The organism is Microbacterium sp. UBA1097, assembly GCF_002313585.1.
GTDB lineage: Bacteria > Actinomycetota > Actinomycetes > Actinomycetales > Microbacteriaceae > Microbacterium.
The window spans coordinates 1-48,176 of record NZ_DCBW01000021.1 but is presented as its reverse complement, the minus strand read 5'-3'; the positions used below and the strand labels follow the sequence as shown (position 1 = coordinate 48,176).

The window sequence follows — 48,176 nt, the reverse complement described above, 5'->3', positions numbered from 1 at the left end:
TCGCCGGTGGATCGGGCGTCGCCGGTCGGGCGCGGGGGCGCTGAAGTCACGGCATCCGGATTGGCACTCGCGTTGCGTGAGTGCCAGAGCTTCAATACACTTGCGTTAGCACTCTCGGTGTGAGGTTGCTAACGAGTCTTGGTATCTCAAGGAAAGCAGAGGTAGACCCGTGTCGGTTTCCATCAAGCCGCTCGAGGACCGCATCGTCATCAAGCAGGTCGAGGCCGAGCAGACCACCTCGAGTGGTCTGGTCATCCCCGACACCGCGAAGGAGAAGCCCCAGGAGGGCGAGGTCGTCGCAGTCGGACCCGGTCGTATCGATGACAACGGCAACCGCGTTCCGCTCGACGTCGCCGTCGGTGACCGCGTCATCTACAGCAAGTACGGCGGGACCGAAGTGAAGTTCGGCGCCGACGAGTACCTGGTGCTCTCGGCTCGCGACGTGCTGGCGGTCGTCGTCCGCTGAGTCGACAACTCTTCGACGGGGCTCGGATGCTGCGGCATCCGGGCCCCGTCTGTTTTGCCCCGCCCATCCCCGCGAGCCCACAGCACCGCGGCCGACCCCACACGATTCGCGCGCGGAACCCTGTGGGCTCGGCGACGGAGGTGTGGGTTCAGCAAGCTGGGCAGGGCGCAGCACGCGCAGCGGGGCGTGGCAGGAATCTGCCGAGACTCGGCCGGAGGACACTGCGGCTGCGCGACAGACGCGCGCCGCAGGGTCGCCGGCGCGCCCTAGGCTGAGTGAGTGGCGCGCGAATCGGTTCCGGGGGATGGGGGCTCGGCGCCCGCGACCGGTGACATTCCGGCATCTGGGGCGGCAGAGATCGCCGGATCGGATGCCGCGCACCTGGCCCGGGAAGCGCCGGCAGAGGCTGCACGCGAGCGGCTCGTCGGCGGCATCTTCGCGTTCTCGGCGTACTTCCTCTGGGGATTCCTGCCGCTCTACTTCATCCTGCTGGCGCCGATCACCGGCTGGGAGCTGGTCGGCTGGCGCATCCTGCTCTCCCTCGTCTTCTGCATCTTCCTGCTCACCGTCATGCGCGCCTGGCGGCCGTTTCTCGCGATCGTGCGTCAGCCACGGCTGCTCGGCTGGACGGCGCTGGCCGGAGCTGTCATCTACGTCAACTGGCAGGTGTTCATCCTCGCGACCCTGTCGGGTCACGTCATCGAGACGAGCCTCGGCTACTTCATCAACCCGATCGCCACGGTCCTGCTGGGCGTCCTCGTGCTGCGCGAGCGGCTGCGCTTGACGCAGTGGATCGCGATCGCGATCGCGGGCATCGCTGTCATCGTCACGATCGTTGGCTACGGCACGGTCCCGTGGGTGGCGCTGACGCTCGCGGCATCCTTCAGCATCTACGGCCTGATCAAGAAACGGATCGGGCCCTCGGTGGATGCCGTCAGCGGCCTCACCCTCGAGTCGGCGTGGCTCACACCGCTCGCGATCGTGCTGCTGGTGGTCACGTCACTGACGACCGGTCTCTCCGTCGGCGCATACGGTCTCTGGCATGTCGTGCTGGTGAGTCTCGCGGGCGCCGCGACAGCCGTGCCGTTGCTGCTGTTCGCCGCCGGAGCTCGACGTGTGCCGCTCACCGTCGTCGGGCTGCTTCAGTTCATCGCGCCGATCATGCAGTTCATCACGGGGGCCTGGATCCTCGGCGAGCCGATGCCGCCCGAGCGTTGGGTAGGCTTCGCGCTCGTGTGGGTGGCGCTCGCGGTGCTGACCGTCGACTCGGTCGTGTTCGCGCGACGCGCCCGCGGGGTCAGCGACGTCGCCGAATACAGCTGATCCGCCCGCCTCGCGCTCCCGCGCCGCGGCGCCCCCGTGCCCGCGCCGCCGCACCGACCCCGCCGTTCCGCTGTCACAGACTGCAGCATCCGTCGCCCGCGAGCGACAGTCTGTGACAGCCGAACGGGTGAATGGCGGCGGGGGACAGCCGAACGGGTGAGTGGCGCCAGCGTGCGTCAGCGCACGAAGCGGGCGATGGCTGCCGAGGCTTCGCGGATCTTCTCCTCGGCCTGCTCGTCGCCCTGCCTCGCGGCATCCACGACGCAATGGCGCAGGTGGTCTTCGAGAAGGCCGAGCGCGACAGACTCCAGCGCGGCGGTGGTGGCACTGATCTGGGTGAGGATGTCGATGCAGTACTTCTCGTCTTCCACCATCGAACGGATGCCGCGAGCCTGCCCCTCGATGCGCTTCAGCCGGTTCAGGTAGCGCTGTTTGTCGCCGATATACCCGTGATGGCCCGCCGGCCCGTGGGCATCATGCTCGGCATCCGTCGCCCCGTGCGGGGTCGTCTCCAGGGCGTCGCTCATCGCGGGCTCCGTTCGTTGGGTGTGGTGCGGGATCCGACAGCCGGGTCAATGCTCTGGAAGCGGCGGAGCCGCAGGCTGTTGCCGACGACGAAGACGCTGGATGCCGCCATCGCCGCACCGGCGATCATGGGGTTCAGCAGCCCGAGGGCAGCCAGCGGAATCGCCGCCACGTTGTAGGCGAACGCCCAGAAGAGGTTCCCACGGATCGTGCGCAGCGTCGCCCGCGACAGCCGGATGGCGTCGACCGCGCCCAGGAGGTCTCCGCGCACAAGCGTCAGGTCGGAGGCCTCGATGGCGGCGTCAGTTCCCGTGCCCATCGCGATACCGAGGTCGGCCTGCGCGAGCGCCGCCGCGTCGTTGACGCCGTCGCCGACCATTGCCACGACTCGGCTGCGCGCCTGAAGCTTCTCGATCTGCGCGGCCTTCTCGGCGGGCAGCACCCCGGCGATGACCTCGCGGATGCCGACCTCATCTGCCACGCGACGCGCCACGGCGTCGTGGTCACCGGTGAGCAGGATCGGCTCCAGCCCGAGCTCGCGCAGCCGGGCGACGGCGGCAGTGCTCGAGGGCTTCACCGAGTCCGCGACGGTGAGGATGCCGCGAGCCTTCCCATCCCATGCGACGACAACGGCGGTCGTCCCGTTCGCGCCGGCGCGCTCGATGGATGCCGTGATCTCGGCATCCGGGTGCACCGACCACTCGGCGAGCAAGCCCAGCGATCCGACCGCGACGGCGTGGCCGTCGACCACCCCCGTCGCCCCGCGCCCCGCTACGGACGAGAACGATCCCACCTCGGGAAGCGGGCCCCCGGCCGCCGCGGAACCCGCGATCGCCCGGGCGATCGGGTGCTCGGATGCAGACTCCACCGCACCGGCCAGACGCAGCACCTCGGCGGCATCCTCGCCCGGCACGGGCAGCACGTCCACGAGCGTCATCCGGCCCTCGGTCACGGTTCCGGTCTTGTCGAGCACGACAGTGTCGACGCGCCGGGTCGACTCCAGAATCTGCGGCCCCTTGATCAGGATGCCGAGCTGCGCGCCGCGGCCGCTGCCGACCAGGAGGGCTGTCGGTGTCGCCAGTCCCAGTGCGCACGGGCAGGCGATGATCAGCACGGCGATCGCCGCCGTCAGCGCCAACGCCGTGCCTCCGCCGAGCAGCAGCCAGGTCACGAGAGTCCCGACGGCGATCACGATGACGATCGGCACGAACACCCCCGCGACGCGGTCGGCCAGTCGCTGTACCTCGGCCTTGCCAGCCTGAGCCTGTTCCACCAGGCGCGCCATTTGCGCCAGCTGCGTCTGCTCGCCCACGCGCGTGGCGCGCACCACGAGACGGCCCCCGACGTTGACCGTCGCGCCCACGACCGCGTCACCCTCGCTGACCTCGACGGGAACCGACTCGCCCGTGATCGTCGAGGTGTCCACGGCCGAGGTCCCCGACACGACAACCCCGTCGGTCGCGATGCGCTCGCCGGGGCGCACGACGAATTCGTCGCCGACGCGAAGCTGAGCGACAGGGACCCGCACCTCCGCGCCACCGCGAAGCAGCGCGGCATCCTTTGCGCCGACCTCCAGCAGTGCCCGAACTGCCTGGCTCGCGCGCCGCTTCGCGCGCACCTCCAGGTAGCGACCGAGCAGCAGGAAGGTCGTGACTCCCGCGGCAACCTCGAGGTAGATCGTGTTTCCGGCTTCGCCCGGCTGCGCGATCCACGTGAAGCCGTGGGTCATTCCCGGCATCCCGGCGCCGCCGAAGAACAGCGCGTACAGCGACCACAGGTAGGCGGCCGAGACCCCCATCGAGACGAGAGTGTCCATGGTGACAGCGCCGTGGCGCAGATTGATCGCCGTGGCGCGGTGGAACGGCCACGCAGCCCACACGACGACGGGTGAGGCAAGCGCCAGCGATGCCCACTGCCAGTAGGTGAACTGCAGCGCGGGGATCATTGCGAGCAGGATCACCGGCACCGACAGCACCGCCGCCCCGATCAGGCGCTGGCGCAGCGAGGCGAGCTCGGGATCGGTCGCCGGCTCGTCGGTCTCGGGCACCGGCGGCGCGGGCACTGTGGCCGTGTACCCGGTGCGTTCGACCTCGGCGATGAGGGCTGCAGCATCGGCGCGCGACTCGTTCGCGTTCGCCGGGACGTCATCGATTCGGACGACGGCTTTCTCGGTGGCGTAGTTGACGGATGCCGACACCCCCGGCATCCGGTTCAGTCGCTTCTCGATACGCGCGGCGCACGAGGCGCACGTCATCCCACCGATCTGAAGCTCGATCGGTGCTGAGCTGCCCCCGCCGGCAGGTGCGGCTGTCGTCACCGTCGCGCGGCCTGGTAGCCGGCCTCGTCGACGGCGGTCAGCACTGCAGTGTCGTCGAGGGTCTCGGCGGTGACCGTCAGGAGGCCGGTTGCAGCGCTGACCTCGACCGCGGATACGCCCGGGATTCGCGAGACCTCGTCCCGCACGGCGTGCTCGCAGTGGCCGCAGGTCATTCCGGTGACGACGTATTCGTGGTTTGTCATGGCGGGTTCCTCCCGTGAGAGTACGGCTATCTCGATACCCCTGAGGGGTATGCATCTCAACGATACGCCCATCCCCGGCATTCCCGCGCCGTCGATCGCGACGGATACCGGCGCCAGGTAACGATTTGACGGCGTTACACATCGTTAACGCACCGCAACACACGCGAGACCAGTCCGCGGATAAGTTATTGGCACTGTGCGGGCTCTTTGGCGACCCGCATCCATTCACAGCAAGGAGCATCATGGGCGTCTTCACACGATCCCGCGCCGGCTCGATCCTCGGCGGTATCGCCGTGGTCGGTGTCAGCGCGGTCTTCCTGGCGGGTTGCGCCGGCGACTCTGGCGGCGGGAACGGTACCAGCGAGCCCGCGGGCGAATCCCTCGACCTCAAGATCGGCACGGCGCTGCCCGTGACCGGCAACCTGGCCTTCCTCGGCCCGCCGGAAATCGCGGGTACCGAGTACGCCGCATCCGAGGTCAACGCCGCAAACGCGGGCGTGACCATCGAGATGATCCAGGGCGATTCGGGTGACACCGACAACAAGGCCTACGAGACCGAGATCCCGCGTCTTCTCAACGAGGGCGTCTCCGCGATCATCGGTGCTGCCTCATCGGGCACCTCGCTGCAGTTCATCGACCAGGTGGTCGGCGCCGGCGTCATCCAGTTCTCGCCCGCCAATACCTCGGCTGCATTCTCGACCTACGACGACAACGGCCTCTACTTCCGCACGGCGCCGTCTGACACCCTGCAGGGTGAGGTGCTCGGAAACCTGATCGCCGAGTCGGGTGCGCAGACCCTGGGCATGATCGTCCTCAACGACTCGTACGGCACCGGCCTCGCGAGCTTCGTCAAGGACGCGTTCGAGGCCGCGGGCGGGACCGTCGTCGCCGAGCCCACCTACAACACGGGTGACACGAACTTCTCGGCTCAGATCTCGGAGGTCGTCGCTGCCAACCCCGACGCGATCGCCCTGATCACGTTCGAAGAGGTCAAGACCATGCTGCCCGAGCTGTTCGCCGCAGGCGTGCCCGCCGACAAGCTGTACTTCGTCGACGGCAACCTGTCGAACTTCGGTAGCAACGGCATCGACGTGGGTGGATCGCTTGAAGGCGCCAAGGGCACGCTGCCTGGTCTCTCGATCGACACGATCACCGACTTCACCGACTCGCTCCAGACCTTCTGGACCGACGAGGGCAACGAGGAGCTGACGGAGTTCAGCTACGCCGCCGAGTCCTACGACGCCGTCATCCTGCTCGCGCTCGCTGCTCTGGCCGCCGGTTCGACCGACGGCGCAGCGATCGCCGACAAGCTGCAGGAAGTGTCCGGCGGTTCGGGCGACGGTACTGCCTGCACCTCGTTCGCCGAGTGCGCCGAGATCATCAACGGCGGCGGAGTCGCTGACTACAACGGCATCTCCGGTCCGATCACGTTCGACGACGTGGGCGACCCCACCGAGGCGTCGATCGGCATCTACGAGTACACCGCCGACAACGACTACGTCGCCTACCAGTAAGCCTCACGGCTAGCGAGCGGGGCTCCGACCTTCGGGTCGGGGCCCCGCTTCCGTTGTGTGCGGCATCCGTGCGACCGGCCGAGCTGCGCGCCGAACCCACAGCATCCGTGCTGACCCCACACGATTCCTGCGTCGGAAGGTGTGGGTTCGCGCACGAAGGTGTGGGTTCGCGAGTGGGTGGGGAGGTGGATGCCTCGAGGCATGGTGCGGGCATCGTGCGGGGGTGACGGGCCGGTGTGAGGTGCCGAACCCACAGCATCCGTGCTGAGCCCACAGGTTTCGGGGGTGAAGAGGTGTGGGTTCGCGCGCGACGGTGTGGGTTCGCGCCTCGAGGCGGGGGGTCCCGCGGGAGCGAGGGATGCCGCGGCGCGGGGCTAGGCGCCGAGGGTGCCGAGGTAGAGGCCGATGACCTTCGGGTCGTTGAGCAGCTCACGGCCGGTGCCGGTGTAGGCATCCTTGCCCTGATCGAGCACATAGCCGCGGTCGCAGATCTGCAGGCACCGGCGAGCGTTCTGCTCGACCATGATCGTCGTCACCCCGGCCTTGTTGATCTCCGAGACCCGCAGGAACGCGTCATCCTGCCGGGCGGGGGACAGGCCCGCCGAGGGCTCGTCGAGCAGGATGACGGCAGGATCCATCATGAGAGCACGACTCATCGCCACCATCTGGCGCTCACCGCCCGACAGCGACCCGGCGCGCTGGTTCAGCCGCTTGCCGAGCTCCGCGAAGATGCCGGTGACGAACTCCAGGCGTTCGGTGTAGAGCTTGGGGCGCTGGAACAGACCCATCTGCAGGTTCTCGGCGATCGTGAGGCTCGGGAAGACGTTGTTGGTCTGCGGGACGAACCCGACGCCCTTGGCGACGAGCTTGTTCGCCTTGAGGCCCGTGATCTTCTCGCCGTTGAGCGAAATGTCGCCCTGGCGTACCTTCACCTGGCCGAAGATCGCCTTCAGCAGCGTGGACTTGCCGGCGCCGTTCGGGCCGATGATGCCGATGAGCTCGCCGTCCCAGGCGGTCAGGGTCGCGCCGTTGAGGATGTTCACCCCGGGCAGATATCCGGCGTGAACCTCGTCGACCAGGACGACCGGCGTGCCCTCACGGACGGGGGGACGCTCGTCGGTGGCGGCTGCATCGGTCATGACTTCTCCGTCCCGGTGCCCTCGCCCGGCTCTCGCGATGTGCCGGGGGCGGCATCCGACTGGTGGTGATGCGACTTTTCGATGGCCTCGTCGAACTCCTGAACCTCCTGCTGCAACTCGATGGCGGCGGTGTTGAGTTCGCCGGGCACGCGCCCGGTGACAACGCCGAGGTCGACATCCTGATGCGAGCCGAGGTAGGCATCGATCACCGCGGGGTTCTGCATGACCGTGTCGGGCGGACCCTCGGCGACGATCTTGCCCTCGGCCATCACGACGACCCAGTCGGCGATGTGACGGACCATGTGCATGTCGTGCTCGACGAACAGCACCGTCATGCCCTCGTCCTTCAGGTCGAGGATGTGATCCAGCAGTGACTGCGTGAGAGCGGGGTTCACACCCGCCATCGGCTCATCGAGCATGACGAACTGCGGCGAGCTCATGAGTGCGCGGGCCATTTCGAGGAGCTTGCGCTGCCCACCCGAGAGGCTCGCCGCGAAGTCGGTCTCCTTCGCGTCGAGCTTGAACTTCTTCAGCAGCACGCGGGCGCGCTCTTCGATCTCGACATCCTGCTTTCGCCACAGGAACGGGAACAGCGACGCGAAGAAGCTCTCGCCGCGCTGCTCCGTCGCGCCGAGCTTCATGTTCTCGAGCACGGTCAGAAGGCCCAGCGCCTTGGTCAGCTGGAACGTGCGCACCGCACCCATCCGCGACACCTTGAACGCGGGAACTCCCGCAAGGGCTGTGCCATCGAACTTCCAGGACCCCTCGTCGGGCTTGTCGAAGCCGGTCAGCAGGTTGAAGAACGTCGTCTTTCCGGCACCGTTGGGTCCGATGAGAGCGGTGATGGCATTCCGCGGGATCTCGAGATGCTCGACATCCACGGCGGTCAGGCCGCCGAACGTGCGCTTGACACCGTCCGCGACGATGATCGGGTCGACCTTGGCGACACCGGGGCGGATCTCACCCTCATGAAGGCCAGTCGTCTTGGGACGCGCTACCGGCGCGAGCGGCTCATCGGACAAAGCTCAGCTCCTTCTTGTTCCCGAGGATCCCCTGCGGGCGGAAGATGATCAGCAGCATCAGAGCGACCCCGATCAGGACGAAGACCGACTGCTGTGCCTGCTCGCGCGAGAGGAAGGGCAGGAGCCCGGCATCCACCAGCGCGGGAAGGAGGTTGGAGAGGAACGCTCGCACAACCCAGAACAGCACAGCGCCGAGCACCGGGCCGAAGATCGTGGCGGCCCCACCCAGCAGGAGCGCCGTCCAGATGAAGAAGGTCTGGGAGGTCACATAGACGTTGGGGTTGACGTTGGTTCCCATCGCGGTGACGATGCCGCCCGCCGCGATGATGACGCCACCGATGACGAGGGCCTGCATCTTGAACGAGAACACGTTCTTACCCAGGGACCGCACGGCATCCTCATCTTCACGGATGCCCTTGATGACGCGTCCCCAGGGACTCCGCATCAGCGACCAGGTGAACAGCACCGCGACCGCGGTCAGCGCGACGCCGATGATGATCACCCACCACTGGTCGCTCGTGTAGGTCCACGGGCCGAATCCATAGGTGCCCTGCGGGAGCGGGTTTGCCGCCCGGAACTCCGCCTGGAAGCCGAACAGCCCGTCGGCGGAGCCCGTGACGTCCTTATAGGCGGTCGACAGGAACAGCAGGCGCACGACCTCGGCTGCGGCGATCGTCACGATCGCGAGGTAGTCGCCGCGAAGCCGCAGCGTCGGGATGCCGAGAATCAGCGCGAACACGGCGGCGAGCACGAACCCGACGAGCGCGGCCAGCCACCAGGGCAGTCCGAACGTCAGGATCGAGATCGCGAAACCGTAGGCTCCGACGGCCATGAAGCCGGCGACACCCATGTTCAGCAGGCCCGCGAAGCCGAAGTGGATCGACAGGCCGATCGCCGCCAGAGCGAAGCCGAAGGTGGTGGGGCTGAGGATCTGGCTCAGCGTGTTGTTCAGGATCTGACCGAAGTCCATCGTCGTGCCCCCTTCAGCCCACTCGCTCTTTTCGACCCAGGATGCCCTGCGGTCGGAAGAGGAGGATCAGGATCAGGACGACCAGCGCGCCCACGTATTTGAGGTCGTCGGGAACCCCGAACAGGCTCGTCGTTTCGACCAGGATGCCGACGATCAGAGATCCGACGAGGGCGCCCAGTGCCGTACCGAGGCCGCCGAGCACGACAGCCGCGAACAGCAGCAGCAGGATGCTGGTTCCCATGTCCCACTTGATACCGGGGCGGAAGTAGGCCCACAGGACACCGGACAGGCCGGCAAGCGCCGCCGCGAGGATCCAGACGATCCGGACGATCCCGTCCACGTCGATTCCGGATGCCGCTGCCAGGGACGGGTTGTCAGAGACCGCCCGGGTCGCGCGACCGATCCGGCTGCGCGTGAGCCACAGCGCGAAGATGATGATCACGACGACCGAGATCAGCATGCTGACCAGATCCATCCAGGTCAGCACGATCGACCCGGGCAGGGGGATGACGCCCGACAGGGGATTCGGCAGCTGCAGCGTGCCACCGCCGACGAACATCTGGAAGATATAGCGCAGGGCGAGCGAGAGGCCGATCGAGACGATCATGAGCTGCACGACGCCGAGGCCCCTTCGGCGCAGGGGACGCCAGAGACCGGCATCCATCGCGTACCCGAACGCCCCCGAAACGATCACCGCCAGCGGGACGGCCACCAGCAGCGGCAGACTCAACCCCACGGCGAACAGCAGCGCTATCAGCGCCCCGAACGTCACCATCTCGCCGTGGGCGAAGTTCGAGATCCCCGTCGTGCCATAGACCAGCGAGAGACCGATCGCGGCCAGCGCCAGCATCAAACCGAAGTTGACGCCATTGACCAGGCGCTCCACGAGCTGGTCGACGAACCCGGTGGTGTTCCGCTCGCCCTCGCCGATGAAGAAGTTCGTCGTCACGCGGCCGCCGGGCCCGACCGTGACCTCGCGGACGTTGGGAGAGGTGTCTTCGCCCGTCTCGTCGATCACCGCAATGCCCTCGGGGAGGGTGTCTTCGTTGAGTGTCACGGTGTAGTCGGCATTGCGCTCAGGAACCCCCACCGCCCACTGCCCGTCGGCATCCGTCTCGACCGTTTGCTCGCCGCCGGGGCCGTCCACCGTCAGTTCGACGCCCTCGAGCGGCTCACCCTCGAGCTGCACATTCCCGCTGATGCGGTAGGGATCGTCGTCCGCGGCGTGAGCGGCAGTCGGCAGGGCGAGAAGGCCCACGAGGGTCAGTGCCAACGCGAGAAATACGCCGAGGCGATTCCGCGTCGTCCTGGCTGGGGCATTCGGATGTGGCACTCAGACCTCCCGGACAGCAACGGCCGAGGAAGTCGCTTCGACCGTGGTAGACGACCGTACGAGCGTAATGTGTCGGCGGTGTTTCCGGGGCATATTCGGCTGAGAACGATCCCAATCCGTTGCCGAGCCCACCGCGGCCGCCGCCCGGGAATGCCGGCGTGCCCGCGAACGTAGAATTCTCTATAAGGCTCGCGACCGCAGGAGAAGCATGGACACTCACGACCCGTTCGGATTCGTCGGACTCACCTATGACGACGTGCTTCTGCTGCCGGGTCACACTGACGTCATCCCGAGCGAGGCCGACACCTCATCGCGGGTGACGCGCCGCATCACCGTTGCGATCCCGCTCATTTCCAGCGCGATGGACACCGTCACCGAGGCGCGGATGGCGATCGCGGTCGCCCGAGAGGGAGGCCTCGGCATCCTGCACCGGAACCTCTCGATCGAAGATCAGGCATCTCAGGTCGACCGCGTCAAGCGCAGCGAGTCGGGCATGATCTCCGACCCCGTGACCACGACTCCCGACGCCACGATCGAAGAGGTCGACGCGATGTGCGCGACCTACCGCATCTCGGGCCTCCCCGTCGTCGACGACGACGGGACGCTCGTCGGCATCGTCACCAACCGCGACATGCGGTTCGTGTCGGGCTTCGAGCGCAAGACCACCCTCGTCAAGGACGTCATGACCAGCGAGGGTCTCATCACGGCTCCCGTCGGGATCGGCGCGAACGATGTCATCGCCACCTTCGCCAAGCATCGCGTCGAGAAGCTCCCGCTCATCGACGATAACGGCAAGCTCGCTGGCCTGATCACCATCAAGGACTTCGATAAGAGCGAGAAGTACCCGCTTGCCACCAAGGATGAGCACGGCCGCCTGCGCGTGGGTGCTGCGATCGGGTTCTTCGGCGACGCGTGGGAACGCGCCGAGGCGCTGCGGGATGTCGGGGTGGATGTTCTCGTCGTCGACACCGCCAACGGTCAGTCGGCGGGCGTCATCGACATCGTGCGACGGCTCAAGGCTGATCCGTCATTCGCGGGCATCGACATCATCGGCGGCAACGTCGCGACCCGTGAAGGCGCGCAAGCACTCATCGACGCCGGGGTGGATGCCGTGAAGGTCGGCGTGGGCCCCGGGTCGATCTGCACGACCCGCATTGTCGCCGGCGTCGGCGTTCCGCAGATCACTGCGATCTACGAGGCCTTCCAGGCTGCGCGAGAGGCCGGGGTTCCGGTCATCGCCGACGGTGGCCTGCAGTACTCGGGCGACATCGCCAAGGCCCTGGTCGCGGGCGCGGACTCGGTCATGATCGGGTCGCTGTTCGCCGGCACCGACGAAGCCCCGGGCGAGATCGTCTTCCAGGGCGGCAAGCAGTTCAAGCAGTACCGGGGCATGGGATCGCTCGGTGCGCTGCAGACGCGCGGCAAGAAGACCTCCTACTCAAAGGACCGTTACTTCCAGGCCGACGTCCCCACCGACGACAAGCTCATCCCCGAGGGCATCGAGGGGCAGGTCGCCTATCGCGGTCCGCTCGCGGCAGTCGCCTACCAGCTCGTCGGTGGCCTGCGGCAGTCCATGTTCTACGTCGGTGCCCGCACGGTCGAGGAGCTCAAGGCCAAGGGCAAGTTCGTCCGAATCACCGCTGCCGGCCTCAAGGAGTCGCACCCGCACGACGTGCAGATCGTCGTCGAGGCCCCGAACTACAAGCGCTGACGCGTAGCATCCGTCTGGTTCGCGGCCTCCGTCTCGCGCGCGGCATCCGTCTGGCGCGCGCGAAGTTCGTCTGGTGCGCGCGAAGTCCGCAGATTCGCGCGAACCTCGCACTTTCTGCCCCGAATCCTGTGGAGTAGGGGCGAGTCTGCGGAGTTCGTGGGGTGCCAGAACCGCGCCGGCTGGACTCCTCCCCAGCGTCGCCGGGCCGTGAAGAGCGTGCAGAAGGATGCCGCTTGCGGTCGCGCCACCCGCCGGCGACGCACGCTGGCGAGGTGACGCCAGAGCTCGAACAGTGGTTGCGGGAACGTGGCGGAATCGCGCACCGGAGCGACATCCTGCGTGCTGGGTACAGGGTCGCGGCCTTGCGGGGGTTCGTACGGGACGGGAGGGCGCGAGTCATCCGTCGTGCGTGGGTGACCCTTCCGGAAGCGGCGCCGGATCTCGTCACGGCGGCCACCGCGGGCGGCCGGATTTCGTGTCTGTCCCTTGCGCGCAGACGGGGGTGGTGGATGCCGCCCGACATGGATCTGCATCCCCACGTGCATATGGTTCCCGGCTCCGGTTCCGCGCGCCTGCCTGACGGATGGCCAGGACGGCTCCACTGGACTATCCCTCTCTCCCCGCCAGGATGGGGCCTCATGGCGACCGTCGAGGATGCGCTGGCTCACGTCGCTGGATGCGTCCCCCACGACGCTGCTCTCGCCGTGTGGGAGTCCGCGGCTCGTGTGGAGGGTCTTGCGCCGGAGGCGCTCAGGCGCATCCCCTGGACCTCGCGGGCCGCGCGAGACCTGGCCGGGGAGGTTGTCGGGCTCTCTGATTCGGGGCTGGAGGCCCTCGTCGTCCTGCCGCTGCGCCGCTGGGGCGTTCCGGTCGTGCAACAGGCGAGGATCGCCGGACGGTTCGTCGACCTTCTGATCGGCGAGCGGCTCGTGCTGCAGATCGACGGGTTCGCGCATCACTCCTCAAGCGCGCAGCGCACGAAGGACATCGCGCACGACGCCGAGCTTGCGCTTCGCGGATACACCGTCATGCGCCTGAGCTACGCGCAGATCGTTCACGACTGGCCGGCGGTTGAGCGCAGCATCCGTCGCGCCCTCGCGGCCCGCCTGCACCTCGCATCCTGACCACGCCCGCTACTGCCCGCCGCGCCTGTGCTCGCACGTGCGGACTGCCCCGTTCCGCGCATGTCCCCAAACGCCAAGTTCGCAGGATGCGGCGGCAATCGTGCGGAGTTGGCGTGATTCTGCGAACTTCGCGGTGCCAAGCTCGGCCCCGGTACGGGGTGGTCGAGCCGCGGGCGCGCGCGTAGGGTCGGGGCATGTGCCGGAACATCCATACCCTCCACAACTTCGAGCCCGCCGCGACCTCGGATGAGGTTCACGCTGCAGCCCTCCAGTACGTGCGCAAGATCGCCGGGACGACCAAGCCGTCCAAGGCGAACCAGGATGCCTTCGACCGCGCCGTCCACGAGATCGCCCACGCCACCCAGCACCTGCTCGACGACCTCGTCGCCGTGACGCCGCCGAAAAACCGCGAAGAAGAGGCCGCCAAGGCTCGTGCGCGCGCCGTCGCGTCGGGGCGCTACTCGGTCGCTTAGGGCAGCTCGCGGCATCCGTTCGCCCGCTGCCCGCGCGGCCCAAGCTCGCAGAACCGCGCGAAGTTCGCAGGATTCCGGCCTGCGGATGCGGAGGTGGTGCGATTCTGCGCAGTTGGTGTGGCTGCGCGCCCGCCGGACCGCGGGCGCCGGTGCGGGGCTAGCGTAGGGACATGTCACTTCCCCCGCTCGTCGAGCCCGTCGAGGCCCTGACGGATGCCGAACGCGACCGCACGGCGCGTCACCGCAAACTCTTCGCCATCGGCGACCTGGGTCAGCGCCGCCTCGCCGCGGCCCGCGTCGGGGTCGTGGGAGCCGGGGGACTCGGGTCATCCGTCATCCTGGCGCTTGCCGCGGCCGGCATCGGAACGATCGGCATCATCGACGACGACGTCGTGGACCTGACCAATCTGCACCGGCAGATCATTCACTCGGTCGAGACCGTGGGCGAGCCGAAGACGGAAAGTGCCGCGGCTCGTGCACGCGGCCTGGCACCCGACGCGCGTGTGATCGAACACCCGGTGCGCCTGACCGCGGCGAACGCGCGCGAGATCCTGTCTGACTACGACCTCGTGCTGGACGGGTCCGACACCTTCGAGACCCGCGACGTCGTGGATGCCGCAGCCGCAGAGCTCGGGCTGCCGGTCGTGTGGGGGAGCGTACTGGAGTTCTGGTCGCAGGTGACGGTGTTCTGGTCGGAGCCGCCGGCCGGCACCGATCCGGTGCGCCTGAGCGACCTGTTCCCGGCCGGTTCGACCGGACAGGTCGTCACGTGTGAGGACGTCGGGGTGCTCGCATCGGTGTGCATGCAGACCGGCTCGCTGATGGCATCCGAGGCGATCAAGCTCATCGTCGGCGAGGGGCGCCCGCTTCTGGGTCGGATCGCCGTCATCGACGCCCTCGCCGGAACGATGCGAGAACTCCCGGTCCGCTCGGCATCCGCCCTTTCTACGCCCGCCCACGTATGAGTTTCACTCGCACTGTCGCCGAGCATCGCCACGCGATCCTCGCGGCGACCACCGTCCTGACCGCGGTTCGGATGCCGATCACGGATGCCTGGGGTCGCACGACCGCGGAACCTGTTGTCGCAACGCTCGAGATCCCCGCCTTCGACAATTCCGCGATGGATGGCTACGCAGTACGAGCGGGCGACGGGGGTGGGCGGCGCACCGTCGTCGTGGATATCCCGGCAGGCGTCGCCCCCGGCGCGAGCATCGGCCCCGGGGAAGCGGCCCGGATCATGACGGGAGCGCCGCTTCCGGCCGGAGCCGATGCCATCGTCCCGCACGAACAGACCGCGGAGCCCTTCCGTGATGTCGCCCCCGGGTCGCTCATTCGCCTCGACGCGCAGCCGACGCCCGGCGCGCATATCCGCCGTCAAGGCGACGATGTCTCGGTCGGTGATGTCGTGGTTGCCGCGGGGGAGCGACTGGGTGCGTTGCAGCGATCGGCCGCGGCAGCGGCTGGTGCGGCATCCGTTCTGGTGCGCCCGGCTCCGCGCGTGGTTGTGATCGCCAGTGGGGATGAGTTGGTTGCGCCCGGGGAGCCCGTGGGGCCGGGGCAGATCCCCGAGTCGAACGGTCTGCTGCTCGACGGACTCGTGCGAGGCGCCGACGCTGTCGTCACCGAGCTCATCCGCGTCGGCGATGACCCGGCCGTGTTGCGGCGGGTGCTCGCTCGCGTCGAAGCCGACGCCCCGGATGCGATCGTGCTCACCGGTGGGGCAAGCGTCGGCGCCTACGAGGTGGTGCGGGACGTCCTCGAACCGACCGGCGTGCAGTTCCTCACCGTCGCGATGCAGCCCGGCAAGCCGCAGGGGCACGGCGCCATCGGCGGCATCCCGGTGTTCTGCCTGCCCGGGAACCCCGTGAGCGTCGCTGTGTCGTTCGAGGCCTTCGTGCGCCCGGCGCTGCTGCGGATGCAGGGAAGACGTGACGTGCTGCGCCCCGTCATCCGCCTGCGGGTATCGGACGGATGGCGAACCCCGCCAGCCCGCGAGCAGTTCATGCCCGTCGCCATCGATCGGTCCGACCCTGCGGCATGGACCGTTCGTCCCGCGACCGCCGGAGGATCTGGCTCCCACCGTGCCGGCGCACTCGCGCTCGCCGAGGCGTGGGCGGTGGTCCCGGCGTCCGTCGAGGAGGTAGCCGCCGGCGACCTCGTCGATGTCATGCTGGTGACATGAGTTTCACGCACCTCGACGAGTCCGGTCACGCCCGCATGGTGGATGTGACCGGCAAGCAGCCGACGGTGCGTGCCGCATCCGCCCGCGCCTTCGTCACGATGGCTCCAGACACCGTCGCGGCGCTGCGTGACGGCAGTGTGCCGAAGGGGGATGTGCTGGCCGTCTCGCGGATCGCCGGAATCCAGGCCGCCAAGCGCACACCCGAGCTGCTTCCGCTCGCGCACGTGATCGGGGTCCACGGTGTCGTCGTGGACCTGCAGATCGAGGACGCCGGGGTGAGCATCACGGCGACGGTGCGCACTGCTGACCGCACCGGGGTCGAGATGGAGGCGCTCACCGCCGTGACCGTCGCCGCGCTCTCGGTGGTCGACATGGTCAAGGGCATCGACCGCACCGTCACGATCACGGATGCCTGCATCACCGCCAAGGAGGGCGGCCGCTCAGGATCGTGGACACGCGAGGAGTGACGCCCGGAAGCGGCCAGGATTCGGCTTCGACGCCGGGCCTACCTGCGCCCGTCGCGGGCTCGCGAGCGCGGCTCGGCGCGATCATCTTGTCGGGAGGCCGAGCATCACGGATGGGCGGGGTCGATAAGACCGCCCTGACGGTAGCGGGGCGGTCACTGCTCAGCCGCACGGTCCGGGCCGCAGGGGCTGTGTGCGACGGCACAGTCGTCGTCGTCGGTGCGCCGCCCGTGGACCCTGCGGCGGGGCACGAGCTCGTCGACAGCGAGCCGAACGCAGGATCAATCCCGCTCGAAGCGGCGTCAGCGGATGCGGATACGTCTCTCATCCTGCGTTCGGGACCGTCACATCTCGTGGTGATGCGCGAGGAACCGGCAGGAGGCGGGCCGGTAGCGGCGATCGCCGCGGCGATCGGCCGCGTGGAGGCCGACGAGGTCCTGCTGCTGGCCGGTGACCTCGCCGCGGGCGATCGCGCCGTGGCGGCCCTTCTCGCGGCGGGCCTCGATGACGCCGCGGGAGCCGACGGGGTCGTGCTCGTGGACCGTGCCGGTCGCCGCCAGTGGCTCTGTGCACGGATTCGGACGCAGGCGCTCGTCGACGCTGCCGCGCGACAAACAGAGCCGGTGGGTGCGCGGATGAGCGACCTGTTCGCCGACCTGCGATGTCGGTATCTGCCGGATACAACTGGGGTGACGACCGACGTCGACACATGGCAGGATCTCTCCCGTGCCCGGTCTCGAGAGTCAGGAGCCAGCATGAACGACCGCACCCTTCCGCCCGAAGCACTCGATGAGTGGTCCTCGGTGCTGCGTGATCGCTTCGGGTTGGATGCCGAGCAGGTGCCGATCGCGCTCGTGCTCGACCTCGCACGCGATGTCGCGCATGACGTTGCACGCCCCGCCGCGCCTCTGAGCGCCTTCGTCGCGGGGCTGGTTGCCGGCCGTGCAGGCGGCAGCCCCGAGGATACGGCGGCTGCCCTCGCCGAGGTCGTCGCGCTCGCCGACGCGTGGGCGGAAGGGCGTGCCCCCCACAGCGGCGGGGGCGGAGTCTGATGGCGACGGTTCGTTACTTTGCCGGCGCGGCTGAAGCGGCCGGTGCCGAGGAGGAGGTCCGCGGCGAGCAGACGTTAGACGCCCTGCGCGCTGCGGTGGTCACCGACCACGAACGCCTCGGATTCGTGCTGCCGCGGTGTGCGGTGCTCGTCAACGGAGAGCGCACGGATGCCGATATGCCGCTGTCGGCATCCGATGTCGTCGACATCTTGCCGCCCTTCGCCGGCGGCTGAGCGCGCCCGAACTTCGCCGGATCTTGGCCGCTGAACCCACAGGTCTCGCGCCGACCCCACACGTTCTTGGGTGCGGAAGGCGTGGGGTCGGCGCGGAGGTTGTGGGTTCGCGGAAGGTGCGGGCCCGCAGCGGAAGGGTGCGGATGCCGGGGTCAGCCGCCGATCGCGCTCATGGGGCGCTGGGGCTGCAGGAATCCGGGGTCGTCGATGCCGTGGCCTGCGCGCTTGCCCGCGATCGACCGGCGTAGCAGGTCGGCTATGGCGTCGTCATCCGCGGGCGAGCTGCCCTCCGCGCCGCGCAGGAGCGGCAGCAGATCGGACTCCTCGCGGGCGAACAGGCAGTTGCGGATCTGCCCGTCGGCAGTCAACCGCACCCTGTCGCACGCACCGCAGAACGGCGCTGACACCGACGCGATGAGCCCGACCGTGGTCGGTCCGCCATCAACGAGGTAGTCCTGCGACGGCGACGAACCGCGCTCGCCGATCGGCGTGAGCGTGAAGCGCCGCGTGAGCTTGTCGAGGATCTCACCCGCATCGACCATCTCGGAGCGAGACCACGTGTGGCCGGCATCCAGCGGCATCTGCTCGATGAACCGCATTTGAGCCCCGTTGTCGACCGCGAACTGCACCAGGTCGACGATCTCGTCGTCGTTGACGCCGCGCATCGGCACCGCGTTGAGCTTGAGGGGTGCGAAGCCGGCACGGCGGGCGGCACGGATGCCGGACAAGACGTCATCCAGACGGTCGCGGCGCGTCAGCTCAGCGAAGCGGTCGCGGCGCAGCGTGTCGATCGACACGTTCACCCGCGCAAGACCGGCCTCGCGTAGCGGCTCGGCAAGCTCGGGGAGCTTCAGTCCGTTGGTGGTCATCGACACCTCGAGCGGACCCGCGACGCCCTCGATCGCGGCGACACGCCGAACGACGTCCACGATGTCGCGACGCAGCAGCGGCTCCCCGCCGGTCAGTCGAACCTCGACGATCCCGAGGCTTGCGAGCACTCCCGCGACCCGCACGATCTCGTCTGTCGTCAGGATGCTGCTCTTCGCGAGCCACTCGACGCCCTGCTCCGGCATGCAGTAGGTGCAGCGGAGCGAACACCGGTCAGTCAGCGAGATGCGCAGGTCCCGGTGCACCCGGCCGAACCTGTCGACCAACTGCCCGCGCGAGCCGGGCGCCGCCCGCTCGGCGTACGTCGCATCAACGCCGCCGGGGCGAGCGAGCGTCGTCGGCAGGGGCAGGGGAACGGCACTCATGCGTCGAGTCCCACCCAGCTCGCGGTGCCGTCGTGCTCGTGCTGGCGCTTCCAGATCGGTAGGTCGGTCTTGATGCGCTCGATCAGTGCCCGGCACACCTCGAATGCGGGAGCGCGGTGGGCGCTTGAGACCGCGACGACGACGGCGAGATCGCCGACACCGAGCTTTCCGATGCGGTGCGTGACGGCGATGGCGCACTCGGCCTCAGTCTCCGCGAGACATGACGCCGCGATACCGCCCAGGATCCGCTCGGCGTCCGGATGTGACGAGTACTCGAGCAGCGTCACCTCACCGCGTGCGCCCGGATCGTGGTCGCGGACCGTGCCGACGAAGGTCGCAATCCCGCCGGCGGTCGGACCCGACACCGCCGCGATGTGCGCAGCGAGGTCGAGGGGCTCATCGCTGATCCGCGCGATCCGTATGGCGTCTGCCATCAGTGATCCCCGCCCGTGAGCTGGTCCAGAACGTGCGGCAGCAGCGGGAGCAGCGTCTCGAGGCCCTCGGCGGCGCCGCGCGTCGACCCGGGCAGATTCGCGATCACGGCGCCTGGCCCGTCGACGACACCGACGATCCCGCGCGAGAGCGCCGCCATCGGCGTGGATGCCGCGCCCTCGCGCCGCAACACCTCGGCAAGGCCCGGAACCTCCCGGTCGATCACGGCCCGGGTCGCTTCGGGGGTGCGATCGCGGGGGCCCACTCCGGTGCCGCCGGTCGTGATGATCACCCGGGCACCGGCATCCAGCCCGCGACGGATGCCGCCGGCAACCGAGTCCTGCCCGTCGGCCACGACGATCGCCGCGTCGCACACGTACCCAGCCTCGCCGAGTCGTCGAACAAGAGCCGGTCCTGTCGCATCCGGACGCTCCCCGGATGCCGCGCGGTCAGATGCCGTCACGACGGCAGCGCGGACCACTGCCCCGCCCGGGGGCGCAGCAGTGGCGGCATCCGGGGCGGCTGTCACGAGCTCGGCTGTTCCGAACCCCGGCGCTCGAGCCGGATGATGACGGACTTCGAGGTCGGCGTGCCCGATCCGTCGGCCGTCGAGTCCAGCGGAACGAGCACGTTCGTCTCGGGGTAGTAGGCGGCGGCGTTTCCGACGGGGGTGTCGTAGTGCACCACCCGGAACTCCTCTGCACGCCGCTCGGTTCCGTCGGTCCACACCGATACGAGGTCGACGATCTCGCCGTCGGCGACGCCCGCGGCTTCGGCATCCGTGCTGTTCACGAGTACGACGCGACGCCCGTCACGGATGCCGCGGTACCGGTCATCCTTGCCGTAGATCGTGGTGTTGTACTGGTCGTGGCTGCGCAGGGTCTGCAGCAGCAGGTGGCCCTCGGGGATCTTCGGATACTCGAGTTCGTTGGCCGTGAAGATCGCCTTACCCGTCACCGTGGTGAAGCGGCGCTCGTCGCGGGGGCCATTCGGGAGGAAGAAGGTGCGGCCCTTTGCGATGCGCGCCTCGTAATCGTCGAACCCGGGAACGACTGCCTCGATGTGCGCGCGCACTGTTGCGTAGTCGGCTTCGATGGCCTTCCAATCGGCCTGCGGAGCGTTCGGTAGGGCGTTGGGCCCTGCGAACAGGCGCTCGGCGATCCGTGCCACGATCGCCACCTCCGACAGCATGTCGTCGGCGGGGGGTTTCAGGCGCCCGCGCGAGGCGTGGACGGCGCCCATCGAGTCCTCGACCGTCACGCGCTGGTCGATTCCGCCGCGATGGTCGCGATCGGTGCGGCCGAGGGTCGGCAGGATGACGGCGCGTGTGCCGGTCACGAGGTGCGAGCGGTTGAGTTTGGTCGAGACCTCGACCGTCAAGCGCAGGTTTCGCATGGCGGCTTCGGTCACGGCGGTGTCGGGGGTGGCCGACACGAAGTTGCCGCCCATGCCCATGAAGAAGTGCGCCTTGCCGTCACGCATCGCCCGGATCGCCTCGACGGTGTCGTAGCCGTGCTTGCGAGGAGCGTCGAACGAGAACTCCGCATCGAGCGCCTTCAGGAACGGCTCGGGCATCTTCTCGTAGATCCCCATGGTGCGATCGCCCTGCACGTTGGAGTGCCCGCGCACCGGGCACACCCCAGCGCCCGGGCGCCCGACGTTCCCCTGCAGGAGGAGCAGGTTGACCACATCGCGCAGCGTCGCGACCGAATGCTTGTGCTGGGTCAGGCCCATCGCCCAGCACACGATCGTCGCGGGGGACGCGATCACAAGATCGCCGATCTCCCGCATCCGTGCTTCGGTGAGCCCCGTCGCGGTCTCGAACTCGCTCCAGGATGCCGCCTGAATCAGGTCTGCGTAGGCGGCAAAGTCGCTGGTGTGCTGCGTCAAGAAGTCGGCATCCAGGATGCCGGGCTCGCCAGCCTCGATGCGACGCTCGTGCTGCTCGAGCAGGTGCTTGGCCAGCGCCTGGAACAGGGCCTGGTCGCCGCCCATCCGGATCTGTACGAACTGATCGGCGATCGGGGTGCCGTCACCGATCACGCCACGCGGGATCTGCGGGTTCTTGAACCGCATGAGGCCGGCCTCGGGAAGAGGGTTCACGGCGACGATCGTCGCGCCCTTCATCTTCGCCTTCTCGAGGGCGCTCAGCATGCGCGGGTGGTTGGTGCCGGGGTTTTGCCCCGCGACGATGATGAGGCTGGCGTTGTGGATGTCTTCGATCGACACCGTGCCCTTGCCGATGCCGAGCGTCTGCGACAGCGCGACGCCGCTTGACTCGTGGCACATGTTCGAGCAGTCGGGGAGGTTGTTGGTGCCCAGGCCCCTCACCAGCAGTTGGTAGAGGAAGGCTGCCTCGTTCGAGGTTCGGCCGGAGGTGTAGAAGATCGCCTCATCGGGGCTGTCGAGCCCGCGCAATTCGTCGGCGATCAGGTCGAGCGCTTCGTCCCAGCTGGCAGGACGGTAATGCGTGGCCCCCTCGTCGAGAATCATCGGTTCGACCAGGCGCCCCTGCTGTCCGAGCCAATAGTCGTCGTGCTCGAGAAGATCGGCGATCGAGTGCTTCGCGAAGAAATCAGCAGAGACACGGCGCACGGTGGCCTCCTCGGCCACGGCCTTCGCGCCGTTCTCGCAGAACTCGGCGATGTGACGCTTGTCTTCCTCGGGCCACGCGCAGCCGGGGCAGTCGAACCCGTCCTTCTGGTTCACCCGCAGCAGCGTCCGGGCGCTGCGCACGAGGCCCATCTGCTCGATCGACATCTCGAGGGCGTGCATCACGGCGGGAACGCCGACAGCTTCGGTCGCGGGCGCCGAGACACGGAGCTTCGACTCGTCGATATCTGCGGTGGGGGCGGACTTTGCCATGGTGGATTCTCCGGGTGGACTCTCCGGCGGGAGCGGCTCATCCTCTCCACGCCGCCGGTCGACGTCGACCTGTTCTCCCGAGACTAACGCCGATCCTCGGCATCGGGCCCCGTCGCGCAGGTGCGGGGCACAATGGGAGCTGAACGAAGGGGTCCGGATGGCAACAGGGATGACGCGGCACCGCGTGACCCGCGTGCGGTGGAACGACGGCGCGGATGCCGCAACCACATCGACGCGGGAGGATGTCGTGGCCCGCGAAGAGCCGCTCGAGATCCGGATCGACGGCACGTCGTGGTCGGTGACGATGCGCACTCCCGGCGACGATTTCGACCTCGTGGCCGGCTTCCTGGTTTCGGAGGGTGTCATCGCCGCGCGCGATGAACTCGCCTCGCTGCGCTACTGTGCCGGATTCGATGAGTTCGGTCGCCGGGAAGAGAACACCTACAACGTCATCGACGCCGTCCTCGGCCGGGGCGCCATTCCCCCGAGGGATGCCCATGCTCGCCATTCCACGACGACCTCAGCCTGCGGTATCTGCGGCACCACCTCGATTGAGGCTGTCAGCAAGCAATCGCGTTTCGACGTGGCCGGCGACGGCATCCGGGTCGATGCCGGCATCCTGGCGCGTCTTCCCGAGGTGCTGCGGCAGAGCCAGGCCCTGTTCGATCGGACCGGCGGCGTCCACGCGGCGGGCCTCTTCACCGCTGAGGGGGAGTTGTTGTGCCTGCGTGAGGACGTCGGGCGCCACAATGCCGTCGACAAGATCGTCGGGTGGGCGGTGCGCGAAGACCGACTGCCGCTCTCGGGAACAGTGCTGCAGGTGTCGGGGCGTGCGTCGTTTGAACTCGTCCAGAAGGCGCGGCTCGCCGGCATCCCGGTGCTCGCCGCCGTCAGCGCGCCCTCGTCTCTCGCGGTGGATCTCGCGGCGGCATCCGGGATGACGCTCGTCGGCTTCAGCCGCGGTTCAAGCCTCGCGATCTACACCTGCCCCGAGCGCGTGCTCGTGCCGGCGACAGCCGAGGTCGCGACCGGCTGAGTCGGCGACTGTGCAGAGCGTCCTGCTGGCAGCCACAGCGCGGCGATCGCGCTGACCACCAGCACGATCCCCCCGACGAAGACGGCCGGCCGCGCCGCCTCGACGTAGAGGTCGGGGATCAGCTCGCCACCCGCGCCGAGGAAGATCGCCGTCAGCACGGCGGTCCCCAGGGCCAGTCCGATCTCGCGCACCGTCGAGTTGACCCCGGATGCTTTCGCGTGATCGACGATGCCGAGGGTCGCCAGCAGGGCCGTCGCCGACGGCGCGAACATGAGGCCCATCCCGACACCGGCAATCACGAAGGGGGTGATCATCGCGGCGTAGGGGGTGTCGAGATCCAGGATGGCGGCGAGCCAGATCAGCGCTGTCGCTTGCATGACGAGCCCCACGACCATCAGGATGCGGGTGCCGATGCGCGGCGCGATCAGGCCTGCGAGCGGCGCGATCACCATCGGCGCCAGGGTCCACGGCGTCGTGCGCACCGCGGCTTCCCAGGGGGAGGCACCCTGCACGACCTGCATGTACTGGATGAGCAGGAAGATCGCGCCGAAGGTGCCGAAACTGAAGCCGAAGCCCGCGATGTTGGTGACGGTGAAGCTGCGGTCACGGAACAGCCGCATCGGAACGAGGGGCGCTGACGTGCGGGCCTGCCAGGCGACGAATCCAGCCAGGAGCGCCATGCCTGCGACAAGCTCCGCGATGACTCCAAACGAGCCCCAGCCATCGTCGTTGCCGCGAACTATCGCGTGGACAAGCAGGACGACGCTCGGTGCGATCATGACGGCGCCGAGGAGGTCGAGTCGCACGCGTGCTCCACGGTCATTGCGCAGCGCCCACAGCGCGAAGGGGATGGCGAGGATCGCGATGGGAACGTTCAGCCAAAAGATCGCCTGCCAGTTCCAGCCCTCCATGATCGCACCGCCGACGAGTGGACCGACGGCGACGCCGAGACCCGAGACGCCACCCCAGATCCCGATCGCGAGCGGACGGCGCTCGGGAGCGACACCGCCCGAGAGCAGCGCGAGCGACAGGGGGAAGATGCCGGCCCCGCCGAGCCCCTGGACGGCGCGAGCGACGATCAACTGCGAAGGATCGGTGCTCAGAGCGGCGAATACCGAACCGATCCCGAACACGGCGATTCCGATCGCGAAGACCGTGCGGCGCCCGTATCGATCGCCGAGGGCGGATGCCAGCAGGATCGCTCCGGCAAAGGCCAGCGTGTAGGCGTTCACGAACCACTGCAGCTCTTCGACGCTCGCGCCGAGGTCGCGGTGGAGCACCGGCAGGGCGTTGGTCATCACGAGGTTGTCGAGCGTGGCCATGAACATCGGAACCGACGCGGCCGCGACCACCAGGCCGAATGCACGATGCCGCGGTGCGGTGAGGTGCGAGGGCGGCGCAGGAGCCGGATCGAGCGTGGTGGTCACGGGATGCCTCCGTTGATGTAATCGGATGATTACTTGGACTGTAGTAATCGACTGATAACATGTCAAGCATGGTTCAGACCGGCACGCAACGACGCATGAGTTCCGATGAGCGCCGCGCCGAAATCCTGCTGGCGGCTCACGCTGTGTTCGGTGCCCGCGGGTACGAAGGAGCTACCACAGACGAGGTAGCTCGCGCCGCCGGCGTGAGTCAGCCGTACGTGGTCAGGTTGTTCGGAACGAAGGAATCGCTGTTCCTTGCCGTATTGCACGACGCTCTCGATCAACTGCTCGACGGATTCCGCGCCGAACTCGACGCCCCCGCCGACGCTCCGGCGCAGGAGCGTATGGGGGCTGTCTATCTTCGGCTTCTCCAGGTGCGGGGACTCCACCAGACCCTCTCGCACGCGTTCCTTCTCGGCGGTCATCCGGTGATCGGACCCGCCGCCCGCCAGGGCTTCGTGAAGGTCTGGCGCTTCCTCCGCGACGAGGCCGGATTCGATGCCGACACCGCCCAATCGTTCCTTGCGGAGGGGATGCTGATCAACACCATGATCGGGCTGCGCCTCATCGACGAGGTGGACGCCGATGACGGCATCCATGAGCTGTTCGAGACGTGCTTCCCGACCACGATGCGCGCCGTCCGCGACGTCGCACCCCGCGGCAACGAACCGTGGTGATGGCTGTGCGGCGCCTCTTCCGGAGCGGCGAACCCACACCTTTCGCCGCGAACCCACGCGATCCGGCGCGTATCGCGTGTGGGGTGGGACCGAAACGTGTGGGTTCGGCGCGGGGCTGGGATCACGCGCGGTATCGCCACACCCCACCGGTAGGCTGGGGCGCGTGACCATGGAGATCGAGATCGGCCGCGCCAAGCGGGCTCGCCGCGCGTACTCGTTCGACGACATCGCCGTCGTTCCCTCGCGCCGCACCCGCAATCCCGAGGATGTCTCGACCGCATGGTCGATCGACGCGTTCCAGTTCGACATCCCGGTGCTCGGCGCCCCGATGGATTCGGTTGTGAGCCCGCAGACGGCGATCATGCTCGGTCAGCTCGGCGGACTCGGTGTCCTCGATCTCGAGGGGCTCTGGACCCGGTACGACGACCCCGAGCCGCTGCTGGCTGAGATCGCGTCTCTCGACGAGGCGACGGCAACCTGCCGGATGCAGGAGCTCTACTCCGAGCCGATCAAGCCCGAGCTCATCCGTGAGCGACTGCAGCAGATCCGTGACGCCGGAGTCACGGTGGCCGGTGCTTTGACTCCGCAGCGCACCCAGCAGCTGTACGAAACCGTGGTCGCCGCGGGTGTGGACCTGTTCGTCATCCGTGGCACGACGGTTTCGGCCGAGCACGTCTCGAGCGTCGACGAGCCCCTCAACCTCAAGAAGTTCATCTACGACCTCGACGTGCCTGTCATCGTCGGCGGTGCTGCGACCTACACGGCAGCCCTGCACCTCATGCGCACGGGCGCCGCGGGCGTGCTCGTCGGCTTCGGCGGGGGCGCAGCCTCGACGACGCGCGGGGTTCTCGGCATCCACGCCCCGATGGCCACGGCGGTAGCCGACGTCGCCGGCGCGCGCCGCGACTACCTCGACGAGTCGGGCGGGCGCTACGTCCACGTCATCGCCGATGGCGGTGTGGGAACGTCAGGCGACATCGTCAAGGCGCTCGCGATGGGAGCGGATGCCGTCATGCTCGGCGTCGCTCTCTCGCGGGCAACCGACGCCCCCGGTCGTGGATACCACTGGGGGCCGGAGGCTCACCACTCGAAGCTCCCGCGCGGTCGCCGCGTGAAGGTGGATCAGGTGACGAACCTCGAATCCGTGCTCTACGGTCCGGCTCCGGTGGCTGACGGAACCGCGAACCTGATCGGGGCGCTGAAGAAGTCGATGGCCACGACCGGGTACTCCGATCTCAAGGAGTTCCAGCGCGTCGAGGTGGTCGTCGCGCCGTATACGGGCGGATGACAGACCAGACAGTCTTTCCCCCGACCCTGCGGGAGGTCATGCTCCGACCCCGCTGGATCGGCGTCCTGCTGCTCGCGCTCGTCGTAGCGGGGGTGTTCGCGTGGCTCGGGCAGTGGCAGCTCTCGCGCGCTATCGACACCGACCCACTCCCGCCCGGGACCACCGAAGAGGTCAGGCCGCTCGCCGAGATCGCCGGGCCCGGCGAGTACCTTCCCGAGCCGCTCGTGGGCCAGCGCGTCGAGGTGACGGGCACGTGGGTTCCCGAGGATTTCCTTGTCGTTTCGTCGCGCTTCAACGACGGCGTCGAAGGCTTCTGGGTCACCGGTCAGCTGCGTATCGCCGACACCGCGACGCCGACATCCGTGGCCGTCGCCGTCGGCTGGGCGCCGACGCTCACCGTCGCCGAATCCGCCGCCGAGGCGCTCGAGCAGACTGCGGTCGCGGGGGAGTCCGTGACGGTCGTCGGTCGGTTGATCTCGGACGAGGGTCCGGTGCCGCCGCCGCGCGGCGAGCCGCCGTTCACGATGACACGGATGTCGCCGGCGGCGCTCCTGTCGCAGTGGCACGACACCGCGGGCCTGGACGTCTATCGCAGCTACATCGCCTCGCAGTCTGCGCCGGCGGGCCTTGTGGACATCGCCTCGCCCGCGCCGGATGCCGGGTCCACAGTCAACTGGCTGAACATCTTCTACGCCGCCGAGTGGGTGGTCTTCGCCGGCTTCGCCTTCTATTTCTGGTACCGCCTCGCCAAGGATGCGTGGGAGAAGGAAGTCGAAGAGCTCGAGGATGCCGCAGCCGCGGCATCCTCGTCGGGAAGCGCGACCGCAACCGGCGACTAGAATGGGCCCATGCCCCGTGAGCCGAAACCGTCGTCTTTCCCGGCCATTCGCGGAGCCTTGACCTTCTACCAGGTCGCCTCGATCATCACCGGTGTCATGCTGCTCCTGCTGCTGGCCGAGATGATCCTCAAGTACTCGCCGCTGCACGTCGAACTGTTCGCCGGCGGGTCCGGTGGCTTCCTCTGGTTCGCACCGGTGCTGGTCGGGCCCGGATGCGAGTGGTACTCGCTCTTCGTGCCCGGGGGTCTGGGCTGCGACCTCGAGTCGGCGGGCGACGGCGTCAATGTGTCGCTGTCGATCCTCGTCGGCCACGGCTGGTTCTACGTCGTGTACCTCTTCGCGTGCTTCCGCATCTGGAGCCTGATGCGGTGGCGGTTCGGTCGGTTCATCGCCCTCGCGCTGGGCGGAATCGTCCCGTTCCTGTCGTTCTTCATGGAGGCACGGGTCGCCCGTGAGGTCAAGACGTACCTTGCTGCGCGCGAGTCCGAGAACCACGATCTCGCCGAACACTCCAGCGTGACCCGCCAGAACCCCACAGTGTCCTGACCTTCGCTCCTGGGTTCCAGGGGCGCCGACCGAAAGCATCCGGTGACAGAACAGACCGAGACCTCGCAGCGACCCGTCCTCGTCGTCGACTTCGGCGCGCAGTACGCCCAGCTCATTGCCCGTCGCGTGCGCGAAGCGGGCGTCTACAGCGAGCTGGTTCCGCACACCGCGACAGCTGAAGAGATTGCCGCAAAAGATCCGATCGGCATCATCCTGTCGGGCGGACCGTCATCGGTGTACGAGCCTGGCGCGCCGACGCTCGACCCGGCGGTGTTCGACCTGGGCGTTCCGACCCTTGGCATCTGCTACGGATTCCAGGTCATGGCGCAGGCGCTCGGTGGCGTCGTTGCGAACACGGGGCTGCGCGAGTACGGGGCGACGGACGCCAGCATCATCCGTGACGAGAGCGTACTGTTCGATGGCCAGCCCGCGGAGCAGAACGTCTGGATGAGCCATGGTGACCAGGTGTCCGAAGCCCCCGCCGGGTTCGAGGTGCTCGCCCGCACCGGTGCCACCCCGGTCGCCGCTTTCGGCAACGACGCTCGCCGCATGTACGGTGTGCAGTGGCATCCCGAGGTCAAGCACTCCGACCACGGGCAGCGCATCATCGAGAACTTCCTGCACAAGGCTGCGGGCCTCCCCGCAGACTGGAACAGCGGCAACGTCATCGCCGAGCAGGTCGATCGGATCCGCGCGCAGGTCGGCTCGGGTCGTGTGCTCTCGGCGCTGTCGGGCGGAGTCGACTCGGCTGTCTCGACGGCCCTCGTTCACAAGGCAGTCGGCGACCAGCTCGTTGCCGTGTTCGTCGACCACGGCCTGCTGCGCAAGGGCGAACGCGAACAGGTCGAGCAGGATTACGTAGCCTCGACCGGTGTGCGCCTCGTGACCGTCGACGCCCGCGAGACGTTCCTCGAGGCCCTCGCCGGCGTCAGCGATCCCGAAGAGAAGCGCAAGATCATCGGTCGCGAGTTCATCCGTGCGTTCGAGCGGGTGCAGCGCGAGCTCGTGGATGAGGCCAAGGCCGACGGCGAACCCATCCGCTTCCTCGTGCAGGGCACCCTGTATCCGGATGTCGTCGAGTCCGGTGGCGGGGCTGGAACCGCCAACATCAAGAGCCACCACAATGTCGGTGGGCTGCCCGAAGACCTCCAGTTCGAGCTCGTCGAGCCCCTTCGCACCCTCTTCAAAGACGAGGTACGCGCCATCGGCCGCGAGCTCGGACTTCCCGAGGTCATCGTCGGTCGCCAGCCCTTTCCGGGGCCCGGTCTTGGCATCCGTATCGTGGGCGAGGTCACCGCTGACCGTCTCGAGATCCTGCGTGATGCCGACGCCATCGCTCGCGAAGAGCTGACGAAGGCGGGGCTGGATGCCGAGATCTGGCAGTGCCCGGTCGTGCTCCTCGCCGACGTGCGGTCGGTGGGTGTCCAGGGCGACGGGCGTACGTACGGGCATCCGATCGTGCTGCGTCCCGTCTCGAGCGAAGATGCGATGACCGCCGACTGGACGCGGTTGCCGTACGACGTTCTCTCCCGCATCTCGAACCGCATCACGAATGAGGTGCGTGAGGTCAATCGCGTCGTGCTGGATGTCACCTCCAAGCCCCCGGGGACTATCGAGTGGGAGTGACGCTTGCGGCGTTCCCGCTCGACGGAGGTGCTGTGTGGAACTCGACCGCGGGAGCGGGCGAGTGGGAGTAGCCCCCGGCGGCGGCGCGTTGCCGGCGGCGCGGTACCTGATTCTCGCGTCCCGGCTCGTTCCTGACCGCGACGGTGGTTTCACGATTTCGGTGCTCCGGCGGGCCATCGACATGGCCGCGGCAGGCGCTGACGTCACGCTCCTGACCGTCGACCCCGGTGAGACCGCCGACCACGACGCTCATCGAGCCGAGTGGGTGCGTAGGGGGCTCCTGGGAAGCCGGGAGAGCCTTCGGAATCTGTTCGATGACGTACGCTCGGATCCGTCCTGGCTGCGGCGTGCGGCGACTCCGGGGCCGGTGCCGTCATCCCCGTGGCCGACGCGGCCGATCGTCGATGACTCGGGCGCGCCGGTGCTCGACCTGCCGGTTGTGAGTGGTGACGCCGCGTGGCACCTGACTGACGCTCCGGTTCGGGTCTACGACAAGGGCGCCGTGATCGGATGGCTGCCGGGGTTCGGCGGTCTTTACCGTGCCTGGGTGAACGCCGTCGCGGCCGAAGCCACCCCAGGCCAATATCGAGTGCCGGTGGTGCTGTGCGAGGCGCGGCAGATCGGGGAGACCCTGGTAACCGCAGGGGATCCGCCGCTGGATGCCGGCATCCGCGTGCTGCACACGACGCACGCCTGCCATGTGCTCTCTCCGTTCCGATGGGACTCGCCGATGGATGCCGCGTGGGAGCGGTGGTTCGAAATCGCCGACCGGTTCGACGGTGTGCTGTGGCTCACGCCCTCACAACGCGACGACGTCGAGCGCCGCTTCGGCGCGCAGCGGCTGCGATCGTTCGTCGTGCCGCATCCTGCGCCGGTCGTGTCGGCGCCGAGCGATCCTGTTTCTGGTCGCATCGTCATCCTGAACTCGCTCATTCCTCGGAAGCGTGTCGATCATGTGCTGCGGGCGCTTCCTGCGGTTCGTGCCGCGGTGCCTGCCGCGCACCTATTCGTGTACGGCGACGGCGCTTCGGGCGCCGAACTGCGCGCTCTCGCGACCGAGCTGGGCGTTGAGGATGCTGTCAAGTGGATCGGCCACGTCGCCGATCCTGAGACGCAGGCGTGGGCATCCGCCGATGCGCTTGTGCTCGCCAGCACGAACGAGGGACAGCCGCTGGTGGTGCTCGAGGCGCTGGCTGCAGGCGTGCCCGTCGTCGCGTACGACATGCCCTACGGGCCCCGCGACACCCTCGCGGACGGGGGCGGGGTGCTCGTCCCCGATGGCGACATTGACGCCCTCGCCGCAGCGCTCATTGACGTGCTCTCGCATAGCGAGCGCCGTGCGGAGCTTTCGGCCTCGGGACGAGCAGCTGCCGCGGCGATGGACGCCGCGGCATCCATGCGTGCACTCGGTACGGCCGTTCGCGCCGCCCTCGCTGATCCCGTCAGCCGTTGACACCCGCCCGCGCCCCGCGGGCACTCGGATGCAGAAGGGCCGCCCGACTCCGAGGAGTGGGGCGGCCCATCAGCGGATCAGTGCGTCAGTTGCTGCCGCGCAGGATCGCGAGGATTCGCAGGATCTCGACGTACAGCCACACGACGGTGACCATGATGCCGAAGGCGCCGAGCCACGCGTACTGGCGCGGGGCGCCGTTGCGCACACCCTGCTGGATCGAGTCGAAGTCGAGCACGAGCGAGTATGCCGCCATGATGACAACCAGGATGCCGATGATGAGGCCCAGCGGGATGCCGAACACGGGCTGGCTGTACAAACCAAAGGGTCCGCCGCTGTCGGGGCCGCTGAACGCGCCGAACATCATCATGATGACGTTCACGAGCGAGAAGACCAGGTATCCGATCATCGCGACCATGAAGACCTTCGTCGCCTTCTTGGATGCACGCACCTTGCCGCTGGCGAAGAGGGCGAGTGTCACGCCGACCACGGCCAGCGTCGCGAGCGAAGCCTGGAGGACGATGCCTTCCCAGATGAACTCGAAGAACGCCGAGATCGCACCGACGAAGAGCCCCTCGAAGGCCGCGTATGCCCAGATGAGCGCGGGGCGGATCTTCTTGCGGGAGGTGAAGATCACGACCATCGCGAGGACGAAACCGCCGAGCGCGCCGATGAGCCACGGGGCCATCGACGGCATGCTGGTCGGCACCGCAGGGTCGACAGTCGCCATCGACCAGATCCAGCCGACAGCCGCGGTCGCCAGCAGGATGGCGAACAGGCCGATCGTCTTGATGACGGTGTCTTCGACCGTCATCCGTCCGGTCTCGATCGCGCCGGCCGACGGGGCCGCGTAGGCACCCTCGAGCTGCGCGTTCACCGCGGCATCCGTCGCCGCTGCCTGGGTGGATGCGTACTGCGTCTGCGCGCCGAAACCGGGCTGGCCGCTCGTCGGGTAAGCGCGGCCCGCGCCTTGCTCCTGGAACGCGGGGTTGTTGAATGCGGGGTTGTTTCCAGCCGCCACGAGTTCACACTCCAAAGTTCGTGAAAAACAGCCGTCTGCTGTTGATCAAGGGTATCGGATGGGTGCGCTCGTATGACCGGCGACCGCTGTGAAGCCGCTATGAACGACTAGCCTGAGCGCGTGAGCAGGCCCCTCATCATCGGCCACCGCGGTGCGCCCGGCTACCGCCCCGAACACACGCGCGGCTCCTATGAGCTGGCGATCGAGATGGGCGTGGATGCCGTGGAACCCGACATCGTCGTCTCGAACGACGGGATCCTCGTCATCCGCCACGAGAACGAACTGTCGACGTCGACCGATGTCGCAGATCATCCGGAGTTCGCGCAGCGCCGCACGACCAAACGCATCGATGGACTCGACCACGTGGGATGGTTCGCCGAGGACTTCACCTGGGACGAGCTTGCGACCCTCCGATGCCGGGAGCGGATTCCCGGCATCCGTCCGGGAAGCGCCTCCTTCGACGACCGGGAGCCTCCGTTGCGTCTTCGTGACCTGCTTGCGCTGCTCGATGACCATCGCGCTCGCGGTCGGGAGGTCATCCCGGTGATCGAGGTCAAGCACGCGTCCTACTTCGAGGAGTGCGGCCACGACATGGCAGCGCTTCTGGACACCGAGCTCGCCTCGACGGGATGGAAGGGTCGTCGGGTCGTGATCGAGTCGTTCGAACTGACGATCCTTCGCCGACTGCGCGAGCGCGGGACGCACGCCGAACTGGTGTTCCTGCTCGAAGCGGGCGGCATCCCCGCCGATCAGCTCACGGACCCGACCTCGCGGAGCTACACCGAATGGATGACGCCCGAGGGATTGGATGTCCTCGCCGCCCATGTCGACGGGATCAGCCCCGACAAGACCGTCATCCTCGCGCCGGATGCCGGGGGTCGCGCGACGGGTCCGGCACCTGTGGTCGCCCGGGCGCACGAGCGGGGGCTGGCTGTCTTCACCTGGACGTGTCGTCCCGAGAACGCGTTCCTCCTGCCCCCGTTCCGTACGGGCGATCTCGCGGACTACGGCGACTGGCGCAGCGAATGGGCAGTGCTCGCGCGGGCGGGTCTTGACGGTGTCTTCGTCGATCATGCCGACCTCGGCGTCGAAGTGTTCGGCACCGAACCGATCGGCGAGGGGGGTTGACACTCCGGGTACGGCGCGGGAGCCTAAACCCACGGTAGCGGCGGCACCGCGGGGTGCCGCGGGGGGTGATTGCGGTGGCCGGGACGCACGCGGATACACTCCGTGTGCAGCCGTGGGCACAGGTGGCGATCGTCCTGATATCCACGGTGACGCTCGTCGCCGGAGTCGTCGTCGATGGGTCCCCGTTGGTTGTTCCCGTAGCGATCTCTCTCGCGGCCCTCATCGGTGGGACCATCGTCGTGTTTTGGGTTGAACGGCGCGAGACCTCCGTCGACACCCGGTGGCTCGCGGTTGTTCCGTTGATCGACATCGTCGCCATCGCCGTCATCGCCGCACCGCTGTCTCACGAACTGCAGCTGGCCAGTGCCCTGGTGATCCTCCCACTGAGCTGGTTGGCGGTCGCCTTCGATCCGGTGTCGATCGTGATCGGTGTGCTCGTGTCGGCATCCGCCCCCGCATCCCACGCGCTGGCGACCGACTCCTGGCCGCAAGAGGCTGTGGACTGGGTTCCGTTCGTGTTGGCACCCATCGTCATGGCGGTGTTCGCGACGTCTGCATACGTCGTCGGTCGGCAGCTGCGTGAGAACCAGCGTGCGACCGACGCGACGATGGAGCGGCTGCGGGAGGAGTCCCGGGCGCGGGCTGCGGATGTCGCGACGATGACCGCTATCGAGGAGGGGACCGAAGATGCCGTGGCCGTCTTCGACCGTGCCGGTGCGCTCCTGCGGATCAACGCGACGGCACGACGCCTGGCATGGCAGGCGAGGCTCGACTTCCGCCGACCGGGATTGGGTGATCACCGCGTGTTCGCTGCCGATCGCCTCAGCCCCGTGACCTTCCCCGATGAGGCGGTGAAGACCATCATCGATCGGATGTTCACGATCGAACACGTCGCGTGGCTGGGGGCGCCCGGCGATCAGGTCGCGGTGCATTACCGGATGTTCCCGATCGCCACGGAGGGTGAGCTCGTCGGCGCGGCCATCATCGCCCACGACGTCACCGAACTGGTGGAGGGCATCGAGGTGCGCAATCGCTTCCTCGACTCCGTCGGGCACGAGCTGCGAACGCCGCTGACCGTTCTGCTCGGTGAGACCGATCTCGCCCTCATGAGCGATGTCCCTGAGTCGGTCGCGAGCCGCCTCGCGGCGATAGACGCCGCAGCGAGTCGTCTGCTCACGACGGTGGAACACCTGACCGCTGCAGGCCGCGAGTCGGTGGCGATGCTGCGGGACACTGCCGAGGTTGCGATCATCACAGGCGACACCGTCGCCACCCATCGCCCCCTTGCCGACGAGTGCGGTGTCACGCTGCACGTGAGTAATCGGGCTGTCGGCCACTCGCACGTCGACACGCGCGCGTTCCGCGCCATCTTGACGGAGATCCTCGTCCACGCGATTCGGTTCACACCGGCCGGCGGCGAAGTCGTCGTCAGCACCGACGTTCTGGGTGACAGTCGTCCCGTCGTCGAGATCCGCGATACCGGCGTCGGGATGACAGAGACGGAGCGCCGTCGTGCGTTCGAGAGGTTCTACCGATCCGACTATGCGCGTGACAACGCGATACCGGGCGCCGGGGTGGGCCTGTCGATAGCGAAGAAACTCGCCGACCAGGCCGGTATCGGTGTCGAGTTGCTCCCCGCAGTAGGCGGGGGACTCTCGCGCGCCTCGTGCTTCCGCGCGCCACGGCTGACCCGATCACTGCCGCCGCCGAGGAGTCGGATGACGCGTGACGATTCGACGGAGATCCGTGCGCAAGGGGTGAGCTGACATGGATGGTCGCCTGCGGCACGGCGGGGGGGAACGGTTGTTCACCGCCGATGGCCCGCGCGTGCCATCCGACCCCGGGGCACGCATCGTGCTGTCGCTGCGAACCCAGCCCTGGACACAGCTCGCGTTGCTCGCAGCCGCCGTCGGGGTCACGGCAGTCGCACAGATCTACGGCAACGGTGTGCTCACGCCGGCTGCGCTCGCCGGTCTCGGCCTCATCCTTGCCGGGGCGATCGCCAGCGGCATCCTGGCGCGGGTGCAGCCGCAGTCGCATACGGGGTGGATCGCGCTCATCCCTCTCGCGGCGCTCGTCGGTATCCCGCTGATCCGCAACGATGCCCTCGAGGTGGTCGACGGCATCGGCTTCATGATGGTCTTCCCGCTGGTCTGGCTCGGCGCGGGGTTCTCGCTGCCCCCGATCGTCGTCGGCATCCTGCTCGCGGGGGCGATTCCCCTCATGCCTTCAATCAGTGCGGGTCGCGCGCCGGACTCCGCGCCCGAGTGGATCGCGTTCGGGTTGTTCCTCGCGTTCGCTGCGCTCATCGCACTCTCGGCGTTCGGGACCGGTCATCAACTTCGACGCGAGGTCGCCAACCGTGAGGCCGCCCTTGCTTCCTCGGAGGCAGCAGCCGAGGCGAGGGAGCGCCTTTCGGCCATCCTGCAGGCAGTCTCGGAGGCCACCGATAACGCCGTTCTGGTCTTCGGCCCTGATGGGAGCGTCCTCACGGCGAACGACGCCGCCCATCGCCTGGCCCGACTGGCCGGAATCGACTTGACCGGAGAACCCGCGCTGGCCGGTCGAAAGATCTACTCCGCAGACCGCCGGACGCCGCTGTTCCCCTCGCCACAGACCGTGACGGCACTCGCCCGCAGCGGCGAGGTGCGCGGCCGCATCGCGTGGCTCGGCGACACCGACCAGGTCGCGGTGAGCTATTCGGCCAGGCCGATCTTCCGGGGCGGTGAGCCCCTGGGCACGGTCCTCATCGCCCACGACGTCACCGACCTCGTGGAGGCGATCGAGGTGCGCGATCGCTTCCTGGATGCCGTGAACCACGAACTGCGAACCCCGCTGACCGTGCTCATGGGAGAGACGGAACTGGCGCAGACCGAGGAGGTCTCTCCCCGGGTGGCAGCCCGCCTCGAACGGGTGGATTCGGCCGCACAGCGCCTGTTCACCACCGTCGAACATCTGCTCTCGGCGTACCGTACGTCGGTACGCGCGCTCCCGAACACGACGAGCGTCGCCCTGACCGTCGGGGACGTGATCGAGCGCCTTTCGTCCCTCGCCCGTGAGCACGAGGTGACCGTGGCCTTCACCGATCACGGCGTGCAGAACGCGAGCGTGGATGCCCGCAGTCTGGGCGGCATCATCGAGGAGCTTCTGCGAAACGCCGTGCTCCTTTCGCCCCGCGGTGCCACTGTGGCGGTGCACGCCAGCCGCGAGCGGGATCGGCCGATGATCGAGATCACAGACAGTGGTGTCGGCATGAGCGACAGTGAGCGGCGGCGTGCGTTCGACCGGTTCTACCGCACCGACTTCGCCCGTGAGCAGGCGGTGCCGGGGGTGGGGCTCGGTCTCTCGATCGCGCGGAACCTCGCCGATGCGAACGGCATCTCGATCGAACTCGAGCCCGGGCCTTCAGGCGGGACCCGTGCACGCCTCACCCTGCCGCCGGCGAGTCCCGCCGCGGGCGCGCTGGGCTGACGGTTTCCATCGTGCCGTCGGGGTCCGCGAGGCGCTGAAAGCCTCGCGTAGGGTGGCACCATGGATGCCGCCACTGATCCGACCGGAGCTGTAGCGACGGGCATTGTCGCGACCGGTTTGCGTCGCTCGTTCGGCAGGGTCGAGGCGGTCCGCGACGTCTCGTTGCGTGCGCGCGCGGGAGCCGTCACGGGTCTTGTCGGCCCCAACGGCTCGGGCAAGACGACACTGTTCCTCATGCTCGCCTCGCTGCTGACTCCGGACGCCGGCACGATCCGCATCGGTGACGTGGATCCGATCGAGCAGCCCCACGCGGCGCGTGCGCTCCTCGGTTGGATGCCGGACTCCCTGGGCACCTGGGGGGCGCTGTCCGCCCGGGAGACGCTGATCGTCACGGGGCGACTGCACGACCTTCCGAAGGATGCTGCCAGGGCGCGCGCGGACGAGCTTCTCGAGCTCGTCGAACTGACCTCGCTCGCCACCGCGCCGGCTCGCGTGCTCTCACGCGGACAGAAGCAACGTCTCGGGCTTGCGCGCGCGCTCGTGCACGACCCGCGCGTGCTCCTGCTCGACGAACCCGCATCGGGGCTCGACCCTGCTGCCCGCGTCGAGCTCCGGCACCTGCTGCGCCGGTTCGCCGCTGAGGGCCGCACGGTGCTCGTGTCCAGCCATGTGCTCGCAGAGCTCGAGGAGGTCATCGATGATGCGGTGTTCCTTCTCGAGGGCAGCTCCGTGGAGGCTGGCGCGGCGATCGCCGGGCGGCGCACCCGCGACTGGCGAATCCGGGTCCTCGGCCAGCCGACGGATGCCGCCGCCTCGGTTGCCGCGGCGCTCGAATGGTCGGCGGATGCGGTGCGCATCGACCGGTCGGATCTGCTGATCGCGCTCGCGACGGACGAAGACGCCGCCGGGGCGCTGCGCCGACTGGTCGAGCGCGGCATCCCGGTGACCGAGTTCGCACCAGCCGTCGGAGATCTGGAACAGACGTTCCTCGACCTGCGCGGGGGTGAGGGCGCATGAGCGGGTCGCGCCTGTGGACCCTGGTCCGCCTCGATCTGACCCAGCGGGTGCGCAACGTCGCCTGGTACGTGATGCTCGGCGTATTCGCCGCGATCCTGGTCGTCGTGACGGCCCTGTCGTTGCTCTCGTTCTCGTACGCGGGAGGCGCGGGCGCGGGCGCGGGCGTCTACTCCGTTGTGGTCTTCGTCGTGCTGCTGCTGGCGGTTCTCGTATCGCCGACCCTCTCCGGAAACGCGATCAACGGCGATCGGGATGCCGCGAACCTCGCGCCCGTGCAGGTGACGCTCGCCACGACAGCCGAGATCGTGCTCGCGAAGTTTCTGGCCGCGTGGCTTACGGGGCTCTCGTTCGCCGTGATCGCCGTGCCGTTCATGCTCGTCGCCGCCGTCAGCGGCGGGGTCGACCCGCTCGTGGTCTTCGTCTCTCTCGTGGTGCTGATCGTCGAGATCGCGATCATCGCGGCGATCGGTGTCGGCCTCAGCGGAATCGTCGCCCGCCCGTTGTTCTCGGTCGCCGTCACGTATCTGGTGGTCGCGGCGCTCGTCATCGGCACACCGATCGCGTTCACGCTCGGTGGCGCTGCGATCCGCACCGAGGTCACTCAGTCGTACCGCAGCTACATCTACGACGACACGGGGGCGACCTCGAGCCCGCCCGAGTGCGGCCCCTGGGAGAGCACGACCTACGAGGTGCCGAGGTTCGATACCGTCTGGTGGATTCTGTCGGCGAACCCGTTCGTCATCCTCGCTGATGCGACGCCGGCGCGCTTCGACTCGAGCGGCTACCCCGAAGACCTCTTCGGGAACTTCTCCTACCTCGTGCGCAGCGCGCAGATCCCGCCGCAGGACAGCATCGTCACGTGGGATGACTGCGCGCGGACGCCGCCGGTGCAGCCGACGCCCGAGGACATCTACAACCGGACGACCCCGAGCTGGTTCGTCGGCCTCGCCGTGCAGATCGTGCTGGCAGGGGCGCTGCTGTGCTGGGGCGGGTCGCGCACTCGGACGCCGTCGCGGACGCTGCCACCCGGCACGCGCATCGCCTGACACGAACTCCCAGTAGCGTTAGGGAATGAGTTCGGCGGTGCGGCGCAGCATCCTCGCTGTTGTCACGGTCGTCGTGCTGCTCGCCCTGGGTGCCGGCGTTGCTGTTGTCGTGACTGATGCTCTCGGCATCCGTGCCGAACCCGCGGTCCAGATGCAGCCCGAGCCGCCTGCCGGTGCCCCCGCGATGGCGGTCGTCGCGCCGCCGCGGTTCACGTCCGTCGATGCTCCGAACGGCCCCCGCTACGACGCGGCGCTCGATGAACTGCTGGATGCCGTGACCGACGCGCCGCGCCGGGGCGCCGATGCGAGTCTCACGGTGACGGCGGGTGATGACCCGAACGACGAGAGCTATCGCCTCGAGGGTGATGCGTCCGCACTGACCATCGTCGCCGCTGGCGAGGCGGGTGCCGTTCTGGGCATCTACGACGTCGCGGCCCGCATCCGTGCCGGCGAGCCGGCGGTCGTGGACGGGGGAGCCGAGGTGACCTCTCGCCTGCCATTCCGGATGGTCGACCTGGGGGCTGTCGGTGTCGTTCCGGATGCCGAGGCCTGGGCCGCCGGCACCGACTACTCGCACGCATCCCGCGCTTTCGAAGACGTCATCCTGCCCGAGGCCCCCTACATCGACGAGGCGGCGCTCGCCGAAGCGTACGGCGAGTTCGACGCGTTCTTGCGTCACGTGCTCGCCAACGGCTACAACGCTGTGGCCTTTCCGGGGTTCGTCGAGTATGTGACGTTCGACGGTGTTGACGGCGTGTATGCGGAAGGCGATGATCACGCGGCGCGGGCACTTGCCCTGCGGGAGGCGTTCACGCCGTTCTGGGAGCGGGCCGACGAGCTGGGTATGGACGTTTTCCTGCGCACCGACATGCTCGCTCTCACGAGCCCGCTCGAGCATTACCTCGTGGGCCGGTTCGGTTCGCTCGATACCGCGAATCCCGCGCTGTGGGACGTGTACACGAGCGGGCTCGACGAGTTGTACGCGGCGGCTCCCGCCGTGGACGGCATCCTGATCCGCATCGGCGAAGCCGGCGAGGTCTACGACGTTGCGGGCTGGGACGTGTTCTCGAGGCTGGCGGTGACCGAAGCGCCCCAGGTCCAGGCGATGCTCGCCGCCTTCACGTCGCAGGCCGAGGCATCCGATCGCGAGGTGATCTTCCGGTCGTGGAGCGTCGGGGTCGGCGCCGTCGGCGACATGCACACCAATGTGGAGTCCTACGACGAAGTACTGGCCGGTATCGACTCGCCCGCGCTGATCGTGTCGACGAAGTACACCCTCGGTGACTTCTACAGCTGGCTGCCTCTCAACGACACTCTCGCGCAGGGCGACCAGCGCCGCATCATCGAGTTCCAGAGCAGGCGCGAGTTCGAGAACTTCGGGGCGTTCCCGAACGATCTCGGTCCCGAATACCAGTACGCACTGCAGACTCTCGTGGCCGAGAACCCCCGTATCGAGGGCGTCTGGGTGTGGACCCAGGATGGCGGCCCGTGGCGCGCCGGTCCCATGACGCTGTACCTGAAGACCGGCTTCTGGCAGTTGTACGAACTGAACACGCAGCTTGCCGGTGCCTTGGCGCGGGACCCCGATACCGATGTCGCCGCGATCACAGCAGGATGGGCGCGCGAGTGGTTCAGTGACGATCCCACAACCGTGTCGGCGATCACCGAGGCCATGGCGCTCTCGCGTGAGGCGATCACGCAGGGTCTGTACATTCAGCCGTTCGCTGAGCAGCGGGTGTTCGCCATCGGGCTCGAGCCGCCGCCGATGATGTGGATCTTCGAGTGGGACATCCTCACCGGCGACTCCGCTGTTCTCGATGTCATCTACGAGGTGTCACGGGACCAGATCGATGAGGCGATCGCGGGTGGGGAGCGGGCGGCCGCCGCTGTCGATGAGATGCAGGCGCTGGTCTCGGGCACGGATGCGGCGACGTGGCGTGACTCCGCAATGCGGGACGCGTTCCTGGGAACTCTCGCCTACGAAGCCGACGTCCTGCACCTGCTCTCTTCATACCGGGCGATGATCCTGCATCAGGCGCAGTGGCACGATACCGGGTCGGCAGAGGCCTACGCGGCGTGGCAGGCCGACCGGGACGCGTTCGCTGCCCTCGCCGCTGAACACACGGCGACCTACGCCGGCGACGTGGACTACCCGGCGTACAACCTGACCGCGGCCCAGCTGGGTGTCGAGCGGGCTGATCGTGATCTCACGATGGCGTGGATTGCCCGCATCCTTCTTGCGCTCGCCGTCGCATGGGTCGTGATCGGGATGTTGTCGTCGCGCACGCGACTTGTGCGCCGGCCCGGTGCCGCGGCTGCGCGGGCTGCGTGGCTCGCGGCGACGCGACCATGGCGGGCACGGGAATCGACCCTGGGGATGCTGCCGCTTGACCGGTGGCTGTTGATCATCGTCCCGGGCGGTCTGCTCGTCGCGACCCGCGCTGTGCAGACCTCGCTCTTGTCGTGGACCCACCTGGCCGTCGTGCTCGGAGCCTGGCTGGTGTTCCTGGTCGTCGTGCGCTTGTTCGTGCGGGAGCGTTCGCCGTGGCCGGTGATCGCCGCCGTTGGTGGCGTGCTGGTGTTGCGCAGCATCCTGACCCTCCTCGCGCTTTCGTTCACGGGTCCAGGCGGATACTGGTTCGTTTTCTGGACCGATCCGCTTCGCCGTTCGATCTACATCACGATCGCGTTCGCGCTGTTCGTGTGGTTGTTCGTCGCGGCGGGGTGGGCGTTGTCGAGCCAGTTCGGCGCTCGGCGCGCGACCGGAATCGTGCTCGCAGGTGTCGGGGCCGGATTGGCGGTTCCGGCAGCGGCGATCGGCTTCGTCGGGCTCGAGTCGGCGTTGACACTGTGGAACGACGAGATGGGACTGCTGCCGTGGGGTCTTGCGCGGATCCTTGGAATCACGACCTATCTCGACATTCCGCTCGATACCCCATGGTTCGCGGCTGGCTTTGGCGCGGTGGTCGCGCTGATCGGCGTGTTCCTGGCGCTGACCTGGCGGCGTGACGATGTGACGAGCTGACGACAGGCGGCACGTCCCATTGCTCACGGGGCAGCGCTGTAGCGCGATCCCGGCGGTGCTGACGTGCTCGATGCCGTCGCTGGTGGTGCAGCGTGTGTGGGCGCGGATTGCGCTGACCAGGCCTGGTCGGGCGGTGCAGTAGGTGCGGGCGTGGGCGGCGCTAACCCCGCCGCGCCGGGCGGTGCAGGAGGCGAAGGCGGCGTTCGCCAGGGCGGACGTTCTGGCGGCGGGGGCGGATCCCACGCCCAGGCCCACGGCGCTTTCGTCCGGAGCTGCCGAGCAGGTGTTTCTGTCCCGTCCGGTGATCGGTGGCCAGGCGGCGGAACGAGGGTGAACGGGCCGAGCCCGTCGCGAACGATTCGCCACCCGTTGTTGTGAAGCTGCATGTGATGGAACCGGCACAGCAGGATGCCGCGGTCGATGTCGGTCCTGCCGCCGTGTGCAACGTGGTCGATGTGGTGCGATTCGCAGTAGGCGGCGGGCACCGGGCATCCGATCCCGGCGCACCCGCCGTCGCGGATCGCGAGCGCAAGCTTCTGCTTCGTGCTGAACAGTCGCTGCTCGCGCCCGAGGTCCAGGGGATTGCCCCGGCTGTCGACCGTCACGTCGATGGAGCCGTGCTGGCAGAGGGTCCGGTCGATGATCGCCCCGGGGAGGGTGTCTCCGTCGTTCTCGGCGTGACCTGTGGCGATGAGGCGGCCGAGCGGGTCGCGCGGTCCCGACTGGTCCTTGACGATGACCATCCGCACCCCGGGCTGGCGGACACCGAAGACGTCGGCGGCGTCGGCAACAGCTCCTGCGCGAAGAACGTCGACGAGAAGGTCATACTCGAGCTGTTCGTTGCTGCGCGGGTCGGCGACGAGGTCCGCAGCGGCGGCGCGCTCGGCATCCGTGACGAACCGCGGCCCGCCGCGCCGGGGTCGCAGAGCCGCAGCGAGCATCGACCGCACGAACAGCGCCATCTCGTCGTCGAACGCGATGTGGCCGTGATGTTGGCCGTGCTGGTCGATCCACATCCGAATGGAGCGCTTCTCGTAGCGGTTCTGGAACCGGCACGCCGCCCCGGTCGGGTCGAGGATGTCGCGCATCTGCCGCGCCCGGCTTCGCAGTTCCTCGACCGATGCGCCCTCGACCGCCTCGTCGACGAGTGTCTCCGCCGCGACCGACCACGCGAGAGCCGCTGAGTCCGGGTCGACGCCCTCGGCTTCGGGCTCCCCGAGTCCGCCGCGGATCGCATCGTGCTGCGACGGTGTCAGTCGGCCGTTGAGGAGAGCCGCCCGGAGAGGCGCGTGCCACGGCTCCCGGACGGATGGAGCAGCGCTCAAGGGATCCACGTCGGGCGATGGTGCGTCGTCGTGATCGTGAGCGCCGCTGCTCCCGGCGTCCGCCGGCGCGCCTGACGTCTCACCTTCATCGAGCAGGGCGGCCCCGACGCGCAGCTGCCGCAGCGCGTCAGCGCGACTTCCGCCCGTGATCGACTGGATCAGCGCGGCAGGCGACGCGTGCCCCTGGCCCGCGGCCAGTCCCGAATGCCCCTGTTCGCGCCGGGACCTGGTCGCGGCGACGCCGGCGATCACCGACTGGAGGCGCTCGGCATCATTGGCGATCGCCGTGACATGACGCAGCACCTCCAGCACGGAGGCGTCGGACAGCGCCGCTGCGCCGGTGGGCAGGCCCGTGGGCTCGACATCCAGCTCGGCGAACACAGCGAGCAGATCGAGCCGCTCGCGCATTGCCGTGAGGATGTTCATGTCTTCACTACATCACCAACCTCCGACATTGACAGCCCGCGGCCCGCGCACGAAAAGTGCCTGTGGACAGGGATTTGTTTTAGCCTCCTGGGGAGGAGGCGACCTAAAGCATCGGATGCGGCTCGGCGCTCAGATCGGCATCCGGCGGCCTGCGCAAGGGTGTTCCGGCGCATCGCGAGTCGACCTACTCTCGCGACATGTGGTTCGACAGCTGGTCAGATATCGTCCGAGTGCTTCTCGTCGGAATCGCGTCCTACGCGTTCCTCATCGCCTCGATCCGGATCTTGGGCGAACGCAAGCTCGCGCAACTCAACGCCTTCGACTTCGTCGTCACCGTCGCGCTCGGATCGACGCTCGCGACGATCCTGCTGACCTCGGACGTCGCGTTCGTCGAGGGGATCGTCGCCCTCTCGCTGCTGCTCCTGCTGCAGGCGGTGGTCGCGTTCGCGGCGGCGGTTTCGCGCCGCATCCGCGCCCACGACGTCCGCGCCCACGCTGTTGCGTTCGATCGAAGCGGGGGCTTATGAACGACGGATGACTGATGCGTCGGGGAATGCTGATCGGTGCGGTCGCTGCGGCATCCATCGCGCTGACCGGATGCGCGGGGCAGGCTTTGGGCGCGCCCACGCCGACCGGTTCGGCATCACCTTCGCCTGCCGGAGTCTCCGGCACCGGCCCGACGGGCTTTCCCGGGGTCGACTTCCCCCTTGAGGCCGGTGCCCGCTCGGTCGCTGTCGAGTTCGAGTGCAGCAGTGGCCCTTACACCGTCGAACTCTCCGACTCGATGATGCTCGGGCAGGCGCCCTATTCGGGGGAGTGCGCTTCGAGCCCCGTGACGGTGACCTGGCCGATCACGGAGCGAACCACTGAGACGATGAGTGTCACGGTTAGGACGAGCGTCGACAGGCTCACCATCGTATCCCTCGCCGGAAAGTCGAGACTCCTCGACGCGACGGCGGGAGTCGAAACTGCTGACGGCCGGATTTGGTCGCTGCCGGAGGAGCGCGGAATTGCGGGGGTTGGGACGTCCTGCCGCGGAGAATCAAGGGGTGCGGGCTGCGATCAACTCTCGTGTCGTTCGGTTCTGATCAGCGGACTCGGTCTGAATCTGCGCGGGTTGTGTCCACATGGTGTCCACCGCAGGGAGCGTCGGCCCCGCATCGGTCATGTCGTTGTCTGGTCCCTCTCCGGTCGACATCCCGGGCTCGCCAAGTTGCTCGGATTCGTCAACATCGCCATGGTGCTCGCAGCATTTGTTCTTGTTCTCGCGGTCGTAGTTCTCGTCACGCCGTGCGTCGACCCACGAAGAAGCGAGAGTTGATCTTTGCTCGGGTTGTGTCGTCGCTGATGGTGATCTTCTTAATCGTTCGGCCGGTGCTGGTGGTGTCCGCCTCTGTGCTCGATGAGAATGTCGTCGAGCAAAGATCGCGGCGCGGGCAGGCGAGCAAATGGGTGAGACATTCCAAGTCGACTGCCCGGCCGCGCCCAGCGCGGCCGCAGGGACCGCATTCACCTGCGCGGCTACCGATGATGCCAGCACTGTATGGACCGTCCACGTCGCGGTCAATGCGGACAGTACCGTCGACTAGGAAGTGCTCCGCTGATTGCGAGCGACCGTCTATCGCGAAGGGGAACTATTGTCGGGTATCTGGGACCGCTGGGGTGCGCTGACGAGCTCGATGATGAGTATCCGCGCGCCTTCGCAGCCTGCTCGGCGCCAAACCGTCCCACCCGATCGTCTGAGGGAGGCGCTCTTCGAGACTGTCGCTGGTGCTTGACGCCCAGGCTCAGTGCTTCGCGCCACTCGCCAGTAGTGCCCCTTATCGTGGTGTAGTTCGCGGTGGCCCGTCCGCTCGTCGTAGACGTGGGCGCGGTCACCGTGTAGTCCCTTCGAGGAATCTCCTACAACCCACTCGAAAGGCATCTTCACGATGACCGCACCTCATATTATCTAGGTGATACGGCGTCGCAGTTCGCGGGCGGTCTGCTCATCAAGGATGAGCTGCGTGATTATTCCCGCGCGAAGAGCCGCCAGTAGAGGGATGACCTTGTTCTCTCCGGCGACGGCGCACACGCGACGCGGTATGCGCGTGAGCTCCGCTGGCGTGGGACCGGTTGCACGTTCGTTCAAGGCAAGGTCTTCGTACGTCCCATCGGCTCGGAGGAACACCGTGCAAACGTCGCCGACCACTCCGGCCGACTCGAGCACACGAATGTCGTCTGGTTCGAGGTACCCCGCCGAGTAGACATGGCTAGGCACCTGGCCAGTCACGGCACCGATCGAGAACAGGGCGATGTCCGCCTGCCGCTGCACCTCGAGCACCCGCGCGATGGAGCGCTCACGCCACATCGCGTGTCGCGTGCTGGCATAGTCGAAGAAGGCAGGCACCGGAAACGACTGCACCCGCGCATCGAACGCCTCACCGAATCGAGAGATCAGGTTGTCCACATAGTCGACGCCCGACGTGCGGTTGTTCGCACCCCCGTTGAGCTGAACGATGACGCTTCCGCGCGTCGGCTTCTTCGTGAGATGCTGCGACACCGCGCCGAGAGTTCTTCCCCACGCGATCCCGAGGATCATGTCTGAATCGAACCAGTCGGTCACCATCTTGGCTGTGGCGGTGGCCACCTGATCCAGACGCTTCTGCATCGATGCGGAGTCGCTGACGGGCACCACATAGGCCTCGACGCCGAATTGCTCCGCGATGAGGTGGGCAACCTCCGGGGCATGTGAGGGGGTCGGGCGCAGCGTCACGCTGACGAGCCCTGACGACCGGGCTTCTTTGAGAAGTCGTGACACGGTCGATCTCGACATGTGCAACCGCTGAGCGATCGTCTCCATTTTGATGTCCTGGAGGTAGTACATCGAGGCCGCCGCCAGGATCATTTCGTCCTTACTCATAACTCTTCTGCACATTCGTGCAGGATCCATGCGCGATTTGGCACCATACGTCCCAAGGCTAATACGCTTCAGGCTGTCCGCGGGAGATTCCGCCGGTCCTCAAGAACGGAACGCCATGCTCGACACTCGCCTCACGAAGGAATCCCGCGACCGCGCCCTCGCGCGTCTATCCGAGAGCTCACGACCGGGGCGAGAGCTCGATGTCCTGGTGATCGGAGGCGGCATCACCGGTGCCGGCATCGCCCTCGATGCGGCGAGTAGGGGTCTCGAGACCGTGGTAGTCGAGGCGCAGGACTGGGGCGCGGGAACATCGTCTCGCTCGAGCAAGCTCGTGCACGGGGGTCTCCGCTACCTGCAGATGCTCGACTTCAAGCTGGTGTTCGAGGCATTAGCCGAGCGCGACCTCCTCCTGACCACCGTGGCCCCTCACCTAGTGCGCCCCGTGCCGTTCCTCTACCCATTGCGCCACCGGGTATGGGAGCGTGCCTTCGTGGGCGCGGGCATCGCCCTCTACGACGTGCTCGCGACCCTCCGACGGGGAAAGCGCGCCCTCCCCTGGCATCGCCACCTCAGCCGTGCCGACCTCGACCGGGTCTTCCCGGACCTCAGCGCGCGGGCGGCCGTCGGGGCGATCGAGTACTGGGACGCGACGGTGGACGACGCGAGATACGTCACGACACTCGTGCGCACCGCGGCGGGGTACGGGGCACAGGCGGCCACGCGCATACAGGTGGTGGAGCTGACCAAGAACGGCGCCGGTGTCGTCGACGGGGCGCTGCTGCGCGACCTCGAGACGGATCGCGTGATCGCCGTCAAGGCGCGCCATGTCATCAGCTCAACCGGTGTCTGGACCGAGCAGTCTCAGGCTCTCGCCGGCGAGACCGGCGGGCTGCGGGTGCTGGCCTCCAAGGGCATACACATCGTCGTCCCCCGCGACCGGATCGAGGGCGACGCGGGTCTGATCCTGCAGACGAAGAAGAGCGTCCTCTTCGTGATCCCGTGGTCGCGGTACTGGGTCATCGGCACGACCGACACCCCCTGGACTGAAGACCTCGTCAATCCCGCCGCACACGCCCGCGACATCAACTACGTGCTCGACGAGGCGAATGCGGTGCTGGAAAAGGCGCTCACACACGACGACATCATCGGCACGTGGGCCGGGCTGCGCCCGCTGCTGCAGCCGGGCACCAAGGACGGCACCGCATCAGAGAAGGTGTCGCGCGAGCACGCGGTCGCCTCGCCCGTCCCGGGGTTGACCGTCATCGCCGGCGGCAAGTTCACCACGTACCGGATCATGGCGCGGGATGCCGTCGACTTCGCCTTAG

General features: G+C 68.0%; 42 protein-coding genes. 27 read left to right on the top strand and 15 right to left on the bottom strand.

Annotated features, from left to right (window positions below):
• Window positions 1-169: 169 nt before the first annotated feature.
• Together groES and rarD are read left to right on the top strand one after the other, a co-directional pair.
• Window positions 170-466, top strand: coding sequence for a co-chaperone GroES (groES, locus tag B4F19_RS06330; RefSeq protein WP_228177199.1), 297 nt, complete (start codon window positions 170-172; stop codon window positions 464-466).
• A gap of 357 nt (window positions 467-823) precedes the next feature.
• Window positions 824-1,789 (top strand): EamA family transporter RarD, encoded by a 966-nt coding sequence (gene rarD, locus B4F19_RS06325; protein ID WP_414683152.1) that lies wholly within the window; start codon window positions 824-826, stop codon window positions 1,787-1,789.
• 176 nt (window positions 1,790-1,965) lie between these two features.
• Here the strand turns inward: rarD and B4F19_RS06320 are convergent, their stop codons facing one another.
• From B4F19_RS06320 to B4F19_RS06310, 3 genes are read right to left on the bottom strand one after another with little or no spacing between them, the layout of a single operon-like run.
• Window positions 1,966-2,316, bottom strand: coding sequence for a metal-sensitive transcriptional regulator (locus B4F19_RS06320; protein WP_292733477.1), 351 nt, complete (start codon window positions 2,314-2,316; stop codon window positions 1,966-1,968).
• Window positions 2,313-4,631 carry a heavy metal translocating P-type ATPase gene (locus B4F19_RS06315; protein ID WP_292733474.1) on the bottom strand — a complete coding sequence of 773 codons (2,319 nt, stop codon included), beginning with the start codon at window positions 4,629-4,631 and terminating at the stop codon, window positions 2,313-2,315. The genes B4F19_RS06320 and B4F19_RS06315 overlap by 4 nt, the downstream gene beginning before the upstream one ends.
• On the bottom strand, window positions 4,628-4,834 hold the full coding sequence (locus B4F19_RS06310; protein WP_292726827.1) for a heavy-metal-associated domain-containing protein: 207 nt from the start codon (window positions 4,832-4,834) through the stop codon (window positions 4,628-4,630). Before B4F19_RS06310 ends, B4F19_RS06315 begins: the two co-directional genes overlap by 4 nt.
• Before the next feature lie 242 nt (window positions 4,835-5,076).
• Here B4F19_RS06310 and B4F19_RS06305 point away from each other — a divergent pair, with 242 nt between their 5' ends.
• On the top strand, window positions 5,077-6,348 hold the full coding sequence (locus B4F19_RS06305; protein ID WP_292726826.1) for an ABC transporter substrate-binding protein: 1,272 nt from the start codon (window positions 5,077-5,079) through the stop codon (window positions 6,346-6,348).
• Window positions 6,349-6,722: 374 nt separating this feature from the next.
• Here B4F19_RS06305 and B4F19_RS06300 read toward each other — a convergent pair whose 3' ends face one another.
• Genes B4F19_RS06300 through B4F19_RS06285 form a run of 4 tightly spaced genes read right to left on the bottom strand, consistent with a single transcriptional unit; the run spans window position 6,723 to window position 10,752 of the window.
• Window positions 6,723-7,487, bottom strand: coding sequence for an ABC transporter ATP-binding protein (locus tag B4F19_RS06300; RefSeq protein WP_228177196.1), 765 nt, complete (start codon window positions 7,485-7,487; stop codon window positions 6,723-6,725).
• Window positions 7,484-8,509: an ABC transporter ATP-binding protein gene (locus B4F19_RS06295; protein ID WP_292726825.1), complete on the bottom strand. Its 1,026-nt coding sequence runs from the start codon at window positions 8,507-8,509 to the stop codon at window positions 7,484-7,486. The genes B4F19_RS06300 and B4F19_RS06295 overlap by 4 nt, the downstream gene beginning before the upstream one ends.
• Window positions 8,499-9,479 (bottom strand): branched-chain amino acid ABC transporter permease, encoded by a 981-nt coding sequence (locus B4F19_RS06290; RefSeq protein WP_228177194.1) that lies wholly within the window; start codon window positions 9,477-9,479, stop codon window positions 8,499-8,501. The genes B4F19_RS06295 and B4F19_RS06290 overlap by 11 nt, the downstream gene beginning before the upstream one ends.
• 13 nt (window positions 9,480-9,492) lie before the next feature.
• Complete coding sequence (locus B4F19_RS06285; RefSeq protein ID WP_414683151.1) at window positions 9,493-10,752, bottom strand: ABC transporter permease subunit; 1,260 nt, start codon at window positions 10,750-10,752, stop codon at window positions 9,493-9,495.
• A gap of 268 nt (window positions 10,753-11,020) precedes the next feature.
• Between B4F19_RS06285 and guaB the strand changes: the two genes are divergently transcribed.
• The 8 genes from guaB to B4F19_RS06245 all read left to right on the top strand — a co-directional run bounded on the left by guaB (window position 11,021) and on the right by B4F19_RS06245 (window position 18,051).
• Window positions 11,021-12,523, top strand: a complete 1,503-nt coding sequence (guaB, locus tag B4F19_RS06280; protein WP_292726823.1) for an IMP dehydrogenase — start codon at window positions 11,021-11,023, stop codon at window positions 12,521-12,523.
• A 638-nt stretch (window positions 12,524-13,161) separates the two neighbouring features.
• A complete protein-coding gene (locus B4F19_RS06275) occupies window positions 13,162-13,647 on the top strand; it encodes an endonuclease domain-containing protein (RefSeq protein WP_292726822.1) in 486 nt (161 codons plus the stop codon).
• A 194-nt stretch (window positions 13,648-13,841) separates the two neighbouring features.
• Window positions 13,842-14,120, top strand: a complete 279-nt coding sequence (locus B4F19_RS06270) for a DUF2277 domain-containing protein (RefSeq protein ID WP_228179476.1) — start codon at window positions 13,842-13,844, stop codon at window positions 14,118-14,120.
• A 170-nt stretch (window positions 14,121-14,290) separates the two neighbouring features.
• Window positions 14,291-15,085 (top strand): HesA/MoeB/ThiF family protein, encoded by a 795-nt coding sequence (locus B4F19_RS06265; protein ID WP_292733469.1) that lies wholly within the window; start codon window positions 14,291-14,293, stop codon window positions 15,083-15,085.
• Window positions 15,082-16,302: a gephyrin-like molybdotransferase Glp gene (glp, locus tag B4F19_RS06260; protein ID WP_292733466.1), complete on the top strand. Its 1,221-nt coding sequence runs from the start codon at window positions 15,082-15,084 to the stop codon at window positions 16,300-16,302. The genes B4F19_RS06265 and glp overlap by 4 nt, the downstream gene beginning before the upstream one ends.
• On the top strand, window positions 16,299-16,769 hold the full coding sequence (gene moaC, locus B4F19_RS06255; RefSeq protein ID WP_292727728.1) for a cyclic pyranopterin monophosphate synthase MoaC: 471 nt from the start codon (window positions 16,299-16,301) through the stop codon (window positions 16,767-16,769). The genes glp and moaC overlap by 4 nt, the downstream gene beginning before the upstream one ends.
• Window positions 16,751-17,818: a DUF6457 domain-containing protein gene (locus tag B4F19_RS06250; RefSeq protein ID WP_349675944.1), complete on the top strand. Its 1,068-nt coding sequence runs from the start codon at window positions 16,751-16,753 to the stop codon at window positions 17,816-17,818. Before moaC ends, B4F19_RS06250 begins: the two co-directional genes overlap by 19 nt.
• On the top strand, window positions 17,818-18,051 hold the full coding sequence (locus B4F19_RS06245) for a MoaD/ThiS family protein (RefSeq protein ID WP_292727724.1): 234 nt from the start codon (window positions 17,818-17,820) through the stop codon (window positions 18,049-18,051). Before B4F19_RS06250 ends, B4F19_RS06245 begins: the two co-directional genes overlap by 1 nt.
• A gap of 152 nt (window positions 18,052-18,203) precedes the next feature.
• Here the strand turns inward: B4F19_RS06245 and moaA are convergent, their stop codons facing one another.
• From moaA to B4F19_RS06225, 4 genes are read right to left on the bottom strand one after another with little or no spacing between them, the layout of a single operon-like run.
• Complete coding sequence (gene moaA / locus B4F19_RS06240) at window positions 18,204-19,304, bottom strand: GTP 3',8-cyclase MoaA (RefSeq protein WP_228179471.1); 1,101 nt, start codon at window positions 19,302-19,304, stop codon at window positions 18,204-18,206.
• Window positions 19,301-19,738 carry a molybdenum cofactor biosynthesis protein MoaE gene (locus B4F19_RS06235; RefSeq protein ID WP_228179470.1) on the bottom strand — a complete coding sequence of 146 codons (438 nt, stop codon included), beginning with the start codon at window positions 19,736-19,738 and terminating at the stop codon, window positions 19,301-19,303. The genes moaA and B4F19_RS06235 overlap by 4 nt, the downstream gene beginning before the upstream one ends.
• Entirely contained in the window at window positions 19,738-20,265 is a 528-nt protein-coding gene (locus B4F19_RS06230; RefSeq protein WP_292733460.1) for a MogA/MoaB family molybdenum cofactor biosynthesis protein, read from the bottom strand. The genes B4F19_RS06235 and B4F19_RS06230 overlap by 1 nt, the downstream gene beginning before the upstream one ends.
• Window positions 20,262-22,601, bottom strand: coding sequence for an FdhF/YdeP family oxidoreductase (locus B4F19_RS06225; protein ID WP_292733457.1), 2,340 nt, complete (start codon window positions 22,599-22,601; stop codon window positions 20,262-20,264). Before B4F19_RS06225 ends, B4F19_RS06230 begins: the two co-directional genes overlap by 4 nt.
• A gap of 157 nt (window positions 22,602-22,758) precedes the next feature.
• Here B4F19_RS06225 and fdhD point away from each other — a divergent pair, with 157 nt between their 5' ends.
• Window positions 22,759-23,637: a formate dehydrogenase accessory sulfurtransferase FdhD gene (gene fdhD, locus B4F19_RS06220; RefSeq protein WP_292733455.1), complete on the top strand. Its 879-nt coding sequence runs from the start codon at window positions 22,759-22,761 to the stop codon at window positions 23,635-23,637.
• Here fdhD and B4F19_RS06215 read toward each other — a convergent pair.
• Window positions 23,580-25,064, bottom strand: a complete 1,485-nt coding sequence (locus B4F19_RS06215; RefSeq protein ID WP_292733452.1) for a DHA2 family efflux MFS transporter permease subunit — start codon at window positions 25,062-25,064, stop codon at window positions 23,580-23,582. The two genes, fdhD and B4F19_RS06215, sit on opposite strands and share 58 nt — an antisense overlap.
• A gap of 59 nt (window positions 25,065-25,123) precedes the next feature.
• Here B4F19_RS06215 and B4F19_RS06210 point away from each other — a divergent pair, with 59 nt between their 5' ends.
• The 6 genes from B4F19_RS06210 (at window position 25,124) to B4F19_RS06185 (ending at window position 31,493) form a co-directional block, all read left to right on the top strand.
• Window positions 25,124-25,741, top strand: coding sequence for a TetR/AcrR family transcriptional regulator (locus tag B4F19_RS06210; RefSeq protein ID WP_292733449.1), 618 nt, complete (start codon window positions 25,124-25,126; stop codon window positions 25,739-25,741).
• A 169-nt stretch (window positions 25,742-25,910) separates the two neighbouring features.
• On the top strand, window positions 25,911-27,029 hold the full coding sequence (locus B4F19_RS06205; protein ID WP_228179478.1) for a GuaB3 family IMP dehydrogenase-related protein: 1,119 nt from the start codon (window positions 25,911-25,913) through the stop codon (window positions 27,027-27,029).
• On the top strand, window positions 27,026-27,868 hold the full coding sequence (locus B4F19_RS06200; protein WP_292733447.1) for an SURF1 family protein: 843 nt from the start codon (window positions 27,026-27,028) through the stop codon (window positions 27,866-27,868). The genes B4F19_RS06205 and B4F19_RS06200 overlap by 4 nt, the downstream gene beginning before the upstream one ends.
• A 9-nt stretch (window positions 27,869-27,877) precedes the next feature.
• A complete protein-coding gene (locus B4F19_RS06195) occupies window positions 27,878-28,414 on the top strand; it encodes a DUF3817 domain-containing protein (protein ID WP_292733444.1) in 537 nt (178 codons plus the stop codon).
• A 42-nt stretch (window positions 28,415-28,456) separates the two neighbouring features.
• Window positions 28,457-30,040: a glutamine-hydrolyzing GMP synthase gene (gene guaA, locus B4F19_RS06190; protein ID WP_228179462.1), complete on the top strand. Its 1,584-nt coding sequence runs from the start codon at window positions 28,457-28,459 to the stop codon at window positions 30,038-30,040.
• A gap of 34 nt (window positions 30,041-30,074) precedes the next feature.
• On the top strand, window positions 30,075-31,493 hold the full coding sequence (locus B4F19_RS06185; RefSeq protein WP_292733439.1) for a glycosyltransferase family 4 protein: 1,419 nt from the start codon (window positions 30,075-30,077) through the stop codon (window positions 31,491-31,493).
• An 85-nt stretch (window positions 31,494-31,578) separates the two neighbouring features.
• Here B4F19_RS06185 and B4F19_RS06180 read toward each other — a convergent pair whose 3' ends face one another.
• Window positions 31,579-32,511, bottom strand: a complete 933-nt coding sequence (locus B4F19_RS06180; protein ID WP_228179460.1) for a Bax inhibitor-1/YccA family protein — start codon at window positions 32,509-32,511, stop codon at window positions 31,579-31,581.
• Window positions 32,512-32,631: 120 nt separating this feature from the next.
• Between B4F19_RS06180 and B4F19_RS06175 the strand changes: the two genes are divergently transcribed.
• The 6 genes from B4F19_RS06175 to B4F19_RS06150 all read left to right on the top strand — a co-directional run bounded on the left by B4F19_RS06175 (window position 32,632) and on the right by B4F19_RS06150 (window position 42,198).
• Window positions 32,632-33,639 carry a glycerophosphodiester phosphodiesterase family protein gene (locus B4F19_RS06175; protein WP_228179459.1) on the top strand — a complete coding sequence of 336 codons (1,008 nt, stop codon included), beginning with the start codon at window positions 32,632-32,634 and terminating at the stop codon, window positions 33,637-33,639.
• A gap of 74 nt (window positions 33,640-33,713) precedes the next feature.
• A complete protein-coding gene (locus B4F19_RS06170; RefSeq protein WP_292733434.1) occupies window positions 33,714-35,405 on the top strand; it encodes a sensor histidine kinase in 1,692 nt (563 codons plus the stop codon).
• A 1-nt stretch (window position 35,406) separates the two neighbouring features.
• Window positions 35,407-37,110, top strand: coding sequence for a sensor histidine kinase (locus B4F19_RS06165; protein WP_228179457.1), 1,704 nt, complete (start codon window positions 35,407-35,409; stop codon window positions 37,108-37,110).
• A 60-nt stretch (window positions 37,111-37,170) separates the two neighbouring features.
• Entirely contained in the window at window positions 37,171-38,127 is a 957-nt protein-coding gene (locus B4F19_RS06160; protein ID WP_228179456.1) for an ABC transporter ATP-binding protein, read from the top strand.
• Window positions 38,124-39,173: an ABC transporter permease gene (locus B4F19_RS06155; protein WP_292733429.1), complete on the top strand. Its 1,050-nt coding sequence runs from the start codon at window positions 38,124-38,126 to the stop codon at window positions 39,171-39,173. Before B4F19_RS06160 ends, B4F19_RS06155 begins: the two co-directional genes overlap by 4 nt.
• A 25-nt stretch (window positions 39,174-39,198) precedes the next feature.
• Window positions 39,199-42,198 (top strand): hypothetical protein, encoded by a 3,000-nt coding sequence (locus tag B4F19_RS06150; protein WP_292733426.1) that lies wholly within the window; start codon window positions 39,199-39,201, stop codon window positions 42,196-42,198.
• 23 nt (window positions 42,199-42,221) lie between these two features.
• On the opposite strand, the gene B4F19_RS06145 is transcribed toward B4F19_RS06150, so the two are convergent.
• Window positions 42,222-43,949: a DUF222 domain-containing protein gene (locus B4F19_RS06145; protein WP_292733423.1), complete on the bottom strand. Its 1,728-nt coding sequence runs from the start codon at window positions 43,947-43,949 to the stop codon at window positions 42,222-42,224.
• Window positions 43,950-44,146: 197 nt separating this feature from the next.
• Here B4F19_RS06145 and B4F19_RS06140 point away from each other — a divergent pair, with 197 nt between their 5' ends.
• On the top strand, window positions 44,147-44,476 hold the full coding sequence (locus B4F19_RS06140) for a hypothetical protein (protein WP_292733420.1): 330 nt from the start codon (window positions 44,147-44,149) through the stop codon (window positions 44,474-44,476).
• 921 nt (window positions 44,477-45,397) lie between these two features.
• A complete protein-coding gene (locus tag B4F19_RS15880; RefSeq protein WP_374198038.1) occupies window positions 45,398-45,538 on the top strand; it encodes a hypothetical protein in 141 nt (46 codons plus the stop codon).
• A 362-nt stretch (window positions 45,539-45,900) separates the two neighbouring features.
• On the opposite strand, the gene B4F19_RS06135 is transcribed toward B4F19_RS15880, so the two are convergent.
• Window positions 45,901-46,851, bottom strand: a complete 951-nt coding sequence (locus tag B4F19_RS06135) for a sugar-binding transcriptional regulator (RefSeq protein ID WP_228179450.1) — start codon at window positions 46,849-46,851, stop codon at window positions 45,901-45,903.
• 115 nt (window positions 46,852-46,966) lie between these two features.
• On the opposite strand from B4F19_RS06135, the gene B4F19_RS06130 reads away from it, so the two are divergent.
• A partial coding sequence (locus B4F19_RS06130) for a glycerol-3-phosphate dehydrogenase/oxidase (RefSeq protein ID WP_292733416.1) occupies window positions 46,967-48,176 on the top strand: 1,210 nt, incomplete at its 3' end.

What these genes read in the sequence shown, in the direction of transcription:
- B4F19_RS06290 (WP_228177194.1), bottom strand. Translation starts at nt 9,479, where the DNA reads ATGGACTTCGGTCAGATCCTGAACAACACGCTGAGCCAGATCCTCAGC.
- B4F19_RS06145 (WP_292733423.1), bottom strand. Translation starts at nt 43,949, where the DNA reads ATGAACATCCTCACGGCAATGCGCGAGCGGCTCGATCTGCTCGCTGTG.
- B4F19_RS06210 (WP_292733449.1), top strand. Translation starts at nt 25,124, where the DNA reads ATGTCAAGCATGGTTCAGACCGGCACGCAACGACGCATGAGTTCCGAT.
- B4F19_RS06245 (WP_292727724.1), top strand. Translation starts at nt 17,818, where the DNA reads ATGGCGACGGTTCGTTACTTTGCCGGCGCGGCTGAAGCGGCCGGTGCC.
- B4F19_RS06270 (WP_228179476.1), top strand. Translation starts at nt 13,842, where the DNA reads ATGTGCCGGAACATCCATACCCTCCACAACTTCGAGCCCGCCGCGACC.
- moaA (WP_228179471.1), bottom strand. Translation starts at nt 19,304, where the DNA reads ATGAGTGCCGTTCCCCTGCCCCTGCCGACGACGCTCGCTCGCCCCGGC.
- B4F19_RS15880 (WP_374198038.1), top strand. Translation starts at nt 45,398, where the DNA reads ATGGGTGAGACATTCCAAGTCGACTGCCCGGCCGCGCCCAGCGCGGCC.
- B4F19_RS06150 (WP_292733426.1), top strand. Translation starts at nt 39,199, where the DNA reads ATGAGTTCGGCGGTGCGGCGCAGCATCCTCGCTGTTGTCACGGTCGTC.
- moaC (WP_292727728.1), top strand. Translation starts at nt 16,299, where the DNA reads ATGAGTTTCACGCACCTCGACGAGTCCGGTCACGCCCGCATGGTGGAT.
- glp (WP_292733466.1), top strand. Translation starts at nt 15,082, where the DNA reads ATGAGTTTCACTCGCACTGTCGCCGAGCATCGCCACGCGATCCTCGCG.
- B4F19_RS06135 (WP_228179450.1), bottom strand. Translation starts at nt 46,851, where the DNA reads ATGAGTAAGGACGAAATGATCCTGGCGGCGGCCTCGATGTACTACCTC.
- B4F19_RS06235 (WP_228179470.1), bottom strand. Translation starts at nt 19,738, where the DNA reads ATGGCAGACGCCATACGGATCGCGCGGATCAGCGATGAGCCCCTCGAC.
- B4F19_RS06200 (WP_292733447.1), top strand. Translation starts at nt 27,026, where the DNA reads ATGACAGACCAGACAGTCTTTCCCCCGACCCTGCGGGAGGTCATGCTC.
- B4F19_RS06275 (WP_292726822.1), top strand. Translation starts at nt 13,162, where the DNA reads ATGGCGACCGTCGAGGATGCGCTGGCTCACGTCGCTGGATGCGTCCCC.
- B4F19_RS06140 (WP_292733420.1), top strand. Translation starts at nt 44,147, where the DNA reads ATGTGGTTCGACAGCTGGTCAGATATCGTCCGAGTGCTTCTCGTCGGA.
- B4F19_RS06310 (WP_292726827.1), bottom strand. Translation starts at nt 4,834, where the DNA reads ATGACAAACCACGAATACGTCGTCACCGGAATGACCTGCGGCCACTGC.
- B4F19_RS06205 (WP_228179478.1), top strand. Translation starts at nt 25,911, where the DNA reads ATGGAGATCGAGATCGGCCGCGCCAAGCGGGCTCGCCGCGCGTACTCG.
- B4F19_RS06160 (WP_228179456.1), top strand. Translation starts at nt 37,171, where the DNA reads ATGGATGCCGCCACTGATCCGACCGGAGCTGTAGCGACGGGCATTGTC.
- B4F19_RS06195 (WP_292733444.1), top strand. Translation starts at nt 27,878, where the DNA reads ATGCCCCGTGAGCCGAAACCGTCGTCTTTCCCGGCCATTCGCGGAGCC.
- B4F19_RS06305 (WP_292726826.1), top strand. Translation starts at nt 5,077, where the DNA reads ATGGGCGTCTTCACACGATCCCGCGCCGGCTCGATCCTCGGCGGTATC.
- B4F19_RS06165 (WP_228179457.1), top strand. Translation starts at nt 35,407, where the DNA reads ATGGATGGTCGCCTGCGGCACGGCGGGGGGGAACGGTTGTTCACCGCC.
- fdhD (WP_292733455.1), top strand. Translation starts at nt 22,759, where the DNA reads ATGGCAACAGGGATGACGCGGCACCGCGTGACCCGCGTGCGGTGGAAC.
- B4F19_RS06265 (WP_292733469.1), top strand. Translation starts at nt 14,291, where the DNA reads ATGTCACTTCCCCCGCTCGTCGAGCCCGTCGAGGCCCTGACGGATGCC.
- B4F19_RS06155 (WP_292733429.1), top strand. Translation starts at nt 38,124, where the DNA reads ATGAGCGGGTCGCGCCTGTGGACCCTGGTCCGCCTCGATCTGACCCAG.
- guaB (WP_292726823.1), top strand. Translation starts at nt 11,021, where the DNA reads ATGGACACTCACGACCCGTTCGGATTCGTCGGACTCACCTATGACGAC.
- B4F19_RS06300 (WP_228177196.1), bottom strand. Translation starts at nt 7,487, where the DNA reads ATGACCGATGCAGCCGCCACCGACGAGCGTCCCCCCGTCCGTGAGGGC.
- B4F19_RS06225 (WP_292733457.1), bottom strand. Translation starts at nt 22,601, where the DNA reads ATGGCAAAGTCCGCCCCCACCGCAGATATCGACGAGTCGAAGCTCCGT.
- B4F19_RS06320 (WP_292733477.1), bottom strand. Translation starts at nt 2,316, where the DNA reads ATGAGCGACGCCCTGGAGACGACCCCGCACGGGGCGACGGATGCCGAG.